The organism is Hyphomonas adhaerens MHS-3 (assembly GCF_000685235.1).
GTDB lineage: Bacteria > Pseudomonadota > Alphaproteobacteria > Caulobacterales > Hyphomonadaceae > Hyphomonas > Hyphomonas adhaerens.
Genome location: NZ_ARYH01000001.1, coordinates 1,960,899 through 2,018,569 on the forward strand (window position 1 = coordinate 1,960,899; position 57,671 = coordinate 2,018,569).

Annotated in this window: 47 protein-coding genes, 3 tRNA genes and 3 rRNA genes (2 of these 53 cut by a window edge); 33 read left to right on the forward strand and 20 right to left on the reverse strand. The window is 61.8% G+C overall.

What is annotated here, in order from left to right:
- The 8 genes from HAD_RS09695 to HAD_RS09730 form a co-directional block, all read right to left on the reverse strand.
- Positions 1–357: the 5' portion of a F0F1 ATP synthase subunit B family protein gene (locus HAD_RS09695; RefSeq protein WP_035570757.1), read on the reverse strand. Its footprint begins 195 nt before the window's first position; 357 of the gene's 552 nt are visible here — the first part of the coding sequence; it begins with the start codon at positions 355–357; its stop codon lies off the left edge, out of view.
- 84 nt (positions 358–441) lie between these two features.
- On the reverse strand, positions 442–678 hold the full coding sequence (locus HAD_RS09700; protein WP_034737903.1) for a F0F1 ATP synthase subunit C: 237 nt from the start codon (positions 676–678) through the stop codon (positions 442–444).
- 119 nt (positions 679–797) lie between these two features.
- Positions 798–1,568, reverse strand: a complete 771-nt coding sequence (locus tag HAD_RS09705) for a F0F1 ATP synthase subunit A (RefSeq protein ID WP_035570759.1) — start codon at positions 1,566–1,568, stop codon at positions 798–800.
- Positions 1,565–1,927: an AtpZ/AtpI family protein gene (locus HAD_RS09710; RefSeq protein ID WP_051596089.1), complete on the reverse strand. Its 363-nt coding sequence runs from the start codon at positions 1,925–1,927 to the stop codon at positions 1,565–1,567. The genes HAD_RS09705 and HAD_RS09710 overlap by 4 nt, the downstream gene beginning before the upstream one ends.
- 150 nt (positions 1,928–2,077) lie before the next feature.
- Positions 2,078–5,539, reverse strand: coding sequence for a chromosome segregation protein SMC (gene smc, locus HAD_RS09715; protein WP_035570761.1), 3,462 nt, complete (start codon positions 5,537–5,539; stop codon positions 2,078–2,080).
- A 14-nt stretch (positions 5,540–5,553) separates the two neighbouring features.
- The gene (locus HAD_RS09720; RefSeq protein WP_162177493.1) at positions 5,554–6,306 is read right to left on the reverse strand and encodes a thioredoxin domain-containing protein; all 753 of its coding nucleotides are present in this window, start codon (positions 6,304–6,306) and stop codon (positions 5,554–5,556) included.
- A gap of 88 nt (positions 6,307–6,394) precedes the next feature.
- A complete protein-coding gene (locus tag HAD_RS09725) occupies positions 6,395–7,051 on the reverse strand; it encodes a thioredoxin domain-containing protein (protein WP_035570762.1) in 657 nt (218 codons plus the stop codon).
- Positions 7,052–7,053: 2 nt separating this feature from the next.
- The gene (locus HAD_RS09730; RefSeq protein ID WP_035570765.1) at positions 7,054–7,608 is read right to left on the reverse strand and encodes a DUF721 domain-containing protein; all 555 of its coding nucleotides are present in this window, start codon (positions 7,606–7,608) and stop codon (positions 7,054–7,056) included.
- 20 nt (positions 7,609–7,628) lie between these two features.
- Between HAD_RS09730 and mutY the strand changes: the two genes are divergently transcribed.
- Positions 7,629–8,684: an A/G-specific adenine glycosylase gene (gene mutY / locus HAD_RS09735; protein WP_241765340.1), complete on the forward strand. Its 1,056-nt coding sequence runs from the start codon at positions 7,629–7,631 to the stop codon at positions 8,682–8,684.
- A 77-nt stretch (positions 8,685–8,761) separates the two neighbouring features.
- Entirely contained in the window at positions 8,762–9,346 is a 585-nt protein-coding gene (locus HAD_RS09740) for a LysE family translocator (RefSeq protein ID WP_035570769.1), read from the forward strand.
- Positions 9,347–9,373: 27 nt separating this feature from the next.
- On the opposite strand, the gene HAD_RS09745 is transcribed toward HAD_RS09740, so the two are convergent.
- The gene (locus tag HAD_RS09745; RefSeq protein ID WP_035570772.1) at positions 9,374–10,456 is read right to left on the reverse strand and encodes a site-specific DNA-methyltransferase; all 1,083 of its coding nucleotides are present in this window, start codon (positions 10,454–10,456) and stop codon (positions 9,374–9,376) included.
- Positions 10,457–10,705: 249 nt separating this feature from the next.
- On the opposite strand from HAD_RS09745, the gene HAD_RS09750 reads away from it, so the two are divergent.
- The 4 genes from HAD_RS09750 to HAD_RS09765 all read left to right on the forward strand — a co-directional run bounded on the left by HAD_RS09750 (position 10,706) and on the right by HAD_RS09765 (position 14,487).
- Complete coding sequence (locus HAD_RS09750) at positions 10,706–11,320, forward strand: trimeric intracellular cation channel family protein (RefSeq protein WP_035570773.1); 615 nt, start codon at positions 10,706–10,708, stop codon at positions 11,318–11,320.
- Positions 11,321–11,393: 73 nt separating this feature from the next.
- A complete protein-coding gene (locus tag HAD_RS09755; RefSeq protein WP_035570774.1) occupies positions 11,394–12,368 on the forward strand; it encodes a GAF domain-containing protein in 975 nt (324 codons plus the stop codon).
- A gap of 142 nt (positions 12,369–12,510) precedes the next feature.
- Complete coding sequence (gene adh / locus HAD_RS09760; protein ID WP_035570775.1) at positions 12,511–14,034, forward strand: aldehyde dehydrogenase; 1,524 nt, start codon at positions 12,511–12,513, stop codon at positions 14,032–14,034.
- Between the two features lie 81 nt (positions 14,035–14,115).
- Positions 14,116–14,487: a DUF779 domain-containing protein gene (locus HAD_RS09765; RefSeq protein ID WP_035570776.1), complete on the forward strand. Its 372-nt coding sequence runs from the start codon at positions 14,116–14,118 to the stop codon at positions 14,485–14,487.
- Between the two features lie 3 nt (positions 14,488–14,490).
- Here HAD_RS09765 and HAD_RS09770 read toward each other — a convergent pair whose 3' ends face one another.
- From HAD_RS09770 to HAD_RS09780, 3 genes are all read right to left on the reverse strand, one after another.
- Entirely contained in the window at positions 14,491–15,624 is a 1,134-nt protein-coding gene (locus tag HAD_RS09770; RefSeq protein WP_035570777.1) for a PA0069 family radical SAM protein, read from the reverse strand.
- Between the two features lie 85 nt (positions 15,625–15,709).
- The gene (locus HAD_RS09775) at positions 15,710–16,114 is read right to left on the reverse strand and encodes a BLUF domain-containing protein (protein WP_051596091.1); all 405 of its coding nucleotides are present in this window, start codon (positions 16,112–16,114) and stop codon (positions 15,710–15,712) included.
- Positions 16,115–16,189: 75 nt separating this feature from the next.
- Entirely contained in the window at positions 16,190–16,795 is a 606-nt protein-coding gene (locus tag HAD_RS09780) for a TIGR04282 family arsenosugar biosynthesis glycosyltransferase (RefSeq protein WP_035570778.1), read from the reverse strand.
- A gap of 75 nt (positions 16,796–16,870) precedes the next feature.
- Here HAD_RS09780 and HAD_RS09785 point away from each other — a divergent pair, with 75 nt between their 5' ends.
- Positions 16,871–17,416 carry a hypothetical protein gene (locus tag HAD_RS09785; RefSeq protein ID WP_035570780.1) on the forward strand — a complete coding sequence of 182 codons (546 nt, stop codon included), beginning with the start codon at positions 16,871–16,873 and terminating at the stop codon, positions 17,414–17,416.
- Here HAD_RS09785 and HAD_RS09790 read toward each other — a convergent pair.
- Both HAD_RS09790 and HAD_RS09795 read right to left on the reverse strand, forming a co-directional pair.
- Positions 17,413–18,096 (reverse strand): TIGR04283 family arsenosugar biosynthesis glycosyltransferase, encoded by a 684-nt coding sequence (locus tag HAD_RS09790; protein ID WP_035570785.1) that lies wholly within the window; start codon positions 18,094–18,096, stop codon positions 17,413–17,415. The genes HAD_RS09785 and HAD_RS09790 overlap by 4 nt on opposite strands.
- Positions 18,096–18,881 (reverse strand): uracil-DNA glycosylase, encoded by a 786-nt coding sequence (locus HAD_RS09795; RefSeq protein ID WP_035570786.1) that lies wholly within the window; start codon positions 18,879–18,881, stop codon positions 18,096–18,098. The genes HAD_RS09790 and HAD_RS09795 overlap by 1 nt, the downstream gene beginning before the upstream one ends.
- Before the next feature lie 93 nt (positions 18,882–18,974).
- Between HAD_RS09795 and HAD_RS09800 the strand changes: the two genes are divergently transcribed.
- From HAD_RS09800 to prfB, 5 genes are all read left to right on the forward strand, one after another.
- On the forward strand, positions 18,975–20,657 hold the full coding sequence (locus HAD_RS09800) for an electron transfer flavoprotein-ubiquinone oxidoreductase (protein ID WP_035570787.1): 1,683 nt from the start codon (positions 18,975–18,977) through the stop codon (positions 20,655–20,657).
- A 97-nt stretch (positions 20,658–20,754) separates the two neighbouring features.
- The gene (locus HAD_RS09805) at positions 20,755–21,435 is read left to right on the forward strand and encodes an aquaporin (protein WP_035570788.1); all 681 of its coding nucleotides are present in this window, start codon (positions 20,755–20,757) and stop codon (positions 21,433–21,435) included.
- A gap of 117 nt (positions 21,436–21,552) precedes the next feature.
- Positions 21,553–23,490 carry a tetratricopeptide repeat protein gene (locus tag HAD_RS09810; protein ID WP_035570789.1) on the forward strand — a complete coding sequence of 646 codons (1,938 nt, stop codon included), beginning with the start codon at positions 21,553–21,555 and terminating at the stop codon, positions 23,488–23,490.
- A gap of 87 nt (positions 23,491–23,577) precedes the next feature.
- Positions 23,578–26,253, forward strand: a complete 2,676-nt coding sequence (locus HAD_RS09815) for a penicillin-binding protein 1A (RefSeq protein ID WP_084331863.1) — start codon at positions 23,578–23,580, stop codon at positions 26,251–26,253.
- An 80-nt stretch (positions 26,254–26,333) separates the two neighbouring features.
- Positions 26,334–27,441, forward strand: a protein-coding gene (gene prfB / locus HAD_RS09820; RefSeq protein ID WP_156942216.1) for a peptide chain release factor 2 whose coding sequence is annotated in 2 segments (ribosomal slippage) — positions 26,334–26,402 and positions 26,404–27,441 — 1,107 coding nt in all. Because the reading frame shifts where the segments join, the coding sequence is not laid out codon by codon here.
- A 67-nt stretch (positions 27,442–27,508) separates the two neighbouring features.
- Here the strand turns inward: prfB and HAD_RS09825 are convergent.
- Entirely contained in the window at positions 27,509–28,108 is a 600-nt protein-coding gene (locus tag HAD_RS09825; protein WP_035570791.1) for a hypothetical protein, read from the reverse strand.
- 254 nt (positions 28,109–28,362) lie between these two features.
- On the opposite strand from HAD_RS09825, the gene HAD_RS09830 reads away from it, so the two are divergent.
- Together HAD_RS09830 and HAD_RS09835 are read left to right on the forward strand one after the other, a co-directional pair.
- The gene (locus tag HAD_RS09830) at positions 28,363–29,127 is read left to right on the forward strand and encodes an outer membrane protein (RefSeq protein WP_035570793.1); all 765 of its coding nucleotides are present in this window, start codon (positions 28,363–28,365) and stop codon (positions 29,125–29,127) included.
- A gap of 88 nt (positions 29,128–29,215) precedes the next feature.
- Complete coding sequence (locus HAD_RS09835; protein WP_035570794.1) at positions 29,216–30,205, forward strand: zinc-dependent alcohol dehydrogenase family protein; 990 nt, start codon at positions 29,216–29,218, stop codon at positions 30,203–30,205.
- 58 nt (positions 30,206–30,263) lie between these two features.
- Here the strand turns inward: HAD_RS09835 and HAD_RS09840 are convergent, their stop codons facing one another.
- A complete protein-coding gene (locus HAD_RS09840) occupies positions 30,264–31,082 on the reverse strand; it encodes a PhoH family protein (RefSeq protein ID WP_035570795.1) in 819 nt (272 codons plus the stop codon).
- 253 nt (positions 31,083–31,335) lie between these two features.
- Here HAD_RS09840 and HAD_RS09845 point away from each other — a divergent pair, with 253 nt between their 5' ends.
- Complete coding sequence (locus HAD_RS09845; RefSeq protein ID WP_035572040.1) at positions 31,336–31,866, forward strand: gamma carbonic anhydrase family protein; 531 nt, start codon at positions 31,336–31,338, stop codon at positions 31,864–31,866.
- Positions 31,867–31,891: 25 nt separating this feature from the next.
- Here the strand turns inward: HAD_RS09845 and HAD_RS09850 are convergent, their stop codons facing one another.
- Positions 31,892–32,503 (reverse strand): PilZ domain-containing protein, encoded by a 612-nt coding sequence (locus HAD_RS09850; RefSeq protein WP_241765341.1) that lies wholly within the window; start codon positions 32,501–32,503, stop codon positions 31,892–31,894.
- A 130-nt stretch (positions 32,504–32,633) separates the two neighbouring features.
- Between HAD_RS09850 and HAD_RS09855 the strand changes: the two genes are divergently transcribed.
- Together HAD_RS09855 and HAD_RS09860 are read left to right on the forward strand one after the other, a co-directional pair.
- A complete protein-coding gene (locus HAD_RS09855) occupies positions 32,634–34,274 on the forward strand; it encodes a choline dehydrogenase (protein WP_035570796.1) in 1,641 nt (546 codons plus the stop codon).
- 239 nt (positions 34,275–34,513) lie between these two features.
- Complete coding sequence (locus HAD_RS09860) at positions 34,514–36,622, forward strand: phosphocholine-specific phospholipase C (protein WP_035570797.1); 2,109 nt, start codon at positions 34,514–34,516, stop codon at positions 36,620–36,622.
- Here HAD_RS09860 and HAD_RS09865 read toward each other — a convergent pair.
- Positions 36,619–37,170: a PAS domain-containing protein gene (locus HAD_RS09865; protein ID WP_035570798.1), complete on the reverse strand. Its 552-nt coding sequence runs from the start codon at positions 37,168–37,170 to the stop codon at positions 36,619–36,621. The genes HAD_RS09860 and HAD_RS09865 overlap by 4 nt on opposite strands.
- Before the next feature lie 531 nt (positions 37,171–37,701).
- On the opposite strand from HAD_RS09865, the gene HAD_RS09870 reads away from it, so the two are divergent.
- The 11 genes from HAD_RS09870 (at position 37,702) to HAD_RS17975 (ending at position 50,444) form a co-directional block, all read left to right on the forward strand.
- Entirely contained in the window at positions 37,702–40,239 is a 2,538-nt protein-coding gene (locus tag HAD_RS09870; RefSeq protein ID WP_051596092.1) for a TonB-dependent receptor, read from the forward strand.
- A 195-nt stretch (positions 40,240–40,434) separates the two neighbouring features.
- Positions 40,435–41,076 (forward strand): rhomboid family intramembrane serine protease, encoded by a 642-nt coding sequence (locus HAD_RS09875; RefSeq protein WP_035570800.1) that lies wholly within the window; start codon positions 40,435–40,437, stop codon positions 41,074–41,076.
- Positions 41,077–41,154: 78 nt separating this feature from the next.
- Positions 41,155–41,589: a CBS domain-containing protein gene (locus tag HAD_RS09880; protein ID WP_035570801.1), complete on the forward strand. Its 435-nt coding sequence runs from the start codon at positions 41,155–41,157 to the stop codon at positions 41,587–41,589.
- A gap of 899 nt (positions 41,590–42,488) precedes the next feature.
- Positions 42,489–43,943: ribosomal RNA gene (locus HAD_RS09885) — 16S ribosomal RNA — on the forward strand.
- 226 nt (positions 43,944–44,169) lie between these two features.
- Positions 44,170–44,246: transfer RNA gene (locus HAD_RS09890), tRNA-Ile, on the forward strand.
- A gap of 57 nt (positions 44,247–44,303) precedes the next feature.
- Positions 44,304–44,379: transfer RNA gene (locus HAD_RS09895), tRNA-Ala, on the forward strand.
- A gap of 262 nt (positions 44,380–44,641) precedes the next feature.
- A 23S ribosomal RNA gene (locus HAD_RS09900) occupies positions 44,642–47,411 on the forward strand.
- 98 nt (positions 47,412–47,509) lie between these two features.
- A 5S ribosomal RNA gene (gene rrf, locus HAD_RS09905) occupies positions 47,510–47,624 on the forward strand.
- The 16S, 23S and 5S rRNA genes sit together here with 3 tRNA genes alongside, the layout of an rRNA operon.
- 152 nt (positions 47,625–47,776) lie before the next feature.
- Positions 47,777–47,853: transfer RNA gene (locus HAD_RS09910), tRNA-Met, on the forward strand.
- A gap of 139 nt (positions 47,854–47,992) precedes the next feature.
- The gene (locus HAD_RS09915; protein WP_051596093.1) at positions 47,993–49,114 is read left to right on the forward strand and encodes a PepSY-associated TM helix domain-containing protein; all 1,122 of its coding nucleotides are present in this window, start codon (positions 47,993–47,995) and stop codon (positions 49,112–49,114) included.
- Between the two features lie 118 nt (positions 49,115–49,232).
- Positions 49,233–50,444: a DUF3422 domain-containing protein gene (locus HAD_RS17975; protein WP_051596094.1), complete on the forward strand. Its 1,212-nt coding sequence runs from the start codon at positions 49,233–49,235 to the stop codon at positions 50,442–50,444.
- 5 nt (positions 50,445–50,449) lie between these two features.
- Here the strand turns inward: HAD_RS17975 and HAD_RS09925 are convergent, their stop codons facing one another.
- Both HAD_RS09925 and cydD read right to left on the reverse strand, forming a co-directional pair.
- A complete protein-coding gene (locus tag HAD_RS09925; RefSeq protein ID WP_035570803.1) occupies positions 50,450–52,096 on the reverse strand; it encodes an ATP-binding cassette domain-containing protein in 1,647 nt (548 codons plus the stop codon).
- Entirely contained in the window at positions 52,090–53,781 is a 1,692-nt protein-coding gene (cydD, locus tag HAD_RS09930; protein ID WP_051596095.1) for a thiol reductant ABC exporter subunit CydD, read from the reverse strand. The genes HAD_RS09925 and cydD overlap by 7 nt, the downstream gene beginning before the upstream one ends.
- A gap of 131 nt (positions 53,782–53,912) precedes the next feature.
- On the opposite strand from cydD, the gene HAD_RS09935 reads away from it, so the two are divergent.
- The 5 genes in view from HAD_RS09935 to HAD_RS09955 are tightly spaced (at most 16 nt apart) and all read left to right on the forward strand, a layout consistent with a single transcriptional unit that may run on beyond the window.
- Positions 53,913–55,517 carry a cytochrome ubiquinol oxidase subunit I gene (locus HAD_RS09935; RefSeq protein WP_051596096.1) on the forward strand — a complete coding sequence of 535 codons (1,605 nt, stop codon included), beginning with the start codon at positions 53,913–53,915 and terminating at the stop codon, positions 55,515–55,517.
- 12 nt (positions 55,518–55,529) lie between these two features.
- Positions 55,530–56,672, forward strand: coding sequence for a cytochrome d ubiquinol oxidase subunit II (gene cydB, locus HAD_RS09940; protein WP_035570805.1), 1,143 nt, complete (start codon positions 55,530–55,532; stop codon positions 56,670–56,672).
- 16 nt (positions 56,673–56,688) lie between these two features.
- Positions 56,689–56,808: a cytochrome bd-I oxidase subunit CydX gene (cydX, locus tag HAD_RS09945; RefSeq protein ID WP_034765495.1), complete on the forward strand. Its 120-nt coding sequence runs from the start codon at positions 56,689–56,691 to the stop codon at positions 56,806–56,808.
- On the forward strand, positions 56,808–57,266 hold the full coding sequence (locus HAD_RS09950) for a DsrE family protein (RefSeq protein ID WP_035570808.1): 459 nt from the start codon (positions 56,808–56,810) through the stop codon (positions 57,264–57,266). Before cydX ends, HAD_RS09950 begins: the two co-directional genes overlap by 1 nt.
- A 16-nt stretch (positions 57,267–57,282) precedes the next feature.
- On the forward strand, positions 57,283–57,671 hold the 5' portion of the coding sequence (locus HAD_RS09955; RefSeq protein WP_035570809.1) for a hypothetical protein. Its footprint extends 115 nt past the window's final position; only the first 389 of its 504 coding nucleotides appear in the window; its start codon is at positions 57,283–57,285; its stop codon lies beyond the right edge, outside the window.

The window sequence follows — 57,671 nt, forward strand, 5'->3', positions numbered from 1 at the left end:
AGTTTCGGCGGCCATTTCGGCCTCCATCTTCTCACTGGCCTTTTCCGAGGTTTCGCGGGCCTTGCTACGGGCCTGCGCGACGCGCAGTTCGAGGGCCTGCTGGGCTTCGGTCGCCTGGTCGTTCAGGCGGGCTGCCTGATCGAGATCCGAAGCGATCCGGTCGGAACGTTTTTCCAGCGTGTCCGACAGTTTCGGCAGGATCCAGCGCGACATCGCCAGATAAAGTGTCGTGAACAGGATGACGAGCCAGAATACCTGGCCCGGCATGTGCCAGGTCTCGAACGGCGGGAAAGCCGGCGGTGCGTCGTCCGGCGTGTGCCCGTGGGCAGCGCCTTCAGCAAGCAATGCGATCAGCATCAGGTTACCTCTGCGTCGGAATACGACAGGATCGGGCCGGCCGGCAAGAGTGCCGCCGGCCCGTTCAGTCTGGACGTAGGTCTATTAGACCACGAACAGGATCAGGATGGCGACGAGGAACGACAGGATGCCGAGCGCCTCGGAGAGAGCCATACCGATGAAGAGGTTGCCGGTCTGCTGCGGGGCAGCGGACGGGTTGCGCATGGCGGCGTCGAGGAACGAGCCGAAGATGTTGCCCACACCGATTGCAGCACCGATCATGCCGAGCGTTGCGAGGCCAGCGCCGACATATTTGAGGCCGAGGGTGATATCGCCTTCCATTGGGTGTCTCCTTGTTGGAATGCTTAAGGTTTCGAAAGTTTGCCGCCCGTGAAGCGTGTTCGGTGGGAGGCGTCAAGCGGTTTTGGTGCGGCCTAGACGCCGCACCGGCGAACTGGGTCCTAGTGGGAGGGGTGCAGAGCGTCGTTTAGGTAGACGCAGGTCAGGATCGCGAAGACGTAAGCCTGAAGACCCGCAACCAGGAATTCGAGTGCGTTGAGTGCCACGCCCATGGAAAAGGCGAGGATTGCAACCGGAATGTAGGCAATGCCGGCGCCGATCAGCGACACGGCGAAGCCTGCGAACAGTTTCAGCATGATGTGACCGGCCAGCATGTTGGCGAACAGACGCAGCGCCAGGGTCAGCGGACGGGCAAAGAACGAGATGACCTCGATCGGCACCAGAAGGAAGTAGATCAGGAACGGCGCGCCCGACGGGGCGAACAGTTTGAAGAATTTCAGGCCGTTCTTGTAGAAGCCGTAGCCGATCACGATGGAAATCACGAGCAGGGCCAGCGCACCGGTCACGATGACGTGGCTCGTTGTGGTGAAGGCGTACGGCACCATGCCGATCATGTTGGCAAAGAACAGGAAGAAGAAGAGCGTGAAGACGAACGGGAAGAATTTCAGGCCTTCCTCGCCGGCAGCGCCGCGAACCATGTCCGCCACGAAGCCGTAGCCGATCTCGGCCATCGACTGCAGGCGGGACGGGACGAGAAGGCCCTTCGAAGCTGCCACGCCGAAAAAGGCGATGGTCAGCACCACGCCCAGCAGCATGAAGCCGGAGGCATTGGTGAAGGACAGGTCAACGCCACCAATGTTCAGGTCCAGCCATTTGCTGACCTGGAACTGGTGGATCGGGTCGATCGCTACGCTCGGCAACAGGAAGTTCATTCGTCCTCAGTCCCGTCTTCTTTTGGGGCGTCTTGCCCCTGTGTCATTTCCAGCGCCCGAGCATTCAGCTCTTTGTAGGCGCGCATTATAGCCCGGATGCCTGCAACGAAACCAAGGGTCCCGCCAATCAGCAATCCCCAGGGTTTCGTGCCTGCGAACTCGTCGATCCAGAAGCCGATAAAGCCTCCGACAAAGACATTGGCACCAAACTCGGCGCCGTAACGCAGGGCATAGCCCCCTGCCGAGAGACTGGTCCCGTCTGCCTGTTCATCGCGCCGCTTACTTGCCTCACGCTCATCGCGGGCCGCTTTTGCCTTGGCGATGCGCTCGCCGAGGTCGTTCGGTCCCTCGTTGGACATGATTTCAGATGCTCCGCAGCCGCGAATCCTTGCCGACGGGGCTTCCCCCCGGATTTCGGCGCAAACTATGTATGGGGGCTGTCCAAGTCAACCGGATATGCAGATTGCTATATCCCTGTTTTTTCTTGAATAATTTTCACGATGTGTGCGCTACTCCGCCGCAACAAGCTCTTCGGCGGCCTGCAGGTCCACAGAAACCAGCTTTGAAACGCCCTGTTCACGCATCGTAACCCCGAAAAGTCGGTCCATCCGGCTCATCGTGACAGGGTTGTGGGTGATGACGACAAAACGGGTATCCGTGCGCTGGCGCATCTCGTTCAGCATGTTGCAGAAGCGGTCGACATTCGCGTCATCCAGCGGGGCGTCCACCTCGTCCAGCACGCAGATCGGGGCCGGACGCGAGAGGAACACCGCGAAGATCAGCGCCGCTGCCGTCAGCGCCTGCTCGCCGCCGGACATCAGGTTCAGCGTGCCCAGCTTCTTTCCGGGCGGCTGGGCGAAGATTTCGAGGCCCGCCTGCAGCGGATCATCGGCATCGACGAGGCGCAATTCTGCCTGGCCGCCGCGGAACAGCGCCGTGAACAGGGCCTTGAAGTGCTCGTTCACCTGTTCGAACGCCTTGATGAGGCGGTCGCGGCCTTCCTCGTTCAGCGCTTCGACGCCCTGGCGCAGCTTGGCGATGGCCTTGGTGAGGTCTTCCCGCTCGATGACCTGTGCGCCGAGGCGTTCTTCCATTTCGGCCGCTTCTTCCTCGGCTTCCATGTTCACGCCGCCCAGCTGGTCGCGGGTGCGGCGCAGGTCTTCAACCCGGCGCTCGATGTCGCGGGGCGTGAACTCGCCCATATCCTCTTCGTCGAGCCCGGCTTCCGCGATGGCCAGCAGGCCTTCGGGCGTGCGCTGGAAATTGTTGCGGGCGATCTCGACCGATTCTTCGAGCCGGCTTTCCGCGGTTTCGAGTTTCACTTTCCAGCCGGCGAGGGATTCGCGCGCCTCTGAGGCGGCGGCGGAGGCGCGTCGGGCCGCAAACTCAGCTTCGCGGATCGCGGCTTCCTTTTCGGACAGACGGTCCGCCGCTTTCTGGCGTTCTGTTTCCAGCGAGGCGACCTCGGCGGACATCGCGTCGATCTCGGCCGCGAGCTGTTCCGGCCGGGTCTTTGCAGCCAGCGCTTCGGCGGCTGCCGCAGAGCGGCGCTCCAGCAGGCGGCCCACACGTTCGGACGCGGCAGCGATGCGGCTGGTCCAGGTCTGGACATCACGTTCCAGTCCCTGACGCCGGGCGGCGGCCTGTTCGCGGCCGCGGGTGATGTCGGTCAGGCGGCCGCGCGCTTCGATTTCGGCGGTGCGCGATTCGGCAACGGCGGCCCGGGCTTCGGCCAGGCGGGCTTCCAGCTGGCTTTCCTGCTCGCGGCTGTCGGACGGCGCGATCAGGGCAAGGTTTTCATTGACGACAGAGAGTTCCGACTCGGCCCGCGACAGGGCTTCGCCAGCCGTATCGCGTTTCATTGCGGCCCGTTCGGAGGCCTGCGCGGCTTCGGTGACCGTGCTGCGGGCCATGTTCAGTGCGCGCTGGGCCGGGGCGATTTCATAGCGGCAATTGCGCAGTGCTTCTTCTGCGGCGATCCGGGCCTCTCGGGCGGCGGCGAATTCCGCTTCGCGTGCGGCCAGCGTTTCCTGGAGCGGGCCCAGTTCGGCGAGCGCCGCTTCGAGGCGGGCCTGCTGTTCGAGGCGGGCCGCAGCACTGACCGGCGCATCCGGCGTGCGGGCAAACCCGTCCCAGCGCCAGAGATGGCCTTCCTTGGAGACGAGGCGCTGTCCGGGCTTCATCTCATCGGCGAGGCGAGCGCCTTCTGAGGCATCGACCAGCCCGCACTGTGACAGGCGGGCGGCAAGTTCACCCGGCGCGTCCGTGTACTGAGACAGCGGTGTGGCCCCGTCCGGCAGGACCTGCCCAACCGCGTCGGCGCCGCCCCAGTACATGGCAGCGGCCTTGTCGGTCGGGGCTTCGATGTCATCACCAAGCGCCGCCGCGACCGCCTTTTCATAGCCGTCACGTGTCCGGATGCGTTCCACGACGGGCGGCGCGCTCGGCCCTTCCGCCTTGCGAAGCAGTTTGCGTAGCCCGCCGATCTCGGCTTCCAGTTCGCGGACGGCGCTCGCCGCCTCATCGCGTTTGGGCTGCGCGCTGGTCTCGGCATCGCGCGCGGTGGTGAGGCGTTGTTCCGCGTCTTCGACGGCGCGCTCAGCGGCCTGAAGGGCGGTTTCCGCTTCTTCCTCGGCCGCCTTTGCCGCCTTCAGCTTGCTGACAAGTGTGACAGCATCTTCCAGGGCGGCCATGTCGGCGCGCAGGCGCTCGGCCTCTGCGGTCAGCTGTGCCTTGCGGCGGGTCTGGGCGGCGGCTTGTTCTTCCGTGGCCTGACGGCGGGCGCGGGCTTCGGACAGGCGTGCCTGTGCGTCGTCGGCGGCCTGCTCGGCGCGGACAAGGTCGGCCCGGGCGGTTTCAAGAGCGGCGCGGGTCTGGGCCTCGGTTTCGGCATTGGCGGTTTCGTCCTCGACCGGCAGGGCCGAGAGTTCAAACTTCGCGTTGGCCAGCGCTTCTTCCGCTTCGGTCTTGGAGGCCTGCTCGCGCTCGATGTCTTCCATCAGGCGGGTGGCTTCCGATTGCAGCCGGTCATGCGTATCGGCGGCGACCTTGCGTTCGGTTTCCAGTTTGGCCAGCGCGATCCGCGCCTGACCGAGCTTTGCCGCGACGAGGCTTTCCGCTTCGCGCAATGGAGCGAGGCCTTCGCCGGCTTCGACGCGGGCTGCTTCAGACACTGCATCCTGGCGGGAGGCTTCCTCTACCTGGCGTTTCGTCTCTTCGAGTTTTTCCCGCGCGGTTTCGCAAGCGAGTTTCGCCTCATGCCAGCGCAGATGCGCGACCAGTGCGTCGAGTGCGAAGATCTCTTCCGACAGTCTCTTGTAACGGCGGGCTTTCGCCGCCTGCCGCTTCAGGCTGGCCAGCTGGCGCTCGACCTCGGCGGAGACTTCGGACAGGCGTTCAAGGTTGGCCTCCGCGGCATTCAGCTTCAGCTCTGCTTCGTGGCGGCGTGTGTTGAGGCCCGCGATCCCGGCCGCTTCCTCTAGGATGCGGCGGCGGTTCTGCGGCTTCGAGCCGATCAGTTCAGAGATCTGCCCCTGACGGACCAGCGCCGGGGAGTTCGCACCCGTGGAGGCATCCGCGAACAGGAGCGTGATGTCCTTCCCGCGAACCGTGCGCCCGTTCAGCTTGTAAGATGTCCCGGCGCCCCGGCGGATGCGCCGCACGATTTCCAGCGTGTCGGACCCATTGAATTCCGGCGGCGCCGTCCGGTTCGAATTGTCGAGGATCAGCGTGACCTCAGCAGTCTCGCGGGCCGGACGTCCGGCTGAGCCGGAGAAGATGAGGTCGTCCATCTCCCCGCCGCGCATGGCCCGGGCGGAGCTCGCCCCCATGGCCCAGCGCAAGGCTTCGAGGAGATTGGACTTGCCACAGCCATTCGGTCCGACAATCCCGGTCAGGCCCGGTTGGACGGGCAAATCCTGCGGATCGACGAACGACTTGAAGCCGGCAATGCGAAGTTCAGTTATCTGCATTCCGGCCCCTTGTCTTATGGTTGGTCTGTGGTTTCCGGCACGCCTGCATCATCGCCAGCGGCGGTCGGCTGGGGGGCGGTGTCTTCAGCCGGAGCGGCCGTTTCGGTGTCGTCGGCCGGGGCATCTTCGCCCAGCAGGCCATCAATATATTTCGAGAAGCCTTCGGCCGATCCGAACTCACCGCCGAACAGGTGTTTCTCGCCATTGATGATGAAAGTCGGGGTCGAGTCGACGCCCCACTTCTCCGTGGCGACCTGATACTTGTCGGCCAGCGCGGTGCGATAGTCGCGGTTTTCCATACAGGCGTCGAACTGGGCCGTGGTCTCGATACCGTGACGCTTGCCGATCGTCTGCAGCGCGCCTTTCAGCGTACCGTTCTGGGCGGCGGTAACGACGCCCACCTGATTTGCGAACAGGTCATCCAGCACGTCGAAGAACTGGCCGTCCCCGGCGCACATGGCCAGTACATAGGACGGCACGTCCGGTTCGTGGATCGGGAATTCGCGGAAGACGAACTTCACCTTGCCGGTAACGACGTATTTTTCGCTCAGTGCCGGAAGAATGTCGTCATGGAAGTATTTGCAGGCCGGGCAGGTCGGCGATGCGTATTCGATGATCGTGATCGGGGCGCTCTCCGAGCCTTTAACATGGTCGCCCTTCGAGATCGAAGGAACACCGGTTGCAGAGCCGCCATCGCCGCCGCCACAAGCAGCAAGCATCAGCGCCGAAACAGCGGCCAGGGCGGAGCGTCTCGAGAGAAGGTTCATGATCATGGCTTTCGCGTTAAGGATTGAGTCGATTGGGTTGCCAACTGGTTAACGGAAGCGGGGGCTGCTGTTAACTTTTGGCGTGCGTTCAGTTGGTTTCAGGGGCGGCTTTGGCCAGTTCCGCGTCGAGGAAAGCGGTGAAGCCTTCCGGCGTCATCATGGCTTTGGTGGCCGGATGGACTGTGCCGTCGACAATGAAGGTCGGCGTGGCGTGAATGTCATATTTCTCCGCCGATTTTTCGACTTCCAGCATGTCAAAACGGATATCCATGTCCTGATAGCAGGCGTCCAGTTTCTCCCTGTCGGTAATCCCGTAGGGCGTGCCCACAATCTGCAGTGTGCCCGGAAGCGTCCCGACCTGCGCGGCGACAAAGATCTCCTCCTGACGGGCGAAGATGTCTTTGAGGTAGGAGAGGCCGTTTTTCTTCGGCAGGCAGCGGGCCTGGGTCAGGATCGTCCTGTCGACCGAGTTGCGGACCCATTCGCGCATGATGAAGCGCACCTTGCCGGTGGAGATGTAGGTCTCTTCAACGATCGGCAGGATGTCTTCCGCGAACTCCTTGCAGTGGCTGCAGGTCGGCGAGAAATACTCGATGACGGTGACAGGCGCATCGGCCTGGCCTTCCACCCAGCCAAGCTCCATCGCGGTATCTGGTTCCGTTGATGCGTCCTGGGCCATGGCAGGCGCGGCAAGGGTGACGCAAGCGAGCGCGGCGATGGCGAGGCGTCGGGTCAGTCCTGACATGATCAATCCCGTGTGTTCCTTGGATTGTCAGCGGTTAGCATGGCAGCGCCGAGCGCAACAATTGCCTGTCGCAGCCCTTTGTCCTGAATGCCGGCCGTGCTCGCTTCGAGGTCAGCGCGCTCTTTTGGGGTCAGCGGGCGGATGACGCGGCGCGGCTTGACGGTTTCGGTGGTCGTCAGGGCGCCCTGAACCAGTTTGATCGAAATCACATCGCCGCCCGCCGCGACGGAGACGCGCTGGCGGATGGTCTCCGACTGGTGCTGAACCATCGGTGCCGCCTGGGGCAGGACGCGCAGGGTCAGCACCCGCCCGTCCTTGCCGCCGCTGAGGCGTTCGGGGCGGCAGAATTTGTAGAGCTGCTCTCCGGCAATCTCCCGCCAGCGGCGTTTCAGGACCTGGATCGGCGGCAACTTTTTCGCGCCGGACTTGCGGGTCAGGCGTTCAGCCGCCACGCCGACCTTTGACATGCCCGGCGTGGCTGCCCGGCCCCGCATATAGCGCAGGCGCACCCGCGCGCGGGCCTCCTCGATGGGATCGATGCTTGATCTGGTCACCATTGATCTGAGATTGCACGGGAATGATGACAACGGGAAGGCAGGCTGTGCCGAAACACGAGGATTTGAACAAACTGCCTGCAGATCTGCTTGCCTGGTTCGACCGGCATGGGCGCGACCTGCCCTGGCGCATGGCGCTGGGCGAGCGGCGCGATCCCTACCGTGTCTGGCTGGCCGAGATCATGCTGCAGCAGACGACCATCCCCCACGGCACGCCGTATTTCCACAAATTTACAGACCGCTGGCCAAGCGTGGAGGCACTGGCCGCGGCGAAGGATGAGGAGGTCATGACGGCCTGGGCCGGGCTCGGTTATTATGCCCGGGCCCGGAACCTGCTGAAATGTGCGCGGGAGATTGCGGAACGTGGCAGCTGGCCGGAGACGGCGGTGGAGCTGAAAAAGCTGCCGGGGATCGGCCCTTATACGGCAGGCGCTATTGCCGCGATTGCGTTCAATCAGCCAGCCGCCGCGGTAGACGGGAATGTCGACCGGGTCTTTGCGCGCCTCCTGGCCCTCAAAGGCGACTGGGCGCAGGAGAAAAAACGCCTCCACAAGGAAGTGGAACGGCTTGTTCCGGAAGGCCGTCCGGGGGACTTTGCCGAGGCGCTGATGGACCTCGGCGCGACCGTGTGCACGCCCACAAAGCCGAACTGCCTGATCTGTCCGGTGTCCGGCTATTGCCGCGCCAAGGCGGAAGGCGAACCGGAACGCTACCCCATCAAGCCGCCGAAGAAGGCGAAGCCCGTCCGGCGCGGCGCTGCTTATGTGGCGATCCACAAGGGCGACGTCCTGCTGCAGCGGCGGCCGGACAAGGGCCTGCTCGGCGGCATGGCCGGCCTGCCGACCAGCGACTGGGTGGAAGGCGAACGGTCAGATCCTGTCCCGCCCTTCAAGGCAAGCTGGGAAGAGATCGGCGAAGTCCGCCACGTCTTCACGCATTTCGACCTGCGCCTCACCGTGCAGCGGGCAGACCTGCCGCGCCGCCCGAAGGCCGACGGCTTCTGGGTGCCGCTGGATGAGGTGGAGGGCCTGCCCAGCGTCTTTGCCAAGGCGTTCCGGCTGGCGATTGCGGGCAAATAGGCTGACCGCAAGAATCGGGTCGCCTGCACCAGCCTCAGAGGGAAAGACCTCGGCAAGTCTGCCTGAGAGGTCTTCCGATGATTGCATTGCTCGTCTTCCTGTTCCCGCTCGCCTACAGCCCCGGCCCGGGAAACATGTTCTTTGCGGCCAATGGGGCCCGCTTCGGTGTTCGGGCCACCATCCCGGCCAGTGCGGGCTATCACCTCGCCACATGGATCGTGACGGTGGCTATTGGGTTCGGGTTTATGGCAACGCTGGAACGTTTGCCGGGTCTGTTCGTGGCGATCAAATGGGCGGGGTCGGCCTATGTACTCTATCTCGCCTGGAAGCTGTTCCGGGCTGGCGCGGTCGAGACTGTCGAAGATGCGCGACCGGCGGGGTTCATGGACGGGGCGGTTCTGCTGGTCCTGAATCCGAAAGCCTATGTCATCATTGCCCTGATGTTCAGCCAGTTCCTGAACGGGTCAGGCGGCTCCCATACCGGCGCCGTGCTTTGGATCACGACCGTGTTCACGCTCAACAATCTCGTGGCCTTCACGGTGTGGACGCTGATCGGAGACAGGATCGCGGCCCAGTTCAGCGAGGAACGCCATGCGCACCTGCTGAACAGGCTGTTCGGCCTTGTCCTGGCAGGTGTCGCCATCTGGATGATGGTGGGCTGACGCCGTTTGCGCGCGGTCTTGCGGAGCCTAGTTCAGCCCCATTTCTTCGCGATAGCGCCGGCGCAGCAGGTCGATCGGCGCAAGGTCGCGCTTTTCGGTCTCATAGTGCCAATAGGTCCAGCCATTGCAGGCCGGGGCCTGCTGGACATGGGCGCCGAGGCGGTGGATCGAGCCGGAATGGTTGCCCGTCGTCAGCGAGCCGTCGACGCGGATGCGCGCCTGGTAGCGGCGCTGCGGGCTGAACAGGCGGTCGCCCGGCTTCAGCCAGCCGCTGTCCAGCAGCGCGCCGAACGGCACGCGCGGCAGGGACTTCTTGCTCTTCTCGGTTTCCAGCGCTTCGCCGTCGATGGGCTGGATGGATTTCAGCCGCGCACGGGACAGGCGGGCATAAGTTTCGTCGCGCTCGATGCCGATATAGTTGCGGCCGAGGCGTTTTGCGGCGGCGGCGGTGGTGCCGGTGCCGGAGAACGGGTCGAGCACGGTGTCGCCGGGATTGGTCGTCGCCAGCAGGACGCGGTGCAGCAGGCTTTCCGGCTTCTGCGTCGGGTGGGCCTTCTTGCCGTCCTCATCCTTCAGCCGCTCGCCGCCTGTGCAAAGCGGGATCAGCCAGTCGGACCGCATCTGCTTGTCCTCGTTGAAGACTTTCAGCGCGTCATAATTGAAGGTGCATTTGGAGCGTTCGGACTTGCCGGCCCAGATCAGCGTTTCGTGCGCGTTCTGGAAACGGGTGCCCTTGAAATTCGGCATCGGGTTCGACTTCAGCCAGATCACGTCATTCTGGATCCAGAAGCCCTGATCCTGCAGGATCGCGCCGACGCGGAAGATGTTGTGATACGAGCCGATCACCCAGATCGCGCCGTCATCCTTCAGGACGCGGCGGCATTCTTCCAGCCATTGGTGGCAGAACAGATCGTAGGCGTCGAAACTGTCGAACTTGTCCCAGTCATCGTCCACGCCATCGACGGTCGACTGGTCCGGACGGGTCAGGCCGCCGCCAAGCTGGAGGTTGTAAGGCGGGTCCGCAAAGACGAGGTCCACCGACCGGTCCGGCAGGCGGGAAAGGATATCGATGCAGTCGCCCTGCATGATGACGTTCTTTTGCAATTCCATAGTACAGCCCCGAATACGCAACGCGTGAAAGACAGAAGCCCGAATCAGTGCGTCGCTCCGGTTAGCGTTTCCCTAACCGCGCCGCCTCGTTCCGGCTCCGAATCGTTCCGGAAGCGAAACTAAAGGCTGATTCGTGTTGTGGATAGGGCTGTGTGGCGATCTGTGGAAAACCCTGTGAATTACTGTGCAATTCGTGAGGCTGTCTGCCGGGATTGGAAGTAGGCCGAAAATCGGATTAGGAAGCGCCGCATGATAATCGACCTCGATCTCATCCTCTCCTTCGCCAACCCCATTGGTGCGTTCGTGTTCGCCCTGTCCGGCGGCATTGTTGCCGTGCGCAACAAGATGGACATTTTCGGTGCCGTCGTGCTGGCGATCATCACGGCTGTCGGTGGCGGCACGATCCGCGACATCATCCTGAACCAGCCGGTTTTCTGGCTGTATGATGCGGTGATCATCTGGTGCGCCATTGCGGGTGGGTTGATGGCGTTTTTCCTGCACAGTTTTGTCGATGCATTCAAACCGATCCGCTGGGCCGACGCCCTGGGCCTCGCCATCTTCGCGATTGCCGGCGCCGCCAAGACTGCCAGCCTAGGGCACGATCCGCTGTTCGTGGTGATCATGGGCATCCTGACCGGAACGGGCGGCGGCGTGCTGCGCGATGTCGTCGCGAACCGTGATCCGCTGTTGCTGAAGGAAGAGATCTACGCAACCGCTGCGATGGTGGGCGCGGGTCTGTATGCCGCGCTGCATTTCTCGGGCGTTCCGGAGGGCTGGGCGTTTGCGGCCGGCGGGCTGGTCGCGTTTGTTTTGCGCGGGGCCGCGCTGGTCTTCGGCTGGCACCTGCCGAAGAGCCAGCTGTAATTCCTGTTGCAGGTTCGGTGTACGACCTTTCGGTAAGGTGCGTTTGACCGGCCGGCGTGGTATTCTCCAGCCTATGAAACGGGATAATCCGCCGGTTGGGCACGCCGAAAAGGTGCGCTCTGTGGCCCTGTCGCGAAGTGCGGCGGCGCAGTCCAGTCTTGCCGCCTCATGGGCGCGCTCGATGAAGACTTACGGCCTGGAGCCGGACACCCCCGGCAATGCCGATGCCCGGCTGGAGCAAACCGAACTCCACCAGCGCCGCGATGGCCTCGGCCGGATCCTCGCCACCTCCGCGCCCGTGATGGACCGCCTCTATGCCAGCCTCGGCCTCGCCGGGTGCAGCGTCTTCCTTTCCGATACCGAAGGCGTGGTGATCGACCACCGCATGGCCGACAGCGATGGCGCACTGTTCCGCGCCGCCGGGCTTTGCGAGGGCGGCGTCTGGTCCGAAGCGGTGCAGGGCACGAACGGCATCGGCACGTGCATCGCCGAGCAGCGCGCGGTCACGATCTATCGCGACCAGCACTTCCACGACCGCAACACGGTGATGAGCTGCATGGGCGCGCCGGTGTTCGACGAGCATGGCGGGATTGCCGCCGTGCTGGATGTGTCTTCCTGCCGGGATGACCTGACCCAGCCCTTCGCGGCCCTGATCGCGCAGACCGTGACCGATGCGGCCCGCCAGATCGAAGCCGATCATTTTCAGAGTGCGTTTGCTTCGCGGCGCATCCTGCGCGGGTCCGGAGACGGGCAGAAAGGCGCTGTGCTGCTGGCCGTGGATGGCGACGATCTCGTGGTCGGCGCAACCCGCGCCGCCCGGGCGATCTATGGCCTGGGGCACGATAACCGGATCGATCCGCGCCCGGCCGGAGACCTGTTCGGAGATTCCGAACAACGCGGTGTCGGTCTCGAAAGTGCCGAGCGCCGCGAACTGCGCAGGGCCATCGCCCGGGCGAATGGCAACATGGCGGCTGCTGCCCGCGCCCTCGGCATCAGCCGGGCGACGCTTTACCGCCGGATGGACCAGCTCGGTCTCTCCCGCGACTGATTTCCACCAAATGTGTCTCATTCCTGAGACACATCACGCATTTCACCGGATTGACGCGGGCTGACAGCCGCCCGCCGCAGGCAGAACATTCCTCCCAGTCTTCGCACCCGACGAAGAGCGCCAATGATCTGGAGGAAATGACATGGCCGACACACAGATTCTCGACACATCCGAAATGAAGGCGCCGTTCCGTGAACGGTATGACAATTTTATCGGCGGCAAGTTCGTTGCGCCAAATGCCGGGCGCTATTTCGACAACACCTCCCCGGTGAACGGCAAGGTGATCTGCCAGATCGCCCGGTCCGATGCCAGCGACATTGATATGGCGCTGGACGCCGCGCACGCTGCGAAAGACGCCTGGGGCAAGGCCTCGGTGGCCGACCGCGCGGGCATGCTGAACAAGATCGCTGATGTGCTGGAGGAAAACCTCGAACTCATCGCCACCTGCGAGACCTGGGACAATGGCAAGCCGATCCGCGAGACCATGGCCGCCGACGTGCCGCTCGCCATCGACCATTTCCGCTATTTCGCAGGCTGTATCCGCGCGCAGGAAGGCAGCATTTCAGAGATCGACCATGACACGGTCGCTTATCATTTCCATGAACCGCTCGGCGTGGTTGGCCAGATCATTCCGTGGAACTTCCCCCTCCTGATGGCGGCATGGAAACTCGCCCCGGCCCTGGCCGCCGGGAATTGCGTGGTGCTGAAGCCGGCCGAGCAGACCCCGGCCACGATCATGGTGTTTGCAGAGCTTATCGCCGACATCCTCCCACCTGGCGTGCTCAACATCGTGAACGGCTTTGGCCTGGAGGCGGGCAAGCCGCTCGCCTCCAGTAACCGCATCGCCAAGATCGCCTTCACCGGCGAGACGACGACGGGCCGACTGATCATGCAGTATGCGTCCGAAAACCTGATCCCGGTGACGCTGGAACTGGGCGGCAAGTCGCCGAACATCTTCTTCGAGGATGTGATGCGTGCGGACGATGACTATCTCGACAAGGCGATCGAAGGCTTCGTCATGTTCGCCCTGAACCAGGGCGAGGTGTGCACCTGTCCGTCGCGCGCGCTGATCCATGAAAACATCTATGACCGCTTCATGGAACGCGCCCTGAAACGCGTGGCCGAGATCAAGCAGGGCAACCCGCTGGACCCTGCCACGATGATCGGCGCGCAGGCCAGCTCCGAGCAGAAAGAGAAGATCCTCTCCTACTTCGACATCGGCCGCCAGGAGGGCGCCGAAGTGCTGATCGGCGGCGAGGCGGCCAATCTCGGCGGGGATCTTTCCGGCGGCTATTACATCCAGCCGACGGTTCTCAAAGGCCACAACAAGATGCGTGTGTTCCAGGAGGAAATCTTCGGTCCGGTCGTCTCCGTCACGACGTTCAAGGACGAAGCGGACGCTCTCGCCATCGCCAATGACACGCTCTATGGCCTCGGCGCCGGTGTGTGGAGCCGCGAGGCGAACACCTGCTACCGCTTCGGCCGCGGCATCCAGGCCGGGCGCGTGTGGACCAATTGCTACCACGCCTATCCGGCCCATGCGGCGTTCGGCGGTTACAAGCAATCGGGCATCGGCCGGGAGAACCATTCGAAGATGCTGGATCACTACCAGCAGACCAAGAACATGCTGGTCTCCTACTCTCCGAAGAAGCTCGGCTTCTTCTGATCCTGCCGCGGTGTGGCGGCAGGGGACGGTCCCGGTGGCAGCTTAGGCCGGGGCCGTCCGATCCTTTCCGGAGGTCATCCGATGACAGAAGATAACAGACAGCCCCCGCGCGTGACCGCCACGGATGCGGCGCGGCGCCTGATTGCGGAAATCCGGCAGGACTATCCGGAGATCCTGTTCCACCAGTCCGGCGGGTGCTGCGACGGGTCCAGCCCGATGTGCTACCCGGCAGACGATTTCAAGGTTGGCGAACGGGATGTGAAGCTGGGCGAGATCGACGGCGTGCCCGTCTATATCTCCGCCAGCCAGTTTGAGGCGTGGAAACATACGCAGCTGATCCTGGATGTGGTGCCGGGGCGGGGCGGCATGTTCTCGCTGGACAATGGACGGGAGCAGCGCTTCCTGACGCGAAGCCGCGTCTTCGATGCGGGCGAATTGGATGCGCTGGGCTGAGGTCTAGAGGTCCAGCGCCATCTGGCCGCCCGGCTGAACCGGCGGGGCGAACAGATCCGTGCGCAGGGACGGACGGGCATTGCCGAGGCCGAGCCGCTTTGTTGCCCGGGCGAAGCGTTTCGCGATCAGGTCCGCCACCGGGCCGCGCCCGCGCATACGCTCGTTCCAGCGGGCGTCGTAATCCTTGCCGCCGCGCATGTCGCGCATGGTGTTGATCACCTTTGCGGCCCGGTCGGGCACATGCTGGACCAGCCATTCATGGAACAGGTCCTTGATCTCGTGCGGCAGGCGCAGCAGCACATAGCCCGCGCCGCCTGCGCCATGGGCGGCGGCAGCTTCCAGCAGGGCCTCGATCTCATGATCGTTCAGCGCCGGGATGACCGGCGCCGTCATCACGGTGACCGGAATGCCCGCCTCGCTGAGGGCGCGCACCGTTTCCAGCCGCCGCTGCGGCGTGGCGGCGCGCGGCTCCATCTTGCGGGAAAGCGCGCGGTCCAGCGTTGTGATCGACACGCCGGCCCGGACCAGGCCTTTTTCGGCCATGGGGGCCAGCAGGTCGATGTCGCGCTGGATCAGGGCGGATTTCGTCAGCAGGCTGACAGGGTGGTTGTGCGCCGCCAGCATTTCCAGCACCTGCCGGGTCATCTTGTAGGTTCGTTCGATCGGCTGGTAGGCGTCGGTGTTCATGCCCAGCGCGATGGGGCGGCAGACATAGCCGGGGCGGGAAAGTTCCCATTCCAGCTGCCGGATCGCATTGGTCTTGTAGAAAAGCCGGCTTTCGAAATCGAGACCGGCGGACAGCCCGTGGAAGGCATGGCTGGGCCGGGCAAAGCAATAGATGCAGCCATGCTCGCAGCCGCGATAGGGGTTGATCGTCCGGTCGAAGGAAATGTCGGGCGAGCGGTTGAAGGTGATCACCGTCCGCGCCGTTTCCGGCATCACCAGCGTCTCGATCCGGGCGGCATCCTGTTCGATCGTGTCCCAGCCATCATCGAAGGCGAAGCGGGTCTCTTTCTCGAACCGTCCGGTCTGGTTCGAGACAGCCCCCCGTCCGCGCTGTGTGGCGCGTTCGGTGGCGGCCTGTGTGTCGATCAGGCTGACACGGCCTTTGGGGGAGAGTTTCTGTCCGGTGCGCATGCTGGCAGAAGGCCACGCAGATCAGAACAAATCAAGAACAAAATTGGCAGAAGGACGTCGTTTCCTGTGGATGGGCCGGGCGCGTTCAGCCCTTCAGCGTGTCGAAATTTCCGAAGATGCGCGACAGGTGTTCCGGCATGGGCCGGTCGGTCACGTCAGAGAAGTCGGTGCCGTCCCCAAAGCCGGGATTGGCCGTCGACGGTCTTGCCTTGAGCTGCATGGACCAGTCCGGGAAGACCCGCTCATCTGCCGGTTCCTGCAGGACGGTGACCACCGATGTGTGGCGCGAATCCCGGACGATGCGGTTGAAAATCTCCATCACGTCGCGCTGCTCGCCTTCGAGCATCTGCAGGAAATTCAGCCCATTGAACAGCAGGACGCCCGTCATGCCGCGTTGGGCATTGGCCGTTGTCGCCTGCTCCAGGATGTTTGCGAGATCAGTCTCTGCCAGACCGAATTTGGCCGTGCTGACATAAATAAGCCGGAACATGTAAGCCCTTGATCTGTATGGCCTTCGGCCGGGTTGCCAGACTGGCAAATCTTAGGCGCAGTTTTTGCGGCTCCGTCAAGCGTGATCCCTGCGGTTCCAGGCGCGCCAGTCGCTCAGCTGGTCGATGTCCATCAGCATGGGCAACAGGCCGATATTCGCGTGGCCGGGCAGGTTCGACCACACATCCTGCATCGCGTGCGGGCCGGACCAGCGCACGTTCCGGAAGGGCGAATGGGTCCGCGCGCTTTTGTTGATGCCGAACAGCCAGAAGCCGCCATCCTCGGCCGGGCCAAAGATCGCGTCATGCCGGGCCAGCAGGCGGACCGCCTGGCGCAGCAGCGCGGCCGAAACGTCCGGCGCGTCGGTTCCGATGAACAGGACCGGGCCGGGCGGCGCTTCGTTCAGCCCCTTTTCCAGCCGTTCCGTCAGCGTGCCCTCGCCCTGGCTGCGGCGTGGCAGGTGGGCTGGCCATCCTGTCGTGGTGACAGCACGCAGCGCGCTGTCCGGCGCGGCATAGATGATCGTGTCACAGCCGGACTGCAGGGCCGCGCGAAAGGTGCGCGCCTGGGTGAAGCCGGCGATGCGCCGGGCGGCCGCTGGCCCGATGCCTTTGGCCAGCCTTGTCTTGGACAGGCCGATGCGCGGCGGCTTGGCGAAAACGAGAAGAGTTGGACGTCCCATGCCAATGCCTTACTTTCGTCTGGTGCCCGGCGAAAGATGGTGAAATCAAATCCGGGCCAAAAAGGAGGTCTTCTCATGCAACGCCTGATCAGCACTTTGGCGATAGGGGCTGCGGCGTTCCTGTCTGCCTGTTTCATGAGCGACACGCCATTTATCCCCGAGGGCGAGGCAGTCCGCCTTGATGAGGCCTCCACGATCCTTGTCTGCAGCGCCGCGGATGATTGCGCTCGCACCGTCCCCAACCGGGGCAACAAGGGCTACCTGATGATGCCGCCCCCGGATGAGGATGACGGGCCGGTCGGCATCCGTTTCGCGCCGCTCATGGAGACAGAAATGGGGCCGGTCTGGCTGGCCGAGGTCAAAATGGTGGAAGACGATGAGACGGCCTATGTCGTCAGCGTCGCCCGCCGCGCGCCGGAATTCGATGTGGACGGCGTGAAGGCGTTCGATATCGAACTGCCCTGGTGCGACGATGTCAGCGAGGCAGAACGCGAGGCGTATGGGATCGAAAAGCTCGACTCCTACACCTGCGGCCTGCCGACCAAGGCTTCGCTTGCGGATTACCTGCGCGCCTCGCACAAGGTCTATTTCGACGATCCGGTCTGGTGGGACGGCGACTAGGTGTAGCGCTTCGCCAGCGCGTCCGGGCTGGCCCCCAGCAGGAAACGGGCGAGCAGGGCCGCATTGTGCCATGACCGCTTGCGCCAGCCGTCGCGCTCATATTTGGCGGCGGAGGTGCGTGCCTCGGCATTCAGCTGGACGAGACGCCGCTTGCCGATGGCGCGGACGATCATCACATCCTCCATCAGCGGGACGTCCTGATAACCGCCGACCTCATCATAAAGTTTCCGGCTGATCAGCAGCCCCTGATCGCCATAGGGCAGGCCCAGCATCCGGGCGCGGCGGTTGGCGCGTTTCTCCAAAGTCCGGGCCGCGCGCGCATCGGACCGGAAACGCAGCTCGAAGAACGCGGCATGGTCCGGTTTAGTCATGACATGATCGCCTGTGCGCTCGGCCCAGTCACGGGAAAGCGCGGTATCGGCATGCAGAAACAGTAGCCAGTCACCCCGCGCGGCGGCCGCTCCGGCAGCCAGCTGCGCCCCACGTCCGCGTGCGCCGGTGACCAGATTGGCCCCCATCGCCCCCGCGATTTTCGGCGTCGCATCCTCAGACCCGCCATCGGCCACGACGACCTCCCGGATCAGCCCGGCCTCCAGCCCCGGCATCAGGCTTTCCAGGCACAGCGGCAGTTCGGCCTCCGCGTTCAGCGTCGGAATGACAATGGACAGGGGGGCAGGCATCAGCCGCCCAGCTCGCCGAGGCGCTGCTCCACCAGCTGCAAATCCCGCCACGCGCGGCTCTTTTCCTGCGGGCGGCGCAGCAGGTAGGCCGGGTGCAGCAGCGGAATCAGCGGCACCGAATAGCCGCCGGCCGTGGTGAACACATGTTCGGAGCCGCGCAGGCGCATGATGCCGTCCTGCGTGTCCAGCAGGGCCTTGGCCGGGACACCGCCAGCCGCGACGATCAGCTTCGGCTGGTTCAGCTCGATCATCCGGTCGACGAAGGGGCGGCAGACGTCCAGCTCTTCCTGGTCGGGGTTCCGGTTGCCGGGCGGGCGCCAGTAATTGACGTTGGTGATGAAGGCGTTGGCCTGGCGGGTCCGCTCGATGGCGGCCAGCATCCGGTCCAACAGCTGCCCCGCCTTGCCGACAAAAGGCAGGCCGCGCCGGTCCTCCTCCGCGCCGGGGCCTTCGCCGATCACCATCAGGCTGGCGCCCTCGGTGCCGTCATAGACCACGGTTGAGTGCGCCGCGGCCTTGAGCGGGCTGCCCTCGAACGATTCGATCACCGCCTTAAGGGCGTCCAGAGTGTCGCACCCTGCGGCCTGTGAGCGGGCCTCATCGACCCAATTGGTGGGTTTCCGGCGGCGCTGGCGAACAGGTGCAGATTGCTGCGGTGCAGCAGAACCTGTTGATTCTGCAGCCTTCAGGAGGGCATCGACGCGGGCGTGATCCACGTCCACGCCCATCTCCTCCCACCAGTCAGTGAGGGCATCGATGGCAGTGATTGACGCAGGGGCGGGCATTCAGAAGCTCTGGACCTTCGCGGCAGACATTGTAAGTGCTTAACTAATTGCAGATATGGGCGGCAACTCTAAGGCCGAAGCGAGGAGAAACCAATGGCGGATGACGCTATGGAACGGGAATCGATGGAGTTCGACCTGGTGATCGTGGGCGGGGGCCCGTCCGGTCTGTCAGCCGCCATCAGGTTTAAACAACTGGCGAACGAGGCAGGCGAAGACCTGTCTGTCGTGGTTCTGGAAAAAGGCGGCGAGATCGGCGCGCACATCTTGTCGGGTGTCGTGATGGATCCGGTCGGCCTGGACAAGCTGATCCCCGATTGGCGCACACGTGACGACCGTCCGCTGAAAACGGAAGTCTCCGCCGACAAATTCATGTTCCTCGGCCCGGAAGGCGTTGCAGACATTTCCTGGCTGCCGATGCCGGGCTTCATGAAGAACCACGGCAACTATACCGGCTCGCTCGCGAACGTGACCCGCTGGCTGGGCCAGGAAGCCGAGAATCTCGGCGTGGAAGTCTTTCCGGGCTTTGCCGCCTCTGAAGTCGTTTACGGCGAAGACGGCCGCGTGAAAGGCGTCGTCTCCGGCGTCATGGGCATCGCCGCTGACGGCAGCCACAAGGGCGACTACCAGCCGGGCATGGAACTGTTGGGCAAATATGTCCTGTTCGCTGAAGGCGCCCGCGGCTCGCTCACCAAGGAATTGATCGCGAAGTTCAATCTCGATGAAGGCCGCGATCCGCAGAAGTTCGGCATTGGCCTGAAAGAGCTGTGGTCCGTGCCGGAAGAGCAGTTCCGGGAAGGCTATGTCCAGCACACGATGGGCTGGCCGCTCGACAACAAGACCGGCGGCGGCAGCTTCCTCTATCACTTCCGCGACAATGGCGAGCCGTTCATCTCGGTCGGCTTCGTGGTTCACCTGAACTACGCCAATCCGTACATTTCGCCGTATCAGGAATTCCAGCGCTTCAAGCACCATCCGGCTGTGCTGCCGCATCTCGAAGGCGGCAAGCGGGTGGCTTATGGCGCCCGTGCGATCACCGAGGGCGGCTTCCAGTCCGTTCCGAAGCTGGCCTTCCCGGGCGGCGCGCTGATCGGTTGCGGCGCCGGCTTCGTCAACGTGCCGCGCATCAAGGGCAGCCACAACGCTATCCTGACCGGCATGATGGGCGCTGAAGCGGCCTTTACCGCCATCAAGGACGGCCGTCAGGGCGACACGCTGGAAAGCTATGAAGACGCTTACGCCCAGTCTTCGGTCTACAAGGAGCTGAAGACGGTCCGGAACGTGAAGCCGCTTTGGTCGAAACTCGGCACCGTCATCGGCATCCCGATGGGCGGCATCGAAATGTGGATCTCCAGCCTGTTTGGTGGCTTCTCCTTCTTCGGCACGCTGAAGCACGGCAAGTCGGATGCGAAATCGCTGCAGCCGGCCAAGAACTTCAAGCCGATCGACTATCCGAAACCTGATGGCGTGATCAGCTTCGACAAGCTCACCAACGTCTCCTTCACCAACACATTCCACGAGGAAGACCAGCCGGTGCACCTGAAGGTCGCTGACCTCGCCCTGCAGAAATCTTCCGAGCACGATGTCTTTGACGGCCCGTCGGCACGTTACTGCCCGGCAGGCGTGTATGAGTGGATCGAGGAAGGCGGCGAGCTGAAGTTCCAGATCAACTCGCAGAACTGCATCCACTGCAAGACCTGCGATATCAAGGATCCGAACCAGAACATCAACTGGACCGTGCCGGAAGGTGGCGGCGGACCGGCTTACCCGAACATGTGATTGGACCGTTACCGGCGAACATGATGCAGCCCGTTCCTTAACTGGAACGGGCTGTTCCGCTTTTTGCATCGCGGAATGAAAACGGTAGGGGACGATCATGGAGTTGGGCAGGCGTTTGCTGGCGGAATTTCTGGGGTCGGCCATGCTGGCGGGCGTGGTGATCGGATCCGGCATTCTCGCCGTGACAGTGAGTTCCGGAAACGACGGCGTCGCCCTGCTCGGGAATACCGCTGCTACAGCGGCAATCCTCTGGGTGCTGGTGGCGACACTCGGCCCGGTTTCCGGTGCCCATTTCAATCCGGCTGTCACGCTCGCTTTTGCGGTGCGCCGAGAGATCTCAGCGCCGATGGCACTGGTCTATATCGTCGTCCAGATTATTGGCTGCGTCGCCGGCGCCTTGCTCGCCCACGGCATGTTCGAGCTGCCGCTGATCCAGGTTGCAATGACCGACCGGTCCGGGCCAGCAAAGATGCTGTCCGAAGGTGTGGCGACATTTGCACTCGTTTTCGCCATTTTCGGCACGATCCGGTTCGCACCGAAAGCTGTCCCGGCGGCGGTCGCGCTGGTGATTGCGGCGGGATACTGGTGGACGGCATCGACGAGCTTCGCAAACCCCGCAATCACGATCGCACGGTCCCTGTCCGACACCTTCGCCGGTGTCCGGCCGGCCGATGTCCCCGGTTTCCTTGTCGCGCAGTTCTTCGGGGCATGTCTGGCCACGGCAGCGTGCCTGGTCCTGTTTGTGCCGGTCAGGGAAGCCGCAGAAGCTGCAGATTAATCGCCTGTTTATGAACAAGGCAGCAAACCTGCCTTATTCACCATGTGGCCGCCTTGCTCTTGCCCTGCGGGGCTGCTTCACTCGGAACAATTAGTGAAGCTGGAGACCCGAGAGTCCATGCGCCTGAAGAATTCTGTAGCGGCAAGTGCGCTTGCCCTCTCATTTTGCCTGACCGTTTCTCTGGGCGCGTGCACCTCTGCGCCGGTGACCGAGGTCGTCGAGAACCAGCCTGAAGACATCGCCATCGCGGAAACCTATTCGGGCCTGTCCCAGGCGGCGCGTGACACATCCGTGCTGGATGCCCGTGGCAAGCCGGTCGGGCCGGATGCTTACGCCGTTCCCTCCGATGCCGTGAAGGCCGGAGACATGGCGGCCTTCATCACCATGACCCGTAATCTGGACATGGAAGACCGCGATGCCAGCCCGCTGTTCGATGCGTTCATTGCGCTGGACGAGGCCGCCGCCGGAAAATTCGAAGACGCCCGGCAGACACTCGCGGACGCCAGTGCGCGGTCGGGAGAGGCGGGTGAAACCAGCTTCTACATCTATCTCGACGCCTGGCTGCTCGCCCTGGAAGGCGACGCGGACGAGGCCATCAACCGGCATCGCGGCGCTGCCGGCGGTATGCCTGGCCTGACGGGCGATCTCTCGCTGGCGGCGATGCTGGATGCCCTCGGCCGGCCAGAGCAGGCGCTTGCGGTCTATGAGGCGATGACGCCGTCCAAGATCGAAGCGCCGGAACATCAGTTCGATCCCAAGGGCCTTCTCTACAGCCACATCCGCACGGTGATCTCCCGGCACGCGCTGCTGCTTCAGCGGCTGGGCCGGATCGATGAGGCCAAGGCCGTTTACCAGAAGCTGGCAGATGCCGAACCGGAAGAAGCAATCAGTTATGCCGCGGCGATGGACAGTCTGGAGACCGGCAAAAATCTCCGGAACCAGCCCCAGACGGTCGCCGAAGCGTTCAGCCAGTCCCTCTCGGATGTTTCCCGAGCGCTTCAGGAACAACGGATTATCCGCCGGATCATGATGGGGGGCCGCGTCGAGGGCTTCGATGACCAGCGGTCTGCCTTCGATCAGGTTGCCTTGCTGATCTCTCCGGAAAACGAAGACCTGCGGTCGGGCATTATCGACGAAATGTACGCCAGCGCCCTTTATGACGGCGTGGCCCATGTCGCCAATTCGGCGCCGGAAGCGACCGCGGCCCTGCAGATTGCTGCGGCGCAGGCCAAGCTGATGTCGGGCAAGGAAGACGACGCGCGGGCGGCGATCGACCGGGCGCTCAGCCTCACCGATGAAGATGACCGGCTATCGACGCTGTATGGCGCGCTTCAGCTGCACTCGCGGATGAATGACGAGAAAGCATCGCGGACGCTGATCCAGGAAGTCATCGCCATGTCTGAGAATCCGGCGGAAAAGGCCGCCGCGCATGGACTGGCCACCGACATCTACAACCAGTTCGGCGATTCCCAGCAGGCTGTGGAACATGCCGAGCAGGCGCGCGATCTGGATGATACGCACGATCGCCGCGTCGTTCTGGCGGATGCGCTTGGCCGGAACGGCCAGATCAATGAAGCGCTCGCCATCCTGCGGACCGAGCGCCTGTCCCGCCCGAACGACCCGTACATGCTGAACACGCTCGGCTACTTCCTGATCGAACGGACCGACAAGCTGGAAGAAGGCTTCAAGGTATTGAGCCGTGCCCGCGCCATGGCGGAGCGTGATCCCTATATCGCGGATTCGCTCGGCTGGGCCTATTTCAAGCTGGGCCACCTCAGCGAGGCCAAGCGTCTGATCGAGCTGGCCCGCAAGGAGCTGGAGCCGCACCAGCATTGGGAAATCGAATACCATCTCGGCGACATCTACTGGTATCTGGGCGACAAGGAGGATGCGGAAGCGGCCTGGCAGACCGCGCTCGACAACCGTCCGCCCGCCGCGGAAAAGGTGGCCCTGGCTGACCGGCTGGCAAATGGACTCAACGTCCCGGAGCCGGAACGCAAGGCATTGCCGGATGTGTCGCTGACCGATGGCGAAGTCGGCCGTCAGGACATCTGACACCCGCCTCTTTCACGTGCCAGCGGCGCGCCTTACTATCGCCTGAAAAGGCTGCGATTCCGTCAGCAGACGGCAGGGAAAGTGTTCATGACTGACGGCAGATACGAAAGCGCCGAAAACCGCTTCGGATTCAAAGGGTTTTACCTGCCAGGGCCACGCTGGGTGTGGATCTGGCTGCGACGCTTGATTGTGCTTGGCTTCATTCTGGGTGTGATCGGCATCATCGCCCTCTGGCTGTATTTCGCGGCATTGGGCCGGACCGTGCCCTCGATCTCCAAGCTGAAACAGTATGAGCCGCCGATTACCTCCCGCGTTCACGCCGGGGACGGCACCCTGATTGCGGAGTTTGCGGATCAGCATCGCGTTTTCGTGCCTTACGAATCGATACCGACGCATGTGGTCGATGCGTTCGTTGCCGCTGAGGACAAGAACTACTTCCACCACCATGGCCTCGATTATGTCGGGATCCTTCGCGGCGGCATCAATTCGGTGAAGAACAAGATTACCGGCAAGGGCGGCCTGCAGGGCGGTTCGACCATCACCCAGCAGGTGGCCAAGAACATGCTGCTGACGCGCGACCAGAACCTGAAGCGCAAGGCCAAGGAAGCCATCGTCGCCCAGCGCATGGAAAAGGAATTCACCAAGGGCCAGATTCTCGAACTGTACCTGAACGAGATCTATCTCGGCGGCCGGTCCTATGGCGTCGGGTCCGCGGCGCTGAACTATTTCAACAAATCCCTGCCGGAGCTGGACCTGTCCGAGGCAGCGGTTCTGGCGTCGCTGGCGAAAGCCCCGTCCGCCGTCAATCCGTACACCAACCCGAAACGCCTTCTGGCCCGCCGGAACTATGTGCTCGGCCGTATGGTCGAGGATGGGTACATCACCCAGGAGCAGGCCGACGAGGCCAAGGCCAAACCGCTGACCACCACGCGCCGCCTGAAGGGGCCGGAATACGCCGCCGCGACCTATTTCGTTCAGGAGCTGCGCCGCGACCTGATCAAGTCCTATGGCGAAGAAACGCTGGAACAAGGCGGCCTTTCGATCCGCTCAACGATCGACACACGCTTGCAGCTCGCCGCCCAGCAGGCGCTGCGCAACGGTCTGGTCGCGTATGACCGCCGCCATGGCTGGCGCGGCCCGGTCACCACGATCGATCCCAATGATGGGGCCCTTGAGGCGCTCAAGGACGTCAAACTTCCGGGCGGTTACGGCACCTGGGAAGCGGCCATGGTGCAGAAGGTTTCCCGGTCCGGCGCGACGCTGCTGCTGACCGATGGCGCGACGATCAAATTGCCGGCCGAAGAGGTCGAATGGGCCAACACCTACAAACCGCAGGGTGGCAAGGCTGGCCTGCAAGTAGGGCAGGTCATTCTGGCAGAGCTGAAGCGTCAGGTTCTCAATGCCGACGAAACGCTCGCCCCGCGGTCCGAGGAAGCAGAGCTTGACCCCGAAGGCAACGAGATCGACGAAGGTGAGATTGAGCCGATGCTGGTGCCGGTGGGCAATGCCACGCTACGCCAGGTGCCGGAGGTCGACGGCGCGCTGATCGCCCTCGATCCGCACACGGGCCGGATCCTGGCCATGCAGGGCGGATATTCCTTCTTCAAGTCGAGCTACAACCGCGTCACCCAGTCGAAGCGCCAGCCGGGGTCCAGCTTCAAGCCATTCGTTTATGCGGCCGCGCTTGAAAAAGGCTACACGCCGGCGACCCGGATGCTGGATGCGCCGTTTGTGTCGTTTGATGTCTCGACCGGCGATTACTGGCGCCCGTCCAACTACACCGAAGGCCGGTCCTATGGCATGGTCACTCTGCGGATCGCGTTGGAGAAATCCCTCAACCAGGTGACCGCGCGTGTTGCGCAGGACATCGGCATGGAAGCGGTCTCCGATATGGCCGTGCGGCTTGGGGCGTATACGGAACTTCCGCCGTACCCGGCCATGTCTCTGGGCTCGGGCGATACCTATCTGATTGATCTTGCGCGTGGCTATGCCGCTTTCGTCAATGGCGGCAAGAAGATTACACCGACCCTGTTGGATCGGGTGCAGGATCGCCGCGGCCGGACTTTGTTCCGCCATGACGAGCGTGTCTGTGAAGGCTGCAAGGCCGAGGAATGGACCGGGCAGGAGCCGCCCCAGCTGGCCGAGGTGGGCGAGCCTGTGCTCGACCCGGTGATTGCCTATCAGATCACCCACATGATGGAAGGTGTCGTTGAGCGCGGGACGGCCCGCCGGGCGCGCAAGGTCGGAAAGCCGCTGGCGGCCAAGACCGGCACAACGAACGATTACCGCGACGCGCTGACAATCGGCTTCTCGCCTGACCTCGTGGTCGGTGTGCGGGTCGGCTTCGACGACAACCGCTCGCTCGGCGAAGGTGAAGCCGGCGGATCGGTTGCCGGGCCGATCTTTACCGACTTCATGGAAAAGGCCCTGGCGGACCAGCCGGCCATTCCGTTCCGGATTCCGCCCGGCGTGCGCCTGGTGAAGATCGATGCCCGCACCGGCGAGCTACCGGGGCCGGAGACCAGCGTCATTATTGACGAGGCATTCCGTCCGGGGACTGAGCCGGGCTTGTCGGCCTTCAACAGCAGCGACGATTGCCTGTCGATCTCCGGCAGCTGCGGTGCGGGGAGTGGCTCTGACAGCGTATCCGGCTTCGATCCCGAGCGCGATGCCGGTGTCGTGCCGGAAGACCCGATGCTTCCGCAGGACCCGATGCAGCCGCAGGAGCAGGCTGTCACCGGGGATCTCGACGGCACTTACTGATCCCAAACCTGTTTTGACCCTGCGAAGCGGCTGCGCTATAGGCCCGCCTCGCACAGTTTCCCATTTGAAAGGCCAGATTCATGTCCGCAGAAATCAAGTCGCTTATTGACCAGATCCGCTCCTCGGCCGCCCTGCTACGGAGGCGTCTTTGACTGGGATACAGCCACAAAACGCCTCGATGAACTGACCACACTCTCTGAAAAGCCGGACTTCTGGGACGATCCGCAGGCCGCCCAGGCCATGATGCGTGAGCGCCAGAAGCTGGCCGACGGGATCGAAACCGTCGAAGCCCTCGAAAAAGAAGCCGAAGACGCCGGCGAGCTGCTGGAACTGGCCGAAGGCGACGACGCCATGGTGGCCGATATCGAAGCCTCGCTGACGCGCGCGGCTGCCCGGGCGGAAAAGGCGGAGCTGGCGGCGCTGCTGTCCGGCGAAGCCGACGGCAATGATGCCTATGTCCAGATCAATGCCGGCGAGGGCGGAACCGAGAGTCAGGACTGGGCCTCGATCCTCCGGCGTATGTATGTGCGCTGGGCCGAGAAGCACGGCATGAAGGTCGAGGAGATGGACGAACGCGAGGGCGAGGAAGCAGGCATCAAGTCTGCCACGCTGCAGATCAAGGGCGAGAGCGCTTATGGCTGGCTGAAGTCGGAGCAGGGCGTGCACCGTCTTGTCCGGATTTCGCCGTTCGACTCTTCGGCCCGCCGTCACACCTCGTTTGCCTCTGTTACGGTCACCCCGGTGATCGACGACAATATCGACATCGAGATCGACCCCTCCGATGTGCGCACCGACACTTACCGGGCCTCCGGCGCGGGCGGGCAGCACGTCAACCGGACCGACTCTGCCGTCCGCCTGACGCACGAGCCGACGGGGATTGTGGTCCAGTGTCAGAACGACCGGTCGCAACACCGCAACCGGGATCAGGCCTGGCAGATGCTGCGCTCGCGCCTGTATGAGCTGGAGCTTCAGAAGCGCCGCGAAGTGGCCGACGCCAGCTATGCCGGCAAGACCGATATCGGCTTCGGCCACCAGATCCGGTCCTATGTCCTGCAGCCATACCAGATGGTGAAGGACCTGCGGACCGAGGTTGAGACGTCCGACACGCAGGGCGTGCTGGATGGGGACATCGACCGCTTCCTGTCTGCATCACTGGCGGCGTCCGTGGCAGCGGACGACGAGGAATAGGGCCTGCCAGCACCTTTGCCCGGACGCGCCCAAGGCGCTCCGGCAAAGGTCCTGATTGTCGGTAAGCTCAGCTCGTGTCGGCGGCTGGCCAATCGCGCAGGGCTTCGATCAGCTGCACGGTGAGCCCGCCGGAGACGATGCCGAGTGCGGCAGGCATGGCGTAGGTTTTCTGGATCGGTGCGATATAGGGCCGGGCTTCGCCGTCAGCTTTCCAGCGCTGGATCGTACGCGCGAGACACTTCGCCCGGCGGTTGCAGAATTTCAGCGTCTCCAGCATGGCTTCCCAGCGGGCGATCAGCGGCGCAGCAGGCACGGGGCCACGCGTCGGCACAGTGATTGGGCCGTCGAGAAAATCCGGGGTTTCGCCCGCGGGTGCGGGCAAGACGGAAAAGACCACCTTGCGCGCCGCCGGTTCGCCTTCGGCTTTCTCGAAATAATTGCTACCCGGACGCGGCTTCACCGGAGCCAGCTCCACCTGCAGCGCCATCAGGAAGATCAGACGGCGGAGCAGTACAGCGAGCCGTTTCAGCTCTGCCGAGACGCGGCGCTTCAGTGTTTTCGGGATCAGTTCCGGATGTTTGAACAGGTCTGCATTCACGCCGGCTTCGGCCACGGCGCGGGCAATCGTGGAATAGGCGTGGGAGAAGAAATCCGTGAGGTCTGTCATGCCGGGAAGCCTGGCATGGAGGCTCAGAGGGTGGATTGCGGCACACCGCCGCCGCGGAAAATACGCGTCTTTGCAAGAGCTTATGGAAATGGCGCAGGCCGGTGGCCGCGGATTGGCGCGGATTTATCCTCCCGTCAGATCGTCGATAACATCGGCGTGATCGGTCAATCCACCCATGGGGGCGTGTTCGTATGAAGTGTACCGATCAATTGGATCGGCCAGCAAGAAAAAGGGACGATGTAATGCGACTTCATATGATTGCCGCCGCGACTGTGGCCGGCGCGCTTCTGGCTGCCCCTGGGCATGCTCAAGGCTTCTATGTGTCAGGAACTGTGGGAGCCGCAATGCAATCCGACAGTGACAATTCCGGCGCAACCAGCGCCGACTTCCTGACGGGCAATGGCGGCGCCTTGCCTGCCGGAACCCCCATCGCCTCCGGCACGTCTGTCGGTTGGGAAACCGAATTCGACAATGGCATGTCCTACTCGGCGGCCGTCGGTTACCGCTATTCTCCGTCATTCCGCGGCGAGGTCCAGCTCGCCATGTCAAAGGCCGATGTTGATACGCACAAGAACGTGATGCTGGGCGGCGGTTCTATCGATGCGCTCGATGCGGGCGCCCTGACCGGGTCTGCCGACACGCTGGGCGTAACGGTTGCCGACGTGGTTGCCGACGGGCGCGGGGACACCAAGACCACGGCGATCTTCGTCAATGGCTATTACGATTTCGCCAACGACTCCGGCTTCACGCCTTATGTCGGTGCAGGTATCGGCTATGCGAAGACGGATGTGACGTTCAAGCCGTCCGGCGTGGGCATCATCGACGATGACGACAACGGACTGGCCTATCAGGTCATGGCCGGTGCGACTTACAGCTTCAATGAGCGCTGGGATGTCTTCGGTCAGTATACCTACCGTTCTGTTGAAGACGGCAAGTACAAGGTCGACCTGTTCCCGGCAAACCTCGAAGTCGAGAACAAGTCGAACCTGATCGAAGTGGGTGTCCGCTACAAATTCTAAAATCCGGATCCTGTAAACAGGGGCTCCCGTGAACTTGACCTTGCACGCCAGCTGGCGAAGCATGGCCGGGTAATCACGGGAGCCTTTCATGCGTGCGATGGTGTTTGAACGGCCCGGCGCGCCGCTCGTCCTGAAGAACCTGCCGGACCCGGTGCCCGGCGCGGGGCAGATCCGCATCCGGGTCAGGGCGTGCGCCGTGTGCCGGACAGATCTGCATGTGGTGGACGGAGATCTGAAACAGCCGAAGCTGCCGCTGATCCCCGGACATGAGATTATCGGGATTGTGGATGCGCTGGGGCCCGGCGCGGCGGGCTTTGCCGTGGGCGACCGGGTGGGCGTGCCCTGGCTCGGCCACACCTGCGGGCGTTGTGTCTATTGCCGGCGGGGGCAGGAGAATCTGTGCGAGGCGGCAGAGTTCACCGGCTACACCCGCGATGGCGGCTTTGCCGAGTATACGGTGGCCGATGCGCATTACTGTTTCCCGATCCCGGACGCTTATTCGGACGAGGCTGCTGCGCCGCTGATGTGTGCGGGGCTGATCGGCTATCGCTCTTACCGCATGGCGGGGGACGGCAAGCGGCTCGGCCTTTATGGCTTCGGGGCGGCGGCGCACATCATCGCGCAGGTGGCCGTGCATCAGGGGCGGGACGTTTATGCCTTCACAAAGGCGGGGGACGAGAAAGGGCAGGATTTCGCCCGCTCGCTTGGCGCCGTCTGGGCGGGCAGTAGCGAGGAGGCGCCGCCGGACGTGCTGGACGCCGCGATCATCTTCGCCCCGGTCGGCGCGCTGGTGCCCGCGGCGCTGAAAGCCGTCGACAAGGGCGGCGTGGTGGTCTGCGCCGGGATCCATATGAGCGACATTCCTTCCTTTCCGTATGCGGATTTGTGGGAGGAGCGGCGCATCCAGTCCGTCGCGAACCTCACCCGGCAGGACGGGGTGGAGTTCCTGAAGATCGCCCCGGAGGCGATGGTGAAGACCTCGACGCATGCCTATCCGCTGGAGCGCGCGAATGAGGCGCTGGACGATCTGCGCGCCGGGCGTTTCGAGGGCGCCGCGGTGCTGCGGATGGATCTCTAAAGAAAAAGCCCGCCGGAGGGCATTCCGGCGGGCTGATCACGTTTGAGGCGGGATGGCCTCAGAGGACGTTCAGCATGTCGGCGACGAGCGGGTGGCGGACGACGTCCTGGCCTTCGAGCGTCACCACGGCGGCGCCTTCCAGCTTCTCCAGCCGCTCGCCCGCTTTGGCGAGGCCGGAGAATTCCGGCAGCAGGTCCGACTGGGCCGGGTCGCCGGTGATCACCATGGTGGAGTGCCAGCCGAGCCGCGTCAGCAGCATTTTCAGCTGGGTGTAGGTACAGTTCTGCGCCTCGTCGATCACGATGAAGGCATTGTTGAGCGTGCGTCCCCTCATAAAGCCGATGGGCGCGATCTCGATCACGCCTTCGGCCAGCATGTGTTTCAATTGCCCGGGCGAGAGCCGGTCCGACAGGGCGTCGTAAAGCGGGCGCAGATAGGGCGCGAGCTTGTCCTCCATGGCGCCGGGCAGGAAGCCGATCTGCTCGCCGGCCTCAACGGCCGGGCGGGAGAGAATGATGCGTGAGACCTTGCCCTTCTGCAGGGCTTCGACCGCCTTGCAGATGGCGAGATAGGTCTTGCCGGTGCCTGCCGGGCCGAGCGCGGCGACGAGGGCGTATTCGTCCATCGCTTCCATCAGGCGGGCCTGATTCTCGGAGCGGGGTTTCACATTTTTCTGGTAGCGCTGGGCCCGGTCGCCTTCCGGGGCGGTGGCGGCGCGCTTGTATTTTTTCTGGTCCGCATCGTCGGGATGCCAGGACCGGCCTCCATCTATGGCTTGCAGCCTGGGCCCCCTCACGCGGCCGGTTTCTTCAAACCAGGTGGAGGTATCCACTTCCGAAGCGGTTTTCATACGCTTGGCTGCGTTGCGTTTTCCCATGGGAGGTCTCCTTGCTGCAGGGACTAAAAAAGCCGCTGGCAGGAATGCGCAGCGGCTGACTGGAAACTTGGGGGGAAGGGGAGGCAACACGCCCGATGGGCGGCAGGACCTTAACCCGGTATCTTCCGGGCGGCGGGGTATGACACAGTCTCAGGATGACCGTACTCCACGTCCGAATCTGTTGATGACTAGACACTACCAGAGTTATCAGGTGGTAAACATTAAATCCGCAAGCGAAATGAAGGAAACAGGCATGGCAATTTTCGAGATGGATGGAAATCGACCGGACCTGCCTGAAAGTGGCAATTACTGGGTCGCCGAAACGGCCCAGGTCATGGGCAATATCATCCTCAAGGAAAACGCGTCTGTCTGGTACGGCTCGGTCCTGCGGGGGGACAATGACCCGATCACGATCGGCGAGAACTCAAACATTCAGGACAATTGCGTTCTGCACACGGATGTTGGCATGCCGTTGACCATCGGCCGCGACGTGACCGTGGGGCATATGGTGATGCTGCATGGCTGCACGATCGGCGAGGAAACGCTGATCGGGATCGGCTCGATCGTCCTGAATGGCGCCAAGATCGGCCGGAACTGCATCATCGGGGCAAATTCCCTTATCCCCGAGGGGAAGGAAATTCCCGATAATTCACTGGTGATGGGGGCACCGGGCAAGGTGGTGAAGCAGGTCTCCGACCACCAGATCCAGGTCATCAAGATGTCGGCGGTGCACTATGTGGAAAACTGGAAACGCCACAAGGCGGGCCTGAAACGGATCGACTGATCCGACAGGGCTCCCGCCTGGTCGCTTAGAGTGCGTCGCGTTCGTCCTGCTGGAGGTAACGCACGGCAAACCCGCCCTGGCCCGTGCGGACGACTTCGGCCGGAATGGAGCCTGCGCTGACAATCTCGCCAAGCTTCGGCAAGGCGCAGCCCTGGCATTCGAAATTGGCACCGGTCAGGGAAATGTCGAGCACGCGGCAGGGGAGGATCTGGCCGCTGCGGCGCAGGACCTGCGCCGGCACATCGGCCGCATAGCGCGGGGCGTCACGTTCTTCGGACAGGTTCAGCATGTCCTTGTTGAGCAGCCAGGTCAGCCGGTCGGCAATCTTCTCGCGCTTGTGCGAGGCGACATTGAACGACAGGGCGAAGCCTTCGCCGGTGTGGCGCACGACGGTGGCGACCACGCGTCCCAGGTCATCGAAATAGCAGACGAGTTCCGCGCCCGGGTCCGGCAGGGTCGCAGACTGGACCAGTGCCCCTGAACAGGAAAGATTGATCGTCGAGAGCGACGCATCGTTACCGACATGAGTGAGGAACCGGCCCGGAAGACACAGATCCACCCGTTTATGGCGGCGGCGATCGAAATACTCTTCCGGCGTTTCTGATGCCATCAGAACCTGAGAAGTAGAGAAGGTCATAAATCACTCCTTGAGCTGACCCGTCCTTTCGGACTACTTCTCCCCACGCTCTTTACTTAGCAGGCTTTCGTTCACAAAGTATTGCTTGAACCGTCGAAATTCTACCGACGAATGCAGAAAACAGGATCCCATGGAACGCTATGATTACGTAATCGTTGGTGCAGGAAGCGCCGGATGTACCCTCGCCAACCGGCTGTCGGCCGATCCGGCGGTGAAAGTATGTCTGATCGAGGCGGGCAAGAAAGACAAATCGCTGATGGTGCGCATGCCGGCGGGCGTCGGATCTCTCATCAAGGAAGAGAATGATTTCAACTGGGGGTTTTGGACCGAGCCTCAAAAACACATGAATGGACGCAAGCTCTACTGGCCGCGTGGCCGGGGCTGGGGCGGCTCCTCCTCGATCAATGGCATGATCTATATCCGCGGGCATGCCGGTGATTACGACCAATGGGGCCAGATGGGCCTGAAGGGCTGGGACTATGCGAGCGTCCTGCCGTATTTCAAAAAGTCCGAAACCCTGGACAAGGGCGAGAACGCTTTCCATGGCGGCAGCGGTCCGCTGAACGTGTCGTCCGCGCCGATGTCCAGCCCGCTCTACCGCGCCTTCATCCAGGCCGGGGAACAGGCAGGCTACGCCACGACCGACGATTTCAACGGCGCCCAGCAGGAAGGTTTCGGCCCTTACCAGCGCACCATTCACAAGGGCGAACGCTGGAGCGCATCTTATGCTTACCTCCGCCCGATCGTGGGCGTGCGGGACAATCTGACGGTGATTTCAACCGGCCGGGTCACCCGCGTCCTGTTCGACGGAAAACGCGCCACCGGTGTGGAAGTGGTGGAAGGCAAGGGCGGCCTGCCGCAATCCATTTTCGCGGATGGCGAAGTGATCGTGTGCGCCGGTGCCGTCCAGTCTCCGCAAATCCTGATGCTGTCGGGTATCGGCAATGCCGAACACCTGGACCGGTTCGGAATCAAGTCCGTGGTCGATTCCAAAGGTGTCGGCCAGAACCTGCAGGACCATCTCGACGTGACGGTCATCCATGAGATGACGCAGCCGATCTCCGCCTATTCCATGCAGAAGGGCCTGAAGAAGCTGGGCGTCGGCCTGCGTTACCTGATGAACCAGACCGGACCGGGCGCCGATAATTTCTTGCAGGCAGGGGCGTTCCTGAAATCCCGCCCCGGCCTTGAGATGCCGGACCTGCAGCTGCACCTCGTCAACGCGATCATGATGGATCACGGCAAGCACGACCCGCAGAAGGATGGCTATACCGTCCATGCCTGCCAGCTGCGCCCGGAAAGCCGGGGCACGGTGTGCCTGGCGTCAGACGATCCGTTCGCCAATCCGGCGATCGACCCGAACCATCTGGCCACGGAAGAAGACCGCCGCGCCATGCGCGAAGCAGTGAAGATGGTGCGGGAAGTCTGCCAGCAGGAAGCCCTGAAACCCTTCACCGGATCGGAAATCATGCCCGGCCCGGGGGCGACGTCGGACGACGACATCGACTCCTTCATCCGCCGCACGGGCGAGACGATCTATCACCCGGTCGGCACGGTTGCGATGGGCGTCAGCGATGCCCAGCCGCTGGATGGCGAATTGCGGGTGAAGGGCGTGGAAGGCCTGCGCGTGATCGATGCGTCGGTCATGCCGACCCTGATTGGCGGCAACACCAATGCGCCGACGATCATGATCGCCGAAAAAGCCGCTGACATGATCCTGAAAAAGCCGGCTCTGGCGAAGCAGGAACCGTCGGAACTGGCGGGCGCATAGAAGATAAGGTGAAGCAGGTGTTCGTCGCCGGGTGTCTGAGGGACCCGGTTGACGGATCCTGCCCGGAGGCCTGGCGGGCCTCACGCGTTGCGCTTAAGATGATTTCATAAAAACTTCGAATAAAATTGAGGAATATTCATTCGGCTGTCATGCAGCCGGGGTAGATCCGCTCACAGGCATTCATTGGCTGGCCGCACAAAGTTCTGGCGGCCGGTGCGCAATCACCTGGGAGCAAGATCATGACGACCGACCGCCGCGAGTTCCTTCGCATCATGGGGGTCAGCGCCGCTGCGGGCGCTGCCGCAAACACCTTTCCCAGTGCGATCGCCGAGGCGCTGCAAACGCCCGCCGCCAATGAGACGGGCACGATCAGGGATGTGAAACACGTCGTCATCCTGATGCAGGAGAACCGCTCGTTCGATCATTATTTCGGAACGCTTCGCGGGGTTCGCGGCTTTGGCGACCGGTACACCGTTCCCATGGAAAGCGGCAAGCCGGTCTGGTTCCAGTCGGACGGGCAAAAGGACATTCCGCCCTTCCACCTCGATACAAAGACAACGGATGCCATCGCCCACCCGGGCACGCCGCACTCCTTCAGCGACTCGCAGGCCGCGTGGAACCAGGGAAAGTTCGGCTATTGGCCGAAATACAAGAACCCTTACTCGATGGGGTATTTCAAGCGTGAGGACGTGCCGTTCCAGTTTGCATTGGCCGAGGCTTTCACGATCTGCGATGCCTATCACTGCTCGATCACGACAGGCACAGATCCCAACCGCATCGTGTTCTGGTCCGGCTCCAACCATGACCCTGACCTGCGTGCGCGGGGGATCAACGGCACGGAAGCCGACAGCGAGCCAAACAATTTGCGGTGCTGGATCGAAGGCGCCTTGCCGGAACCGGGTTACACTTATCAGGGCTCGGCCTTGCCATGGCAGACCATTCCGGACGTTCTGGAAGACGCTGGCGTGTCATGGCGGATTTACCAGAACACCAACGACAACTGGACCGGCGCCATGCATGGCGGGCTTGCTTTCAAGAGCTTCCGCGAAGCCCAGCCCGGCTCGCCGCTCTACGAAAAAGGCATGACGGACTATTCGCTGGAGCGCTTCGCGGCCGATGTGCAGGCGGGCACGCTGCCCGAGGTGTCCTGGATCCTGCCGCCGAAAAACTGGTCCGAGCATCCGAGCGCATCGACGCCGCTGCAGGGCGCCGAGTATACATCGCGTATCCTGCAGGCGCTGACGTCCAAACCGGAGGTCTGGAGCCGCACGGTCTTCTTCCAGATGTTCGATGAGAATGACGGCCTGTTCGATCACCTGCCGCCGGCGGCGCCGCCATCCTACACGGCGGATGGCGAACTGGCCGGCAAGTCGACCATCGATCTGAAGGGCTTCTACTTCTCAGATCCGGAGAAGCGGTTGCTGGATGATTCCGACACGATCAGCGGCAGCGTCCGTCCCTGGGGGCTCGGGGCGCGTGTGCCGCTCTATGTCGTGTCGCCTTGGAGCCGCGGCGGCTGGGTGAACAGCCAGGTCGCCGATCACACATCGGTCGGCATGTTCCTGGAACAGCGGTTCGGCTTGACCGTGCCCGCGATCAGCCCGTGGCACCGCGCCGTCTGCAGCGACCTGACGTCCTGCTTCGACTTCAAGACGCCGAACGAACCGGTGTTTCCGGATCTTCCCTCTGCCGAAGGATCGCAGAAGGCCGTGCTGGCCCAGATCCACCGCAAGCGGATCGAGCCGCCGGCCGAGCCCCAGAGCCTGTCGCAGGAGCCGGGATCGCGGCCGTCGCGCGCCTTGCCATACGCGCTGGACGTGACGGCCAGTGCCGATCCGGATGCGATCTCGCTGAAGTTCGCCAATACGGGAAAGGCAGGCGCGGTCTTCCACGTCTACGACAAGCGGCATCTCGACCGCATTCCGCGCCGCTACACGGTCGAGGCGGGGAAGGCGATATCGGATGTGTGGGATCTGGAAGCCGATGAAGGCCAGTATGATCTGTGGGTGCTGGGGCCGAATGGCTTCCTGCGTACCTTCCGCGGCGATGCGTCGAAAGAGATCGAAACCTCAGCTAGAATGACTCTGCGCACCGGCATCGTGACCCTTTTCATGAAGAATACGGGCAGGACGAAGCAGGAATTGTCCATCGATGCGGGCGTCTATGACGGCTCGGAACCGGTCAGGGTGACCGTCGGTGCCGGCCGGACGCTGAAGCGGGAATTCGACACCAGCGCCAGTAATGCCTGGTACGATATCACCGTGTCGGCCGAAGGCTTCGAACGGCGCCTCGCCGGGCGGATCGAAACCGGCCGCGATGGCTTCAGCGATCCGGCGATGGGCGCTTAGGCGTTTGAGGCGACCAGCTTCACGCGGGGTTCGCTGACACGGGTGTCTGGCGGCACGAGCATCGAGACGCGATGGCGCCAGACAGGCCGGCCCTTCAGCATGGGTTCACCGCCGAGGGTCTGGTAGAGGCCGAGCAGACGATTGCTGGCCGGCCGTTCGGTCTGCTTTGCCAGCGGCATGATGGTGAGTTCCAGTTCGACGCGCTGGCCGGTCATGGTTTCACCGCGGCCGCGGATCACGCCGGGGGCGCCGTCCATCTGAACCGCATCGAGGAAGGCGGACATCATCGGTTTGTCCGGCCCGCTCCAGAGGTTGAGGAAATCATGGTCCACGAGCGGCCGGCCCATCAGCTCAGTGAGCGATCCGCCGGCGGTGCGGAACAGCCAGGCGCCGTCGCGCTTGTTTTCAAGAACGAAGAGGCGATCGATCAGACCGGGATGGTCTTCGACACGTGGCGATTCAATTGCGCCGGAAGCGTTGTTGGCGTTCATGCGGCGCCAGGCGTCCAGCAGGACTCTGGTGTTGGGATGAATGGACCGGTCATTCATGACTGGGTGAAACTCCGAATTTGTTTGCAGGCCCCCGCGGGCCGGTTCGGGCTCTCTTGCGCAATAACTGTTCCAGAAGCGGCTTTTCCCTCGCATGGCGAATTCTGCAGGAGAATGGGGCCGGGTTTTCCCCTGTCAGGGAATGAACCGCCGATTTCAGGCGAGTCGCGACCTGTTGGACTCGCGGCACAGGGCGGCATGGTTACCCAAACGTGTCCCTTGGCGGGACGCCTTGTTGATTCGCGTGACCGCCTGGCGCCGGATGCGGTGAGGCTGCCGATAAATTATTCTGTGTGCGACGCAGAATAGAGGTAAATCGACCCGATTGTTGCTCAGAAAGACAGCGCGTCTTTTGCAGTTCGTGACTTTCCGGCAACGGATTTCCACTTTGGGAGTGATTTTCAGGCGAATCCCTTGCCGCCGGTAACCTTAAGGATACGAAAGTCATGCGAGAAAACTCGCAAAGACTGGCGTTTCCTCCACTCACTTCAGCAGTCTTTCAAAATTTATAACCAAAGGGAGAGTGACCTCGTGTCTACATCCAATGCCTATTCACGTGCGGGCTTCAAAGCCTTTCTTAGCCTTGGTGTCGGTCTGACAGCACTGGCCGCCAGCCAGGTGCCGGCCCACGCCCAGGAAACCGGCGACGAAGAGTCGTCGCGCACTTTGCAAACCGTCACCATCACCGCCACCAAGCGCGAGCAGACGCTGCAGGATGTCCCGGTGGCTGTCTCGGTCGTCGACAGTTCGGTGATCGATCAGGCAGAGATCATTGACCTGAACGACCTGCAATCGATCGTTCCGTCTCTGCGCATCGGCCAGTACCAGACCTCCGCCAACACGAACTTCATCATTCGTGGCTTCGGCAACGGCGACAACAATGCCGGTATCGAGCCATCGGTCGGTGTCTTCATCGACGGTGTGTACCGCTCGCGGTCTGCGGCCCAGATTTCCGACCTGCCGAATATCCAGCGTGTCGAAGTGCTGCGCGGCCCGCAATCGACGCTGTTCGGCAAGAACGCGTCCGCCGGTGTCATCTCGATCGTCACCGAGAAGCCGCAATATGAATGGGGCGGATCAGCCGAAGCCACTGTTGGCAACTTCAACATGCTCCGCGTGGCGGGTGATGTGACCGGACCGATTTCCGACAATGTCGCGTTCAGCCTCGGCGCCAACTACAATACCCGCGACGGTTATGCTGATGACCTCAACACCGGCGCCGACATCAACGACCGCAACCGTTGGGGCGTGCGTGGCCAGCTGCTGATCGAGCCGACCGAGGATCTGAGTTTCCGCATTATCGGCGACTTCGACAAGATCGACGAAACCTGCTGTGTGGTGGCGAACGTCGTGAACGGCATGACCGGGCCGGCGATCTTCGCCCTCGGCGGCCAGCTCGATCCGGAAAACCCGTACTCTTATAATGTCTACAGCAACCTGGACTCCACGAATGACGTGGAGAACTCCGGCTTGTCGGTACAGGCCGACTATGCGTTCGGGTTCGCCGACCTGACTTCGATCACGGCCTACCGGTCCTCCAAGCTGAAGACCGATCAGGATTCCGACTTCACCAGCGCGGACCTGCTCAGCCGGAACTCGAACGACACCGACATCGACACCTTCACCCAGGAGATTCGCCTGACGTCGAATGGCGACGGCGCGGTGGACTGGATGGTCGGCGGTTTCTACTTCGATGAATCCGTCGATATCGAGAACCAGATCCTCTACGGTCAGGACATCCGCGGTTATATCGACTTCCTGTCGCAGGGCCTGCTCACGGGTCTTGAGCCGCTGGTCTTCAGCGTTCCGCAAGGCTTCTTCTTCCAGCCGGGCGAGGGCATGACCGAGGCCTACGGGCAGGACAACACGGCGTTCTCGCTGTTCGGCACGGTCGACTACCACATGACTGACCGCCTCACAGCGACGGTCGGCCTGAACTATACGCAGGACAACAAGGACGCCTATGGCCGCGTCGTGTCGACTGATACGTTCTCGGCGATCGATCTGGATCCGCTCTCGCCATTCATCTCGCAGGTCGCCACCGGGGCGCTTCTGCTGCAGGCCGGTGTGGACCCGACCAGCCCGGCCCAGATCGGCGCGTTCGCCGCGGCCTATCCGGATGTGTTCGCGACAATCCAGGCAACGGCGGCGGGTTCAACGTCCCAGCTGCAGCTGCTGCAGTTCTTCCCGCAATTCGTGGACTTCCCGAATGCCGTGGAAGGCGGGTCGACCAATGACGACGACACGACCTACACGCTGCGCCTCGCTTACGATGCCACGGACAACATGAACGTGTACGCATCATATGCAACGGGCTTCAAGGCATCGTCCTGGAACCTGTCGCGAGACAGCCGTCCGACACCGACCGGCTATTCGAACCTTGTTGCCGCTGGCCTTAACCCGCCGAACCTGACGACGGGGACGCGGTTTGCCGGGCCGGAAGAATCCGAAGTGTTCGAAGTCGGCCTGAAAGGGGCGTGGGACACGATTGCGGTGAACGTCGCGGTGTTCGATCAGAAGATCAAAGGCTTCCAGTCCAATATCTTCACGGGCACGGGCTTTGCGCTGGCAAACGCCGGTGAGCAATCGACTCAGGGGCTCGAACTCGATGCGACCTGGAACGCGACCGAAAATCTGACGCTCGGCTTTGCGGGTACGTTCCTCGATCCTGTCTATGACAGCTTCAAGAACTCGTCGGCCGGGGACATCTCCGGTGCGAAACCAGCGGGGATTTCTCAAGTCTCCACGTCGGCGTCGGCGCTCTACACCTTCAACGTCAAAGGCCTCGATGCCTTCGTGCGGGGTGACTGGCAGTATGAAGGCCCGTCGACTTACCGCGATGATCCGGCCGAACAGGCCATCATTGCAGAAAAGCGGGAATACAATTTGTTCAACGCGTCGCTCGGCTTTACCTCCGAAAGCGGGCTCAACGTGACGTTCTGGGGACGGAACATCTTTGACGAGCAATACATCATGGCGGCCTTTCCGTCCGTGGCACAGCTCGGGTCCTTCTCCGGCTATCCGAGCCAGCCGGCGACCTATGGCGTGACGGTTCGCAAGTCGTTCTAAGCCCTGATGCACATTACTTGAGGAAAGCCCCGCCGTTTGGCGGGGCTTTTTTTTCGCGGGGAAGGCCGAGCGCGCGCTGGCCAATGCCGGTGCAGACGTCTAGCCTGCGCGGGTAAGAGTTCCGCAGATAAGGCCTGATCCCACCCCGTGACGCGCGCAACCAGGACGCCGCCTATTATAGAAGCCCCGCCGGCGGTGACCGGTCTTGCCGGCCTGATCGTGCTGGCGCACGCCGTGCGCGTGTTTTCGCCCATCAGCTGGCAGGGCTACATGCTGTCGATGGCGAGCCTCCAGCCGGACCGGTTCTGGGCATCCGTGGGGCAGGGGGCGCCCGGCGCAGTGCCTTACGGCTCCCCTGTCGAGGCGCTGGTCCCCTTTATTTCAGATGCGTTGCTTCATGATGGCTGGGCGGGGGCGATCCTGAACGCCGCGCTGATCGTGATTTTCGGGCGGCTGGTGCATGCGTCTCTCTCTATAGGGCGCAAAAGCGGGGCGATTCCCTTCCTCGTCGTGTTTGCGGTGTCTGTGGCGGGCGGGTCGCTCTGTCATCTGGTGACGCAATATCCGGCCGGAACGGCGTTGATTGGCGCGTCAGGCGGCGCCAGCGGCCTGTTCGCGGCATGGGTGCTGATACAGGAAGGGCGCGGCGGGCGGATTCTTTCGAAGCGATTCCTGACCGTCTTCCTGTTCTTCGCGGGCGTGAACCTGGCGCTGTGGCTGATGGGGCCCTCCCTTATAGGGGCGAGAATCAGCTGGCAGGCGCACCTGGGCGGCTTCCTGGCAGGGGCGGCAGCGTTCCAGATTTACCGCGCCCGGCGGCCCCGTTCGCAATTCTGATCGCCCAGAAGACTCCTTTATGGTAGGTTTCCGTAACGGCGAGGCCGGTCAACGGCCCGTCAATAAAGGAGGACGCGCATGACAATAGACCAGATCCTAAATGACAAGGGGCGCGAAATAATCTCGATCAAGGCCGATTCGAGCCTGGCCGACGCGGCCCGGACTCTGGACGAGAAAAGAATCGGTGCGGTGGTGGCACTGGGTGACGATGGAGAGATCGTCGGTGTTCTTTCCGAGCGTGATATTGTCCGCCATGTCGCCCGAAACGGAGAGGCGGCACTCAAAATCATCGTCGGAGATGCGATGACGCGTGACGTCATCACCATCGAGTCGACCACAAATGTGGAAGAAGCGATGCAATTGATGACCGATCGGCGGGTCAGACACCTGCCGGTTATGCGGAATGACCGCCTGATTGGCGTCGTTTCCATCGGCGATCTGGTGAAATGGAAGATCGCCGAGACAGAAGCGGAAGCCGAAGCGATGAAATCGTATCTTTCGGCACAATACTGATTTTTCAAGGCACTAGCCTTTTTGAACTCCAAATCCGGCAAGAATGCATGGCCGGTCTGCAGCGAAATCGCATTATTTCTTCCGATTTGCTGCAGAAGGGGGTTGCGGCGACCCCGTGCCTTGAGTATCTCCCGGCCTCCGCTGAAGACGCCCTCGGGCTTCGGACGCGGCGCCCGCAAATGGCGCCCCTGTGATGAGAAAAAGGCTTGCGCCTTTCACCGAACAGGGGTTATGTATGCGGTTCCTCGAAATGCTCGGACATGCCGGGCCGGTTGCCGGCCCACAGTGTCTTTTGCGCTAAAAATTCAGTGGTTTCCCGGCTCAAACCGGTAACTGCAGAAGGCGCGAAAAAGAGTGTTGACGGGCAAAACGGTGGCCCATATAAGCCGCCGCTTCCTGATGAGGTTTCGGCCTTCTGACGGACCCGGAACTTCGGTTCCACCTGATCGCTCGGACACCCCGGGCCGCATGTCGGTCTAAAGTGTCTCTTGTGCTGGAAAATCGGCGGTTACACGGTTCACACCGGAAACTGCAGAAGGCGCAAAAAAGAGTGTTGACGGGCAATTCGGCGGCCCATATAAGCCGCCACTTCCGGACGGAGCCGCAGGCTTCTGAAGGGCTTCGGAACTCCGGTTCCAGCTGTTTGACATCGTAAGAGATTAAGGAAGAGAAACGCAGGCGGCGTGATGGCTTGCGAACCTCGCCAGAGAGCAATCGACGGCAGGTTCATACGATCACGACGGATGCGTTTCTTGAGAGAAAATTCTTTATATCCATCGGATGGGTTTCGGCCCGTCCTTTAGTGACAAAGGGTTTCTCGTCAAAAGAACGCAATACTTATGCTTAACAGCTTGAGTAACCGTCCATATTCCAATGGATGGTTTCGTCAGATCAACACTCAACTTGAGAGTTTGATTCTGGCTCAGAACGAACGCTGGCGGCAGGCCTAACACATGCAAGTCGAACGACATAGTGGCAGACGGGTGAGTAACGCGTGGGAACGTACCTTTCGCTACGGAATAGCTCTTGGAAACGAGTGGTAATACCGTATACGCCCTTCGGGGGAAAGATTTATCGGCGAAAGATCGGCCCGCGTTAGATTAGTTTGTTGGTGGGGTAATGGCCTACCAAGACTACGATCTATAGCTGGTCTGAGAGGATGATCAGCCACACTGGGACTGAGACACGGCCCAGACTCCTACGGGAGGCAGCAGTGGGGAATCTTGCACAATGGGCGAAAGCCTGATGCAGCCATGCCGCGTGAATGATGAAGGCCTTAGGGTTGTAAAATTCTTTCGCTAGGGATGATAATGACAGTACCTAGTAAAGAAGCCCCGGCTAACTTCGTGCCAGCAGCCGCGGTAATACGAAGGGGGCTAGCGTTGTTCGGAATTACTGGGCGTAAAGCGCACGTAGGCGGACTTTTAAGTCAGATGTGAAATCCCGGGGCTCAACCTCGGAACTGCATTTGAAACTGGAAGTCTGGAGTTCAGGAGAGGTTAGCGGAATACCGAGTGTAGAGGTGAAATTCGTAGATATTCGGTGGAACACCAGTGGCGAAGGCGGCTAACTGGACTGATACTGACGCTGAGGTGCGAAAGTGTGGGGAGCAAACAGGATTAGATACCCTGGTAGTCCACACCGTAAACGATGACAGCTAGTTGTTGGCAGGCATGCCTGTCGGTGACGCAGCTAACGCATTAAGCTGTCCGCCTGGGGAGTACGGCCGCAAGGTTAAAACTCAAAGAAATTGACGGGGGCCCGCACAAGCGGTGGAGCATGTGGTTTAATTCGAAGCAACGCGCAGAACCTTACCTACCCTTGACATCCCGATCGCGGTTTCCAGAGATGGATTCCTTCAGTTAGGCTGGATCGGTGACAGGTGCTGCATGGCTGTCGTCAGCTCGTGTCGTGAGATGTTGGGTTAAGTCCCGCAACGAGCGCAACCCTCATCCTTAGTTGCCATCACGTTTGGGTGGGCACTCTAAGGAAACTGCCGGTGGCAAGCCGGAGGAAGGTGGGGATGACGTCAAGTCCTCATGGCCCTTACGGGTAGGGCTACACACGTGCTACAATGGCAGTGACAATGGGATAATCCCAAAAAGCTGTCTCAGTTCAGATTGTCCTCTGCAACTCGAGGGCATGAAGGTGGAATCGCTAGTAATCGTGGATCAGCATGCCACGGTGAATACGTTCCCGGGCCTTGTACACACCGCCCGTCACATCATGGGAATTGGCTCTACCCGAAGACGCTGTGCTAACTTCGGAGGCAGGCGGCCACGGTAGGGTCAGTGACTGGGATGAAGTCGTAACAAGGTAGCCGTAGGGGAACCTGCGGCTGGATCACCTCCTTTCTAAGGATGCATTGGATTGTTTTGCTCACGCGGAACTCCAAGGCTTCTTAAAATTAGCTCCCATTGTGGAGCAAAACATATGCGGCTATCGCGCCGTCTCCGTTTCTCTTCCTTCGTTCGTTGTTTGGATCCGCACTTTGCGGATCTGGGCACTAAGCGAGCCCCGCGGGCGCTTTATCGCCTGTCTTCGACTTTGACCGCGATGGGCCTGGCCCTGACCAGTCACGGGCCGGTAGCTCAGGTGGTTAGAGCGCACGCCTGATAAGCGTGAGGTCGGAAGTTCAACTCTTCCTCGGCCCACCATCGAAGCCTGCGGCAACGCAGGGCAGGGCATGCGACCTGGCGGGAAGCCGGGGTTACGGGGCCATAGCTCAGTTGGGAGAGCGCCTGATTTGCATTCAGGAGGTCGTCGGTTCGACTCCGTCTGGCTCCACCATCGCCTTTATGGCGCTACAACGATCGAAAGAAGAACGTCCGTTTCCGGAGCAAGCTCCGGGATATTTGTCATCGTAAGGGAAAGATTGATCCGGCAGCCATGCCGCTCGACCCATTGGGTCTGGCCTGGTTGCTTCAGCCGATAAAATGATTGCCGTAAGGCGATCATCCAAAGGGTCAGTCTGCAAGAAACCAACATGTCTGATCGAGATCCATGTGGTGGTTCGCGTATGCGTTTTCCACTGCACATGGGTTTCAAAAACGATCAAGCGTCAAAAGGGCATCCGGGGGATGTCTTGGCGGTAAGAGGCGATGAAAGACGTGGCACTCTGCGATAAGCACCGGGGAGGCGAGAGCATCCTTTGATCCGGTGATTTCTGAATGGGGAAACCCACCTCCGAGATGTTGGATAAATCTTCCGTTCGCGGAAGATGTATCTGACATTTCAATAGCGAGGTATTTTAACCTGAATACATAGGGTTAAAAAGCGAACCCGGGGAATTGAAACATCTAAGTACCCGGAGGAAAGGACATCAATTGAGACTCCGTTAGTAGTGGCGAGCGAACGCGGACCAGGCCTGGTCTGAAATAAGGAGAAGTATCTGGAAAGGTACGCCATAGTGGGTGATAGCCCCGTATCCGTGCAATGAAGACCTTTTAGAGTAGGGCGGGACACGTGAAATCCTGTCTGAACATGGGGGGACCATCCTCCAAGCCTAAGTACTCCTTACCGACCGATAGTGAACAAGTACCGTGAGGGAATGATGAAAAGAACCCCGATGAGGGGAGTGAAACAGATCCTGAAACCGGATGCCTACAAGCTGATGGAGCTCTTCGGAGTGACATCGTACCTTTTGTATAATGGGTCAGCGACTTAGTGTTGCGTGCAAGCTTAAGCCGTTAGGTGTAGGCACAGCGAAAGCGAGTCTGAATAGGGCGACCGAGTACGTAGCATTAGACCCGAAGGCAAGTGATCTAGGTATGGGCAGGCTGAAGGTGCGGTAACACGCACTGGAGGGCCGAACCGTTGAGCGTTGAAAAGCTCTCGGATGACCTGTGCCTAGGGGTGAAAGGCCAATCAAACTTGCTGATAGCTGGTTCTCCGCGAAATCTATTTAGGTAGAGCGTCACGATTAGACTCTGGGGGGTAGAGCACTGAATGGGCTAGGGGTCCTCACCGGATTACCAAACCTTCTCAAACTCCGAATACCCAGAAGTTATGCGTGGCAGACACACGGCGGGTGCTAACGTCCGTCGTGAAAAGGGAAACAACCCAGACCGCCAATTAAGGCCCCTAAGTAATAGCTAAGTGCGAAACGATGTGGAGGTGCTGAGACAATCAGGAGGTTGGCTTAGAAGCAGCCATCCTTTAAAGAAAGCGTAACAGCTCACTGATCAAGCGCCTCTGCGCGGAAAATGTAACGGGACTAAAGTTATTCGCCGAAATTGCGGACTCGAAAGAGTGGTAGCGGAGCGTTCCGTAAGCCTGCGAAGGTGAACCGTGAGGTTTGCTGGAGGTATCGGAAGTGAGAATGCTGACATGAGTAGCGACAAAGCGGGTGAGAGACCCGCTCGCCGAAAGACCAAGGGTTCCTGCGTAAAGCTAATCTGCGCAGGGTTAGCCGGCCCCTAAGGTAAGGCCGAAAGGCGTAGCCGATGGGAACCACGTTAATATTCGTGGGCCAAGGGATGAGTGACGGATTTCGAAAGTTGTAGACCCTTATTGGATTGGGTCTGCAGCCTGGAAGTTCCTGGAAATAGCCTCCCATTAAGACCGTACCCGAAACCGACACAGGTGGTCAGGTAGAGCATACCAAGGCGCTTGAGAGAACTATGTTGAAGGAACTCGGCAAATTACCTCCGTAACTTCGGGAGAAGGAGGCCTCAATCTGGGCAACCAGGTCTGAGGGGCACAAAACTGGGGGTTGCGACTGTTTATCAAAAACACAGGGCTCTGCGAAGCCGCAAGGCGACGTATAGGGTCTGACGCCTGCCCGGTGCCGGAAGGTTAAAAGGAGAGGTGAGAGCCTTGAATTGAAGCCCCGGTGAACGGCGGCCGTAACTATAACGGTCCTAAGGTAGCGAAATTCCTTGTCGGGTAAGTTCCGACCTGCACGAATGGCGTAACGACTTCCCCACTGTCTCCAACATAGACTCAGCGAAATTGAATTCCCCGTGAAGATGCGGGGTACCCGCGGTCAGACGGAAAGACCCCGTGAACCTTTACTACAGCTTCACAGTGGCATTAAAGAACTTATGTGTAGGATAGGTGGGAGGCTTTGAAGCTTTGGCGCCAGCTGGAGTGGAGCCAACCTTGAAATACCACCCTTAATTTCTTTGATGTCTAACCGCGCCCCTGGATGGGGCCGGGACCCTGTGTGGCGGGTAGTTTGACTGGGGCGGTCGCCTCCTAAAGAGTAACGGAGGCGCGCGATGGTAGGCTCAGAGCGGTCGGACATCGCTCGATGAGTGCAATGGCATAAGCCTGCCTGACTGCGAGCTCGACGGAGCGAGCAGAGACGAAAGTCGGTCATAGTGATCCGGTGGTCCCGAATGGAAGGGCCATCGCTCAACGGATAAAAGGTACTCCGGGGATAACAGGCTGATGATGCCCAAGAGTCCATATCGACGGCATCGTTTGGCACCTCGATGTCGGCTCATCACATCCTGGGGCTGGAGCAGGTCCCAAGGGTTCGGCTGTTCGCCGATTAAAGTGGTACGTGAGCTGGGTTCAGAACGTCGCGAGACAGTTTGGTCCCTATCTGCCGTGGGTGTTGGATACTTGAGAGGATTTGTCCCTAGTACGAGAGGACCGGGATGAACACACCTCTGGTGGACCTGTTGTGGCGCCAGCCGCATTGCAGGGTAGCTATGTGTGGACGGGATAACCGCTGAAAGCATCTAAGCGGGAAACCCACCTCAAAACCAGGTATCCCTGAGAGCCGTGCAAGACCAGCACGTCGATAGGCCGGGTGTGGAAGCGCTGCGAGGCGTGAAGCTAACCGGTACTAATTGCTCGATAGGCTTGATCGAGAAACTCGTGTGTAGTTGAAAGCGCATCCGCTTTAACTGCCACTGATCTCAAGAAGACATATTGGTTTCAAAACTTGCAACAGTCTGGTTTCCGCCGACCCGGTGGTTATGGCAGGGGATCCCCACCTGATCCCATCCCGAACTCAGTCGTTAAGTCCCCTTGCGCCAATGGTACTACGTCTCAAGGCGTGGGAGAGTAGGTCGCTGCCGGGTCCGCAGAGCCCAGACAAAGCAAGTATCTTGCAGACATTTCTTTCCTTTACGACGACATCTGCCGCAAGCCGGCAGTTGCTCCGGCCTTAGCCTTTGGCGGGCCGGATTTGCATTTTGGGGGACACCGCCTAGAGTGCAGCGAACATGTTTGACGCGGGATGGAGCAGCCCGGTAGCTCGTCAGGCTCATAACCTGAAGGTCGTAGGTTCAAATCCTACTCCCGCACCCAAAAGAAACCCCTGGATCTTCGGATCCGGGGGTTTTTTTGTCATCTGGCGCCGGATGTCCGTTTGGTGCAGTCAGCACCGACGGATTGTTCCTGCCAGACCGTTTGATCTGTCAGGCGGACGAATAAAGGGGCTGGCATCATGCGGCGTATTTTCTTCTGGGCACACTTTTCAATGGGCCTCGCTGCAGGCGTGTTTATCCTTTTGATGTCGGTGACGGGCGTATTGCTCACCTATGAGCGTCAAATGGTGGCCGCCGCGCAGAACGCTGCTGTCGAGACACCGGCCGGGGCGGAGCCACTCAGCGTAGATGCTCTGGCAGATGCCGCATTGGCGGCTGGCGGAGCGCCGGGAAATACTCTTACAATTCAACGTAATACAGGTAATGTCTCGACGCTTTCCAAAGGGCGCCGGGACAATGTCCTGCTTGATCCGTATACGGGTGAAACGCTGGAGGGTGCGGGTGAAGGCATGGAAGCTTTCTTTGGCCGGGTGATGCGAATCCATCGCTGGCTTGCCTTCACAGGCGGGCGCAACGACGTCGGCGCGGCCATAAATGGCGCGGCAAACCTGGTGTTCGGGGCGCTACTGATCTCGGGCATTGTTCTTTGGTGGCCGCGCAGATGGAAGTGGCCCTTTGTGAAAACGCAACTCTTCTTCCGGCGCGGCCTTCCGAATGCAAAGGCGCGTCACTACAACTGGCACCATGTCCTGGCGGCGTGGAGTTTCGTGCCGCTGTTCCTGATCATCGTGTCAGGCGCCGTCTTTTCCTACAGCTGGGCCAACAAACTTGTGTACGCCGCCTTTGGTGAAACGCCAGGCGGGCAGGGAAAAGGACGGGTCGCAGTCGCTGCGCCGCCGCCGATGTTGACCGGTGACATCCTGCCACTCGACTCATTGATTGCGCAGGCAACGGAAGACTTTCCCAATTGGCGCCGGGTATCGATCACCTTGCCGAAGCCGGACGCTGCGACGCTCGAAATGTCTGTCGATTGGGGCAACGGCACGCAGGCGTCGAAAAAGCGGAGCCTTACGGTCGCGCGGGATGGATCCGGTCTGATCGGGGCGCCCGTTGGCGACACATCCAGCCCGGCATTGAAAGCCCGCCGGTATCTTCGCTTCGTGCACACCGGCGAGATCTATGGCTTGATTGGGCAAACCCTTGCCGGGCTTGCCTCCATTGCCGGGATGGTCCTCGTTTATACGGGGATATCGCTGGCCATTCGGCGCCTGATTCGTATGCGGAACTCGGGAAAAGCCTGATCGCCACAAGGACGCGCGATCCGTCGCATGGCGAAAGCTCAATTTACAATTTACAAAAACGTAAAATGAACTGACGGCCAGTCAGCGTCATGCCTTGGTCTGGCCGGGGAGGTGTTCGATGAACACAACGGGTCAGCCGGGCTTTGAGCAATGCGCAGAGCGTGCCGACATTCAGGCCGAGGCGCATGCGCGTCCACCGCTCGCCGTCGAGTTTGAATCCGCTGAAGTCTGGAACTGGGTGCTGTACGACTTGCCGGATGACCCGGCAGCTTGGCAAACGCCGTATGATCCGGCTTGCCGGCACAAGGTGCTGGAGTTGGCGGGGGGGCAACTGCGTATTGAGCGTCATACGGAATTTGTTTCTGTGACATGGCTTGGCAATGGCCCGCCTGATGCCGAGAGCTTGCGCGTGATCGGAACGTGTCCGGGGCGACAGCTGGCAGGCGCCCGCGTGCTGGTCCGGCCGGCCGGGTGGGAAGGTGTTGCGGATGTTTTCGGGCCAGGCCGGATCTTTGGCGGCATGGCGCGGTTCACCGGGGTCGAGGTTGCCACCGATTTCCAGATCGGGGCCGATCAGATGGTTACATATACGCTGAGCGGAAACTTCGAGGATGCGTTTGCACGCGGGCGTCTGGTCAAACGGCTGGTTGATCTGGAAACCTATCGGATGGCCGCGCTTTTGGGCTTGCCGGTGGTTCGGCAGTCGACACCGGCGCTTCAGTCGCTGGAAGTCCGCACCGGTGTGGCGATGCGCGCTTTGAGCTCATCTGAAGATGAGACGCTTGCCGCGTCGATCCGGGAAATTTCCGCATTGCTGGCAGAAGTGGGCGCCTTGCGGGAAGGCCTCCGTTACCGCATCGCGGCATCCAAGGCGTATTACGATGTTGTCTCGGATCGTTTGGCGAGTCTGGCAGAAGCCCCGATCGGCCAGCGCCAAACCCTGAAAGGCTTTGTCGATCATCGCCTGGCACCGGCCATCAAGACCGTTGGCGCTTTTGACCGGCGGATATCCGACGTTTCCGCCACTTTATCGGATGCGATGGCATTGGCGCGGACCCGGCTGGAGCAGACATCACAGGAATACAATCAGGCCCTGCTGGTCTCTATGGAAAAGCGCGCACGCCAGCAGGTGCATCTTGGACAAGCGGTTGAAGGTCTCTCAGTTGCGGCGATTTCCTATTATGTCGTCGGCCTGATTGGTGTGCTGATAAAATCCCTACCGCACTTCGCTGTAAGCGTTCCGGTCCTGCAGGCGATCAGTGTGCCGGCCGTGATCGCTCTGGTCTGGTGGAACGTCCGCCGGGCGAAAGCGCGGGTCGAAAAGGTCTGAGCCTCTTAGCTCTGGATATGAACTTCACTGGAGGAAAGCTTCTCGAAAGCCACATCCAGGGGTTTGTGTGCCAGGGCGATCAGGGCGCGAGGTGCCTCGGACGCCCATGTATCAAGGTTCACGGCAAGCCGCCGGGCGAGGTCTGCCTCCAGGCCGGCGAAGGGTTCGTCCAGAATCAGGATCTCCGGTTTGGCCAGCAGCGCGCGGGCGAGTCCAATGCGGCGCAACTCTCCGCCGGAGAATGGCAGATCGCCTTCGTGGAACATGATGTCCAGACCTTCGGGCCGGGCGGCAACAAATGCGTCGGCGCAGGCGATGCGCAAGGTGCGCCAGATCTCGTCCTCGGTGGCTTCCGGCGCAGCGAGACGCATCTGGTCCGCCAGCGTGCCGGGCAGGAAAGCCGGAAATTGCGGACTGATCGCGACATGGGCCAGAACGCTTGCGATGCGTGTGGTCTCTGCCGGGACGCCATTGTACGTCAGCATGCCGGGTGAAACAGGATGCAGGCGCATCAGGGCTTCGGCCACGGTTGTTTTGCCGCTGCCGGAAGGACCGATCAGCTGCAACAGCGTTCCCGGCGAGACTGTGAAACTCAATGGGCCAATCATCGGCGCATTGGGCGCCGCCTGAGCCATCAGGCCATTTGCCGAAAGCGGAAACAGGCTGTCCAGAGAGGCCGCCGATTCCAGTGGTGGATCCCAGCTCGCTTCAGCCGGTTGCAGGCGGGCGGCAAGGCGCTCGGCTGCCACACCGGAGCGGGCGCGGGCATCAAAGACTTTCAACATTGCACCTGTGGATTCAAAGGCGGCCATCAGGGCGAGCGCGGCGCCAGTCGCCATCGCGATGCTGGATTGCGCCTCCGCGGCCCGCCACAGGACCAGCAGCGCCAGCGCAAGGCCAGCTGTGGCCGTGAACGCGCCGAGATTGCGGTAGGGCGCTTCAATCGCGTCGCGGCCGGAGACCTGTTCTTCCAGTGCCGCCTGCGCGACGCGCGTCTCACGGCCCATGGCCCCGAGGATGTCGAGTTCTATTGCATTTTCGACAAGGCGGGAGGTTTGCTCCCGCGCCAGTTCCGCCTGCCGGGCATTCGCGTCGGCCGCGCGGTGGGAGCGTTGAACGGCCATGGCCGGGAACGCCCAGCCTGTGCACAGAAAAGCGGCCAATGCCAAAAGGCCGCTGATCCAGTCGCTCGCAAAAACAAATCCGAGCGCAACGGCAATGCCGGCGATCACCGCGGCGGCCGGGCTGTAGACACGAAGAAAGCCGGCCTCTGCTGCGTCGACGTCATCGATCAGCGTGCTGAGGTCTTTTGCGGGCATGGAGGTGAAGCCGCGCTGGGTCGACGCGCTCGCGGCGAAGAGCTGCGGCCGGAGGACGGCCGACAGGCTGAGTGTCGCATCATGGCCAACCAGCTGCTCGCCATAGCGCGTGAGGACGCGCGAGAAAGCTGCGCCGCGCACGCCTGCGCTGGGGTAGAGATGGTTGAAGACATAGCCCGCCCCGGCAGAGCCTGCGATGGCGGCTGCGGTCAGGAACCAGCCAGACAAACCGAGCAGGACTATGCTCGATGCGCCGGCAAGGCCCGACAGGAGCAAAGCGAGGCCAAAGCGGATTTTGCCCGGCCGGCCGAGAAGGCGCCAGAGTTTCAGCATCCCGAATCCTCCGGCATGAGTTGGGGCTGCAGCCATATCACCTCATCAGATGCGGCGATCAGGGTGTCCGAATGGCTGGCGACCAGAAGTGTGCGGTCTGTCGCCAGGTCTTTCAGCTTGCGGAGAAAATCTTCCTCGGCGTCCGGGTCCAGGTGCGCCGTCGGCTCATCGAGCAGGAGAATCGGCGCGTTGCGCAGAAGTGCGCGGGCGAGGGCGATCCGCTGGCGCTGGCCGCCGGAAAGCCCGGCACCGAAGCGGGCAAGGTCCTGTTCCAGCCCGCCGCGACCCTCGTCAGCGAAGTCGAGAATACCTGCCTGACGCGCTGCATCCTTGATCTCATCCGGTCCGGCGTCAGGCCGGGCGATGGCGATGTTCTCCCGGATCGTACCCTCCATAAGCCACGGCGTCTGGCCGATATAGGCGATGGAGTCTGCAAGGCTTTCGCCGGGTTGCAATGTATGCGCGTCCACCCGAATCTCGCCACCGGTCAGCCGGGCCCGGCCAATCAGAGCGAGCAGGGCGGTCGACTTGCCCGATCCGGATGGCCCGGCCAGCGTGGTCACCTTTCCGGGCAGTGCTTTGAAGGTAAGGTCTGAGACGGCTGTTTTGCCATCGCCCCAGCCGAGGGCCGTCTGATCGAATGTGATCACCGGGGCGCTTTCGAGCGGGGGCCGTTTTGTCACCGGGAAATCGCTGCGATGGGCCAGCCAGTCCGACAGCATGCTGGCGGCTGCGGCGGCGTCCGCACGATCATGGTGCAGGCTCGAGAGCTTGCGGATGGGGCTGAAGAATTCGGGCGCGAGGATCAGGGCGGTGAGGCCTTCGGCCAAAGTCAGGGTTTCGCCGGTGCCGAACGGGAAAACGCCGAGCAGTTTGAACCCGATATAGACCGCGACCAGCGCGATGGAGACCGATGCGAAGAATTCCAGCACGGCGGTCGACAGGAAAGCCACGCGCAGGATGGCCATGGTGCGGTCGCGTAGCTGGAGGGCGGCATCCTCAAGGCTGGCCGTCTCACGGCGGATCCCGCGAAACGCCCGGATCAGGCCGGACTGCGCCGCACGGGACTGGAAGGCGCCGGACAGGTCATCCAGTGCGGCCTGTTGGGCTTTGGCCCGGGCGGCGGTCTCGCTGGCGGTCAGCCAGATGAACACCGGCAGCACCATGACCGACACGAGCAGCAGCACGGCGGACAGCCAGCTCTGGGTCGCGACAGCAATCAGGATGATCACGGGCCCGGTGACGGCGAGGCGCATGCCGGGCAGCCATCGTGCGGCGTACCCTTCGAGTTTTGCCGTGCGGTCGATGATCTGTGCTGTGCGGGTGCCGGCGTCAGCGCCGCCGAGCCAACCGGCCCCGGCCTTTGACAAGGTTTCGAAAATCTCGGCCCGGGCTGCATTCACCATGGTCTGTCCGGCGCGGGCGAGCAGAAGGTCTCCCAGCCAGCCCGATATGCCCCGGACCAGCACGCCGGCAGCGGCGACCGGCAGGCCCGGCCCGGCTGGCTGGCCAGCGGCGATGGCAGCAACGCTGTGGCCGATGCCCCAGGCGATGGCGATCCATCCGGCCATGGCCAGAATCTGGCAGGCAAGGCCCAGACTGACCGCGCGCTGCGATGCGCCTGCCCAGAGCCGGAGCGCACTACGCGTCCGCTTTTTCTCAGAATTTTCAGTGTCTTCGGGCATGTTCAGTAATTATGGCTTATAAGTGTTATATTGCATGCGACTTTTTGCGCTATCGTTTGTTAAGGGTGGCAGGCATAAATGTGCCGACATGAAGACGAGAGACCGCAGTATTATGTGGTCAGGAGACAACCATGCCTGAACTATTAGTCGCTGACCTGTCGCGCTGGCAATTTGCGCTGACAGCCATGTACCATTTCCTGTTCGTGCCACTGACGCTTGGGCTTTCCATGCTGCTGGTGGTCATGGAAGGCGCTTATGTGATGACCGGCAAGGAGGTGTGGCGACGCACCACCAAGTTCTGGGGCACCCTGTTCGGAATCAATTTCGTCCTGGGCGTGGCCACCGGTATCACGATGGAATTCCAGTTCGGGATGAACTGGTCCTATTATTCGCACTATGTGGGCGACATTTTCGGCGCGCCACTGGCGATTGAGGGCCTGATGGCGTTCTTCCTTGAAGCGACGCTTGTCGGCCTGATGTTCTTCGGTTGGGACAAGCTGTCCCGTCCGGCCCACTGGTTCGTCACCTTCCTCGTGGCGCTGGGCTCGAACCTGTCTGCCCTGTGGATTCTGATCGCCAATGGCTGGATGCAGAACCCGGTCGGGTCCGAGTTCAATCCGGACACGATGCGGATGGAAGTCACCAATTTCATGGAAGTGCTTTTCAATCCGGTCGCGCAGGCCAAGTTCGTCCACACGGTCAGCGCCGGCTATGTGACGGCATCGGTTTTCGTGCTTGGCATTTCCGCCTGGTACGTTCTGAAGAACCGGCACCTTGGTCTCGCCAAACGCTCGATGGCGGTCGCGGCCAGCTTCGGTCTTCTGTCAGCCCTGTCGGTCGTCGTCCTCGGTGACGAAAGCGGCTATGCGCTGACGGATAACCAGAAGATGAAACTCGCCTCGCTGGAGGCCATGTGGGAAACGGAGTCCGCGCCAGCAGGCCTGACCCTTATCGGCATTCCGAACCAGAAAGAGCACCGGACCGACTACGCCATCCATGTCCCTTACGTGCTTGGCCTGATTGCGACCCGCTCGCTTGACGGTGAAGTCGAAGGTATCCTGCCGCTGGTCGCAGTGGCGGAAGACAGGATCGAAAACGGGATCCGCGCCTACACGGCTGTAGAAGCGCTGAACGACAACCCGAACGACGTCGAGGCGCGCGAGATCTTCGAGCAGACCAAACAGGATCTTGGCTATGCCATGCTCCTGAAACGGTATGTCGATGATCCGGCAACCGCCGACCGTGCGACGATCGAGAAAGCTGCCATGGACACCGTTCCGAATGTGGCCATGTCGTTCTTCTCTTTCCGCATCATGGCCGGCGTCGGCTTCCTGTTCATCGCGATGTTCGCCGTCGCCTTCTATTTCGTGAGCCTGAAGCGCAAAGTGCCGCGCTGGTTCCTGTATCTGGCATTCTTCTCCATTCCGCTGCCCTGGATTGCGGCGGAGCTTGGCTGGATCCTTGCCGAAACAGGCCGCCAGCCCTGGGTGATCGACGGTGTGCTGCCGACCTTCATGGGGGTCTCCAGCCTGTCGGCGACGCAGGTCATCATGACTATGGTCGGCTTCACGCTGCTCTATGGCACGCTGGCCGTGATCGAGATCACGCTGATGATCCGCGCCGTGAAGCTCGGCCCCGGTGCCCGCATCCTGCCCAAGGGCATGAGCGGCGGCGGTCCCGACACCCATAATGAACCCGTGCCGGCCCGTCCGCGCACCATCCAGTTTGACAAATAGGAGGACAGGACAATGGAACTTCCTCTCGACTATGCAACGCTGAAAGTCCTCTGGTGGGGCCTCGTCGGCGTGCTGCTCATCGGTTACGCCCTGACGGACGGATATGACCTTGGCGTCGCGTCGCTGCTGCCCTTCGTGGCAAAGAACGACAAGGAACGGCGTCTCGTCATCAACTCCATCGGTCCGATGTGGGAAGGCCACCAGGTGTGGCTGATCACGGGCGGCGGCGCCTTGTTCGCGGCCTGGCCCTATGTGTATGCGATCAGTTTCTCCGGATTCTATCTCGCCATGTTCGTGGTGCTTGCCGCACTGATCTTGAGGCCTGTGGGCTTCAAGTACCGGTCAAAACGGGAAAGCGCCACCTGGCGTACCTCGTGGGACTGGGCGCTGTTCGTCGGCGGCTTTGTTCCGGCCCTGATCTTCGGTGTGGCCCTTGGCAATGTGCTGCAGGGTGTTCCGTTCGACATCGACCGGACGCTGCGGGCGACTTATACGGGCGGCCTGCTCGGCTTGCTGAATCCGTTTGCCCTTCTGTGCGGTCTCGCGTCGGTGGCGATGCTCGTCGTGCATGGGGCGTCCTGGCTGGTCGTGAAGATCGAGCATGGGCATGTCATGAACCGGGCGGCGAAGTTCGGCCAGATCGCTGCGCTGCTGGTCATCGTCTTCTACGCGGCGGCTGGAATCTGGCTCGCCATGGCGGGCATGGGCTATCGCATCGTGACGGACATTGATCCGAACGGCGTGGCCAATCCGCTGCGCAAGGAAGTCGTCCTGGAAGCGGGTGCCTGGCTCACCAATTACGGCAAGTATCCGTGGATGATCCTCGCACCGGCGCTCGGCTTTATCGGCTCGGCCCTGGCCTTCATTGGCCTCCGGAACAAGACATCTCTGTCTCTGATCGGGTCCGGCCTTGCCGCGACCGGCATCGTGGCGTCCGTCGGCGCATCGATGTTCCCCTTCATCCTGCCCAGCTCGATCAACCCGAATGCCAGCCTGACCGTGTGGGACAGCTCGTCCAGCCATCTCACCCTGTTCATCATGCTGATCGTGACGGTCATCTTCGTTCCGATCATTCTGGCCTATACAGCCTGGGTGTTCAAAGTCCTCTGGGGTCGTCTGACCACAGAGGAGGCAAACGCCGCCGGCACCTATTAAGCGGAAGGAAAACGATATGTGGTATTTCAGCTGGATACTTGGCCTTGGCCTTGCGCTGACCTTCGGCATCCTCAATGCGATGTGGAACGAAGTTTCCATGGGCGAAGCCGGTGAGAACGATCTGGAGATCGATTGATGCGCGGATTGCTGGTCGCGTGTGCAGCCTTGGTGCTGCCGGCGTGTGCGGCGGTTGCTGACACGCCGCCAGCCGCTGCGGCCGGGGATGCTGGCCGTCCGATGCTCACCATCCTGACCAGCGGCGATGCAGAGACGCAACTGATGGCGCTGGTGCTGACGAAGGCGGCGATGGCGAAGGGCGTGACACCGCAGATTCTGCTGTGCAGCGCTGCGGGCGATCTCGCCCTGAAATCACCGCCGCCGGAAGCTCTCGCACCGCTTCAGCCGAAGGGCGCCAGTCCGGCTGGCCTGTTGCGGTCCCTGAAGGCCGAAGGCGTGAAGGTTGATGTGTGTGCCATCTACCTCCCCAATCGCCCCTTCGGCGCCGAGGCGCTGGAAGACGGGATCGGGGTTGCCGCGCCGCCTGACATTGCGTCTGCCTTCACGGCAGAGGGCGCGACCGTTCTGAGCTTCTGAAAGGAGCGATGCAGATATGAACAAGACGCTGGCAGTCTTTGGCTGGATCTTTTTCGGACTGATCATGGGTGTCGGCCTGATGCGCTTCATGTCCACGCATGAGGAACTCAACGAACTGGCGACCGAAACGGCGCGCCCCGAACGGACGGCCGATGGCCGTCTGGCGCTTTACTACACGGCGGATGACCGGGGACATATCAGCAGCGAAATGCTGGGGTTCCTGCAAGGGCTGCAGACGATTAGCGGAGCCATCGCGGATGAAGACCGGGAAACCATCCGCGATGCGGCGGGTGCCTTGCGGCGCGGCAATGGCCAAGGGCAGGCCGTGCAACTGAAGAGCCCGGAAGGATTCCGGATGATCGGTCGGTCGCTTCGTCAGGATTTCAGCGCCATGTCGGATATGGC

Bases quoted from the DNA above. Each gene is read 5' to 3' on its own strand.
- HAD_RS09770 (WP_035570777.1), bottom strand. From the start codon at position 15,624: ATGCGCACCGGACAGAAACTCTCCCCCAAAGGCCGTGTCAGCCTGATC.
- HAD_RS09915 (WP_051596093.1), top strand. From the start codon at position 47,993: ATGCGGCGTATTTTCTTCTGGGCACACTTTTCAATGGGCCTCGCTGCA.
- HAD_RS09850 (WP_241765341.1), bottom strand. From the start codon at position 32,503: ATGACCTTCTCTACTTCTCAGGTTCTGATGGCATCAGAAACGCCGGAA.
- HAD_RS09935 (WP_051596096.1), top strand. From the start codon at position 53,913: ATGCCTGAACTATTAGTCGCTGACCTGTCGCGCTGGCAATTTGCGCTG.
- cydB (WP_035570805.1), top strand. From the start codon at position 55,530: ATGGAACTTCCTCTCGACTATGCAACGCTGAAAGTCCTCTGGTGGGGC.
- HAD_RS17975 (WP_051596094.1), top strand. From the start codon at position 49,233: ATGAACACAACGGGTCAGCCGGGCTTTGAGCAATGCGCAGAGCGTGCC.
- HAD_RS09825 (WP_035570791.1), bottom strand. From the start codon at position 28,108: ATGACAGACCTCACGGATTTCTTCTCCCACGCCTATTCCACGATTGCC.
- HAD_RS09865 (WP_035570798.1), bottom strand. From the start codon at position 37,170: ATGAATGACCGGTCCATTCATCCCAACACCAGAGTCCTGCTGGACGCC.
- cydX (WP_034765495.1), top strand. From the start codon at position 56,689: ATGTGGTATTTCAGCTGGATACTTGGCCTTGGCCTTGCGCTGACCTTC.
- HAD_RS09800 (WP_035570787.1), top strand. From the start codon at position 18,975: ATGGCGGATGACGCTATGGAACGGGAATCGATGGAGTTCGACCTGGTG.
- HAD_RS09725 (WP_035570762.1), bottom strand. From the start codon at position 7,051: ATGTCAGGACTGACCCGACGCCTCGCCATCGCCGCGCTCGCTTGCGTC.
- HAD_RS09785 (WP_035570780.1), top strand. From the start codon at position 16,871: ATGCAACGCCTGATCAGCACTTTGGCGATAGGGGCTGCGGCGTTCCTG.
- HAD_RS09855 (WP_035570796.1), top strand. From the start codon at position 32,634: ATGGAACGCTATGATTACGTAATCGTTGGTGCAGGAAGCGCCGGATGT.
- HAD_RS09765 (WP_035570776.1), top strand. From the start codon at position 14,116: ATGACAGAAGATAACAGACAGCCCCCGCGCGTGACCGCCACGGATGCG.
- HAD_RS09860 (WP_035570797.1), top strand. From the start codon at position 34,514: ATGACGACCGACCGCCGCGAGTTCCTTCGCATCATGGGGGTCAGCGCC.
- adh (WP_035570775.1), top strand. From the start codon at position 12,511: ATGGCCGACACACAGATTCTCGACACATCCGAAATGAAGGCGCCGTTC.
- smc (WP_035570761.1), bottom strand. From the start codon at position 5,539: ATGCAGATAACTGAACTTCGCATTGCCGGCTTCAAGTCGTTCGTCGAT.
- HAD_RS09845 (WP_035572040.1), top strand. From the start codon at position 31,336: ATGGCAATTTTCGAGATGGATGGAAATCGACCGGACCTGCCTGAAAGT.
- HAD_RS09790 (WP_035570785.1), bottom strand. From the start codon at position 18,096: ATGCCTGCCCCCCTGTCCATTGTCATTCCGACGCTGAACGCGGAGGCC.
- HAD_RS09730 (WP_035570765.1), bottom strand. From the start codon at position 7,608: ATGGTGACCAGATCAAGCATCGATCCCATCGAGGAGGCCCGCGCGCGG.
- HAD_RS09780 (WP_035570778.1), bottom strand. From the start codon at position 16,795: ATGGGACGTCCAACTCTTCTCGTTTTCGCCAAGCCGCCGCGCATCGGC.
- HAD_RS09925 (WP_035570803.1), bottom strand. From the start codon at position 52,096: ATGCTGAAACTCTGGCGCCTTCTCGGCCGGCCGGGCAAAATCCGCTTT.
- HAD_RS09815 (WP_084331863.1), top strand. From the start codon at position 23,578: ATGACTGACGGCAGATACGAAAGCGCCGAAAACCGCTTCGGATTCAAA.
- HAD_RS09710 (WP_051596089.1), bottom strand. From the start codon at position 1,927: ATGTCCAACGAGGGACCGAACGACCTCGGCGAGCGCATCGCCAAGGCA.
- HAD_RS09950 (WP_035570808.1), top strand. From the start codon at position 56,808: ATGCGCGGATTGCTGGTCGCGTGTGCAGCCTTGGTGCTGCCGGCGTGT.
- HAD_RS09795 (WP_035570786.1), bottom strand. From the start codon at position 18,881: ATGCCCGCCCCTGCGTCAATCACTGCCATCGATGCCCTCACTGACTGG.
- HAD_RS09830 (WP_035570793.1), top strand. From the start codon at position 28,363: ATGATTGCCGCCGCGACTGTGGCCGGCGCGCTTCTGGCTGCCCCTGGG.
- HAD_RS09745 (WP_035570772.1), bottom strand. From the start codon at position 10,456: ATGGAATTGCAAAAGAACGTCATCATGCAGGGCGACTGCATCGATATC.
- HAD_RS09720 (WP_162177493.1), bottom strand. From the start codon at position 6,306: ATGAACCTTCTCTCGAGACGCTCCGCCCTGGCCGCTGTTTCGGCGCTG.
- HAD_RS09840 (WP_035570795.1), bottom strand. From the start codon at position 31,082: ATGGGAAAACGCAACGCAGCCAAGCGTATGAAAACCGCTTCGGAAGTG.
- HAD_RS09880 (WP_035570801.1), top strand. From the start codon at position 41,155: ATGACAATAGACCAGATCCTAAATGACAAGGGGCGCGAAATAATCTCG.
- HAD_RS09775 (WP_051596091.1), bottom strand. From the start codon at position 16,114: ATGTTCCGGCTTATTTATGTCAGCACGGCCAAATTCGGTCTGGCAGAG.
- HAD_RS09705 (WP_035570759.1), bottom strand. From the start codon at position 1,568: ATGAACTTCCTGTTGCCGAGCGTAGCGATCGACCCGATCCACCAGTTC.
- mutY (WP_241765340.1), top strand. From the start codon at position 7,629: ATGATGACAACGGGAAGGCAGGCTGTGCCGAAACACGAGGATTTGAAC.
- HAD_RS09835 (WP_035570794.1), top strand. From the start codon at position 29,216: ATGCGTGCGATGGTGTTTGAACGGCCCGGCGCGCCGCTCGTCCTGAAG.
- HAD_RS09750 (WP_035570773.1), top strand. From the start codon at position 10,706: ATGATAATCGACCTCGATCTCATCCTCTCCTTCGCCAACCCCATTGGT.
- HAD_RS09740 (WP_035570769.1), top strand. From the start codon at position 8,762: ATGATTGCATTGCTCGTCTTCCTGTTCCCGCTCGCCTACAGCCCCGGC.
- cydD (WP_051596095.1), bottom strand. From the start codon at position 53,781: ATGCCCGAAGACACTGAAAATTCTGAGAAAAAGCGGACGCGTAGTGCG.
- HAD_RS09700 (WP_034737903.1), bottom strand. From the start codon at position 678: ATGGAAGGCGATATCACCCTCGGCCTCAAATATGTCGGCGCTGGCCTC.
- HAD_RS09805 (WP_035570788.1), top strand. From the start codon at position 20,755: ATGGAGTTGGGCAGGCGTTTGCTGGCGGAATTTCTGGGGTCGGCCATG.
- HAD_RS09755 (WP_035570774.1), top strand. From the start codon at position 11,394: ATGAAACGGGATAATCCGCCGGTTGGGCACGCCGAAAAGGTGCGCTCT.
- HAD_RS09810 (WP_035570789.1), top strand. From the start codon at position 21,553: ATGCGCCTGAAGAATTCTGTAGCGGCAAGTGCGCTTGCCCTCTCATTT.